Raw genomic sequence first — 49,749 nt, forward strand, 5'->3', positions numbered from 1 at the left:
GTTTCCCTTGCGCTTCTCTTTTTCGGCGTTCACCCAGTTGCGGATCGTTTCGGCGACCAGGTTGAAAGCACGGGCTGCCTGAGCGCATGTGTGTCCGTCATCCAGGACGTACTTAACGACTTCGGCCCGCAATTCGGGAGAGTAATGCCTCGGCTTCTTCGCCACTACCTTGCCTTCCGGGTGTCACGTAAACCCTACTTGGGTCCGTGTCCGGAAAGATCGGGGCACCCCAGCTGACGTGGGTCAGGTGAGCCTGTGACGAACTGGTGAACGGAAGACGCTGGAACCGATGGGCAAGTTGGACGCCACCGTGGTGGTGAACGGACCTGAGGGCGACGTTCTGGACTGGGGTGCCGTGGATTGGCGGCAGGTCGAGGATGACGTATGGCGGCTGCGGCAGCGGATCTTCACGGCGAGCAAGGCGGGGGACCTGAAGAAGGTCCGCAATCTGCAGAAACTGTTACTCCGCTCCCGATCGAACGCTCTGCTGAGCGTGCGGCGGGTGACGGAGATCAACGCTGGCCGCAAGACGGCTGGGGTCGATGGACGCATCGTGCTCGGAAACTGGGAGAAGGCAGAGTTGGCCTCCTGGCTCCAGCACGGCGCGACCGCGTGGAGGCCCAGGCCGGTCAAGCGGGTGTTCATTCCCAAGAGCGGGGGAAAACGGCGCGGGCTCGGCATTCCCGTGATCGCCGACAGGGCGTTACAGGCTCTGACGGCGGCCGCGTTGGAGCCCGAGTGGGAGGCCCGGTTCGAGTCCCGATCGTATGGGTTCCGGCCGGGCCGCTCCTGTCAGGACGCGATGCAGGCCGTCTTCGTGACCGCACGAGGCAAGACCTGCAAGCGGCTGTGGGCGTTGGATGCCGACCTGGCCGCCGCGTTCGACCGCATCGATCATTCCTATCTTCTCGACCGGCTTGGCACCTTCCCCGCGCGGGGACGGATCGAGCAGTGGCTGAAGGCGGGCGTGATCGATCAAGGCCGGTTCGCCCCCACCGAGCAGGGCAGCCCGCAGGGCGGGGTGATCAGTCCCGTGCTGATGAACGTGGTCCTGCATGGGATGGAAGAGGCCGCCGGAGTCCGGTACATCACCACCGGCAGCAATGCCGGGACGGCGAGGCCGGGCTCACCCGTTTTGATCCGCTACGCCGACGACGCGCTCGCCATGTGTCACTCGCGTGAGCAGGCCGAGCAGGTCAAGGCCAGGTTGGCCGCGTGGCTGGAACCCAGGGGTCTGGTCTTCAACGAGGACAAGACCGCCATCGTCCGTCTCGACGACGGCGTGGATTTCCTGGGGTTCTCGGTCAGACGCTATCGCGGCAAGCTGCTGATCAAGCCGAGTAAGGCGGCCGTGAAACGGATCAAGGCGAGGCTGACCACCGAGATGAGGGCCCTGCGCGGGCACAACGCGCAGATGGTCCTCATGCGGCTGAACCCGATCATCCGGGGCTGGTCGGCCTACTATCGGCACTGCGTGTCCTCCAAGGTGTTCGACGCGTTGGACGACCACCTGTGGAAGCTGACCTACAAGTGGGCGAAATGGACCCACCCCCACAAGGGGAAACGCTGGATCGTCCGCAGGTACTTCGGCAGGTTCGTCCCCTCCAGACGCGACCGGTGGGTGTTCGGCGACCGTGACAGCGGCGCCTACCTGCTCAAGTTCGCCTGGACGAAGATCACCCGGCATACGCTGGTCAAGGGCTGGGCCTCACCCGACGACCCCACCCTGACCAGCTACTGGGCAGCCCGGCGGCGACGCGGGACACCCCCGCTCGATCCACCCCGGCTGCGGCTCCTTCAGCGCCAGCGTGGACGCTGCCCGCTGTGCGGGCAACTGCTCCTGCACGCTGATCGGGAACCACAGCACCCTGACGAATGGGAGCGGTGGATCGCCGCCGTCCGCACGGCGACCCGCCATCAGGCGATCAGACTCGATGCGCTGCCCGGAACCCGAGGTGGACCCGCGGTGTTCAGCCTCATCCACACTCACTGCCGACGCCGCCTGCCAGACGGCACCGGCGATGCACCAGCACTTCCGCAGTCCCAGTCTTGAAGCCCATGGGGCTTGCCCGAGCCGGTTGCCTGGAAAGCGGGCATGGCCGGTTCCTAGGGGGCGGCGGCGCAGCAATGCGCCGCCGCTACCCGACTGGCGGATCTGGTTCTACCTGCTCGAAGCGGCCAGGTTGGCGGTGTGGCTGGTCAACGCCCGCGACGTCAAGAACGTGCCCGGCCGGCCGAAGAGCGACAAGCTGGATGCGGTGTGGCTGTGCAAACTGAACGAGCGGGGCATGCTGCGCCCGTCGTTCGTCCCTCCCGCGCCGATCCGTGATCTGCGGCAGCTCACCCGGTTGCGGGCCAAGCTCGGCCAAGACGCCACCCGGCACCGCAATCGGATCGAGAAGATCCTCGAAGACGCGCTGCTGAAGATCTCCTCGGTGTTGTCGGACCTGTTCGGGCCCAGCGGGCGGCGCATCCTGGAGGCGCTGGTGGCCGGCCAGAGCGATCCGGTTCGGCTGGCGGAACTGGCCAGTTCGCGGGTGCGGGCGAGCACGGCCGAGTTGCGCGCGGCGCTGACCGGCCGCTTCCGCGAGGTACACGCGGTCGAGATCAGGATGCTGCTGCAGGTGATCGATCTGCTGGAGGCCAAGGTCACCGAACTGGACGAGAAGATCGTCGCGATGGTCGCCGCCCTGCCCGGCGCGGCACCCGCGTGCGACCGGTGCGCTCTGGTCGGCGGCGAGCACTCCCCCACCTGCCCCGACGCCGATGTGCTGCTGCCAGGCCTGGCCGAGCGCCTCGATGAGATCACCGGCGTCGGTCTGTCGTGCGCTCAGGTCCTCATCGCCGAGCTCGGCACCGACGTGACCACCCAGTTCCCGACCCCGGGGCACGCCGCCGCCTGGGCCAAGCTGGTCCCCCTCACCCACCAGTCCGGCCGCATCTCCCGTTCCGGCCCGACCGGCAAGGGCAACCGCTGGTTACGCAGCGCGCTGGGCACCGCCGCGATGGCCGCCGCCAACAGTAAGGGCACCTTCCTCGGCGAGCGCTATCGGCGCATCCGGCGCCGCCGCGGCAAGCAGAAAGCCCTGGTCGCGAATGCCCGCACCATCCTGGAGATCGCCTACCGGCTGATCGCCGATCCACGCTCCGCTTCCACGACCTGGGCGCCGACTACTACGACACGCTCAACCCGGAGAAACGTACCCGCAGCAAGATCCGGGAGCTGGAGCGGCTCAACCCCGGCATGAAGGTCACCCTGACCCCGATCGATGTCCCTGCCGCTTAAACCCAGCTCGCTCGTCTCCGGCACCCCACTGGCAGGTCAACACCTCACATTCTTGCAGCTCAAGAGCATCACCCGCGCTGGAGCAACGACGGGTTACTGACGCGCGCCTACCAAACCGTCTTAATTTCCGACCAGCTGATCAGCCCGAGGTCCGGCGGCCGGGAGTTGAGCAGTACCTGCCAGCCGAACGCCATGCTGCGGCGGTGACGTCCGCGCATGAAGTGCGCCAGCCGCCACTGCGCATACCGTCTGATCTTGCTGAGGCGCTGGGCCGAATGTCCGTATCGGAAATAGGCGGCCCATCCGCGAAGGAAGGCGTTCAGCCTGTCCACGATCGCCTCCGGCCACAGCAACATCCAGCGCCGGGAGGTAATCTCCCGAACCCCCTCGCGAGCATGCTGCATGGCCTTGTCCGCGGGCCAGCGAGCCAGGAACGTCACCTTCGGCTTGCCCCGGTCTCCCCGGGAGCGCACCAGGCGATGATGAAAGCCCAGAAAATCGAAGCCATCACCACCGACTTCCAGGTGAATGATGCGAGTCTTGGCCGCCTTCGGCGCCAAGCCGAGCCCGGCCAGCAGCTCGGCCAGCCGGGCCAGCGCCCGTTCGGCCTGGCTGCGCGACCAGCACATCACGACCACGTCGTCGGCGAACGGCACCATCGCCCCATCCCCGTCATCCCACACCCGATCCACTCGGTGCAGATAGACGTTGCAGAGCAAAGGTGAGACCGGACCGCCTTGCGGAGTCCCGGTGACCGGCCGCCGCACCTGCCCGTCCTGCATCACTCCCGCACGCAAGATCGCGCGCAGCAGCGTGAGAACACTCTGGTCACAGACTCGTTCCTCGATCGCTTGCATCAACTTCTCGTGCGGGATCGCCGAAAAGCAATCGGCGATGTCCGTCTCAACCACCCACCGGCGACCCCGCGCGCACTCATCCACGAGCACCTGCAGGGCGTCGTGCGCCGACCGCTTCGGGCGAAACCCGAAGGAGTAGTCGACCATGTCGGCCTCGAAGACCGGCTCGAGCACGATCTTCACAGCCGCCTGCACGATCCGATCGCGAACAGCGGGGGAATCGACAACGGGCGATACTGATCCTTCAGCCCCGGCTTGGGGATCAGAACTCTCCGCGCCGGCAGCGGCCGATACCGCCGCTCCCGCAGTTCGGCGGCCACCTCGTCCAGGAGCCGGTCGACTCCGTACTCCTCGACCTGGGCCACAGTGGTCTTGTCGATGCCCGGTGCGCCATTGTTGTCGCGCACCGCCACCCACGCGCGCTGCAGCACGTCTCTGCGGCAGACCTTGTCGAACAGCGCGTGGAACCTCCGTCCGGGATCGGCCTTGGCCGCCCGGTAAAGCGCATGCTGCAGGGCACGGACCGGATCCCGCGGAACCCGTGGTTCCCGCGATCCCGAAGCGGCGGGACTAGCCTGACCGGCACTCACCGGACCCCTCCTCGACAGTCGCTGCGCATCGACGAAGCAGCGGCCCTTCCCATCGCCGCCGGTTGTGCTGTCCGGTCGGCTCAAGCGGTACTACGGCCGCCTCCGACGCCCACCCGGCTCGCCACCCACTTCCCGGTTCCGACCCGTTATAGGGCGCGACGCTCCGGCAACGAAGACAAGCTTCCGCAGGTTGCCGGGCCGGGGAGGGCCTCCCCAGTTCCCGCCGCCACTATCGATGCGTTCCGCACCCCATACGCCGAGGAGTCCTTGACGGCTGCTTCCAGGCTCTTCACCGCGTCCATGGCCTTCGCCCCGGTTTCGAGAGGCTCGGCACTCCCTCGTCCCACCCGGAGGCGGGCTGAGTAACGACGTCGCAGGCTTCGCTTCATGCTACGGACCGCATCGTCGCTCCCCCATGAACAGGGCCTTTGACGCTGGGCTTCGACCCCGCCCGTTTCCAGACGAAACCGCCAGCCTGCTACCGGGCCTCCTGGCAGCTACCCGGACCGGACTTCCACCGGCAAGCGACGACGAGCTTACGAAAAGCAAGATCCACCGCTACGTCACGGCTTCACCTCCTGCTCTGCTGGGCGCACGAAAAAGGCTCACTGGGCCCCTACACTTCGAACGGGTCGTCGGGGACGATATGAATCGCAGCCTCCTCCGCGGAAGCGCCCGCACGATCGATGCCAATGTCCTCGGCTCGAAGATCCGACGACGGGTCGTCGGCATCTTGGGTGGCCCAGACGAGCCGACCCGCCCTCAGGTATCCGACTTGGTCGTCGATGATTTCGCCGTCAGTATCGGATGCATCACCGATCCCGTCACTGGCCTCTTCAGCCGCGATGTCGGGAACCTCACGGGTAAGTCTCTGGCTGAAGGGCTCGTGGGTGCGAGCTTCTTCAGCAGTCAACCCCCAGGCCAGGCTTCCGATCGGGCGATCCACCGGCAGGTAACCCGGGCCGTCGCCGTCCTCGCCGAGTTCCTCGTCATCGAGACTCTCATCTGGTGGCAGCAGTCCCGGGACGTAGTCGTCCATAATGCTCCTCTGAGTCTGGTTGCCTGGTTGCCTGGTTGGCCAGGCCAGGCAACGTGTCCCCAGCGGCTGTCCTCGAAAATCATGCCGCCGTCGGGTACGTGTGCTTCCTGCGGGAGAGCCAAATTCGCTCAAGCATCGTACCGCTTCTGGGAGGAAAATGGACGTTTTCGACCAGTTTCGAAGACCGATTGGATCATCGTTCAAGGAGGCGGCCGCGTACGGCCGCATACAGACCCGGCATCCGGGGCCAATACCACTCTCAGCCAAAGTGGATCATGAGACGAGAGCAAGTTCGGGGAGGTTCGCGAGGCTGATCGTGGGCGGGCCGTCGTGACGTTTGCCGACGTCGCCGGGGCGTGGCCTTCCTGCTCGGCGACCTGCCCGTCGAGGTCCTCGGCAGGTTGTGCTCCGATCGAGTGCTGCGCCGTCCAGCGCCTTCACGCCGTGAACATTGCCTGGCCCACCCCGCCGGTGGCCGCCCACCAAACACGGCACCGAGCTCAGGCTCAAGGACGAGCCAGCGACGGCACCCGTCTCCGGCAACTGGCCACCGACCACGCCATCAGCCGCAAGACCGCCTACCGCTACCTGCACGAGGGCATCGACCTGCTCGCCGCACACGCACCCGACCTGCATCAAACGCTCGACGAGGCCAAGGCGGCGGGCCTGACACACATCAACCTCGACGGCATCGTCATCACCACCGACCGCGTCGCCACACCCGGCCCGAACGGCGCTGACGTGTGGTGGTCCGGCAAACACCAACGCCGGTAAGTTAACGAACTTTGTCGTCTTGACGCAGAGCGGGGTCTCCTGCGCGACTGGTCTCGACGAAGAGGACCACAAGCGCGGGAGGCCCCGTTGTCTGGTCATGCTGCCACCGATGCGCCGTCTGGCGCGAGTGTCCGGGCCCGCGAATCACCGACTCATCCGCTGGATCAGCTCGGGCTCGGAGCCATCATGGAGATCGTGCCACCGGACCTGGTGGACCAGGTGATTGACGCCTGCGGATCCCGGGAAGCGCGTAAGCGCGCCCTGCCCGCGAGAGTGACCTTGTACTTCGTGCTGACCATGTGGTTATGCCCCGGATTCGGCTACGGCGAGGTCTTGCGGGTGCTGTTTCACCAGCTCACGCGGCACTTGAGCAGTAGACGGCGGCCTATTCCCTCCGTGTCGGCCGCAGTTCAAGCCCGACGCCGGCTGGGACGAGCGCCGCTCAAAGCGCTGTTGCGTCGCTTACTGGGGTCGGCCGAGAAACCGCACACACCCGGCATGCGGGCCTTCGATCGCGAGCTGGCGCTGTTGAAGGTCGCGGCCGATGGCACGCGCCTGGACGTCGCCGACACCCCTGCCAACCGCGCCGCCTTCGGTGACCCTCCGCACGGGCGCATCGGCCCAGGCCGCTATCCGCAGGTACGCCTGCTGATGCTGATCGCCTGCGGCACACGCGCCCTACTCGACGCGGTCTGGGGAACCTTACGCGTCGGTGAGCCGCGTCTGCTGGACAAGCTCGTGTGGACAGGGGCCTTCGGCCCCGGCATGCTGGTGCTGATCGACCGCTACTTCTCCGGCTATCCCCAGGCCGCCCGGATCGCCGCGACCGGTGCCGATGTGATCGTCCGAGTGCAATACCACCGCCGTCTACCGGTACTGACCGAACTGGCCGACGGCTCCTACCTGAGCGTCTTGCCCCACAGCGACCAACCCTCCAAGGCCGAACGCGATCGGGCAGCTGGGCGGCCGCTGCCGCGTCGCGGCCTGCGCGCCCGCCAGGCGCTGGGCATACGGGTCAGAGTCGTGGAATACGCCGTCACCGTCATCCCCGAGATCGGCGAGGCTCGGACCGAGAACTACCGACTGATCACGACTCTGCTGGATCCGGCGACGGCCCCCGCCACCCAGATCGCGCAGCTGTATGCCGAGCGGTGGGAATCGGAAACCGGGTACGCGGACGCCAAGACCTATCTGCGCGGACCTCAGAAGATCTTGCGATCCAAGGACCCCAACGGCGTCGCTCAAGAGCTGTATGCCCTGCTCATCGTCTATCAGGTGGTGCAAATCGCTCGTGCACGAGCCGCACACGCACACCCCGATCAGCCCATCGATCCCGACCGAATCTCCTTCACCGTCGTCTTACGAGCCCTGGCCCGAACGATCAGCGAGCCACCCCGCCACGGCCTCCTCCGGGAGGTCTCCCACGAGGTGTGGAACCAGCCACTCCTGACTCGACGGCCCCGCTCCAAACCACGTGAACGCAAAGGCACCGCCGCCTATGCCCGCGCGTGTGAACGCCACCCACCCTCAAACGTGGTCTACAAGCTCACAATGCGCGCCTCACCGACGACTCGGGCAGGTTAACTTACCGGCGTTGCGGCAAACACAAGCATCACGGCGGGAACAACCAGATCCTGTCCGCTCCGGACGGCCGGCCCCTATGGGTCTCCGACGTACGTCCCGGCCGCGAACACGACATGACCTGCGCCCGCACACACGACATCGTCCCCGCCCTGGCCACGATCCGCACCGACCTTCCGACCCTGGCCGACCTGGGCTACGAAGGCGCCGCCAACATCATCCGGGTGCCGGTAAAGAAATCCAACGGCCGCAAACTCAGCGCCGACCAGCACACCTACAACAAGCTGCTCCGAGGCCTGCGAGGTGTCGGTGAACGCGCAAACGCCCTGCTCACCGTCACCTTCAAAGCTCTGCGCCGGGTCAGCCTCGACCCATGGCTCATCGGGAAGATAACCCAAGCTGCTCTCGTCCTGCTCCACCACGAGCACAACTGGACCATCTCGTCATCACATAACGTGATCTTCGCTTACTGAGAACAGTTTCACTGGAGCTCGTCTGGGTCGAGGAAGAAGCAGAGCATGCGATCCGCGCGACGATCGACGAACGTGGACGAGTGCGGGCGGCGCGCTGCTCGGCGTCGAGTGACGTGTGAGTGACGGTGAGATTTGTCATGATTACTCATCGGGCTGGCTGGTCGTGTCGGTGTGCGGGTTGCGTGCGGCGATGACGGTGAACAGGGTGGCGATGAGGGCAAGTACGCCGTACCCGAGCGCGATGTGCGGCACTGAGAAGACGTTGGAGAGTTGAGCGGAGATGAGGCTGGGAATGGTCGCACCGCTGTAGCTGAGGAGATAGACCACGGCGAAGATCGGGGCCCGGTCGGTCAGAGTACTGCCGTAGAGCAGGCCACGGGTGGCGGCGCTGATGGCGATGCCTTGAGCGGCCCCGGCGACGACAGTTGCGGCGATGAACAACGGCAGTGCGCCGGTGGTGATCGCTGAAATCATGCCGATCCATCCGGCCAGGAAGGCGATCATGCCGATGCGTTGAGCTGCCGCCGGTGAGAACCGGCCGCCAAGGGGAGCGCCCAGAGCGCTGGGGCCCATATAAGCGGCGAACACCAGTCCAAGGACGAGCGAGCTGTTGGTGCGAAGTTGATCTTCGAGCAGTGCGGGCACGAAGGCCTGGTAGAAGGCCCCGGTCGCCCAGGTGGCTAGGAACACCGCGGCCGCGACGGGGAGCAGATGCTTGACTCGGACCGGTACGCGAACGCTGGGGCGCAGTGATCGCCAACTGCCCGGCGCCGGAGTCACGGTCTCCGAGCTGATGGCGACGAGTGCGGCAGACAGCAGGAGCAGACCGACGACAACCAGGTAGATGAGGTCACGTGGCCAGGGGCCGAACTGGACCAAGGCACCGGAGGCGGTGGCACCGACGGCAAGACCGAGCATGACTGTCTGGCTGGAAGCGACGGAGGCCAGCGAGGTCGGCCTGGCCGGCGCGGCATCAACGATGTAGGCGGTGAGGCTGCTGCTGGCCAGCCCGGCGCCAAGACCCATCAGGAGCCGACCGGCGATCAGGATGCCGATGTCGTGCACGTTCAAAAGCAGCAGACAACCCAGTACGAGCAGTCCCAGGCTGGCGATCGCGGTGGGCCGTCGGCCCACATGATTGGACAGTCGTCCCAGCACTAGCAGTGTGCTGAGAGTAGCGGCGGAGTAGACGACGACGGTCAGTGAGATGTCGGCGTTGGTGAACCCGTCCTCGGCTCGGTAAATGTTGAAAAGAGGGATCGTCGAGCCCACTGCGGCAAACACAGCCACCAGGGAGACCACCGCGGAAACGAACGCTAGCCGGAGCGTTCTGTCCCGGCGGCCCAGGTTGGTCGCTGGGGTCACGTGTTGCATCGAGCCGTCTTTCTCTTGTTCAGGACCATGCCGGCGCTTCTGGAGTGTTTCGGGGTGTGCATGTCGACGTAGCCGCGCACCGCGCGGTGAGCCAGGCCGCACTGAGACGATGTCGGTCATGCACCATCAGGCGTGCTTGAGCGCGTCCTGGCGTCACATCACGCCTGCGCGCTTCCTCAGCTAAGTCCTCGGGAGGTGTTCCATCGTCCGGAGCCGGGCGTGCCGGAGAGGATCACGAGGACGCGGCTACACCGGTATCGACTCAGCTGATCTTGTTCGTAGCCCTTCTCGTCTGCGATGAGTACCGGAGCCAGTTCACCGGACGGTCTCGGCTCGTTGCCACGTCGCAACCAGCAGCTTCGTAGGCGCTGTTAGGCGCCCGGAGCGATCGCGCAGGCGGAGACGCAGACCCAGGTCCCCTCACGCTTCTGGTACGTGTCCGTGTACAGAGCTTCCTGATCCACTCCATCCGCGAGCATGGTGTATGTGCTGCGGCCGTGGATTAGAGCAACGTCACTGAGGAGGCGGATGTTGACGTCGTGCACGGCGAGATCCTTGAAGGGGCGCGGCTTAGCGATGTAGTCGAGGAACTCGGCACGGTTGCGGGTGACTCCCGGAAGCTGCACGATGAAGTCTTCGGCAAGGAACTCGCTGAAGCGCTTGACATCGTTGAACTGGTCGGAGTGGATGTAATCGTTGTTGAGTTGCTCGAGGATCGCCAGATCTTCGGCCGACTGCTTGGTGTCGTTCATCTTCTTGCTCCTTCTCTGTGCGGTTCGGTGTTCGCTGTAGATGGGCACAACGAACCGCGTCATGGTCGAACTGATTAGTGTCGGATCGCGGCGCCGCCTTACCATCAATGTCGCGATCTCGTTCGTTCCTCGAGGCCGTCCCGCCGCCGGCCCTTTGCGGTCAGCGTGGTCTGACGCCGAGGGGCGGTGTAACTCAAGGATGGTGAGCCGACGAGGCGCCAAGTCGGCCAAGGGCGAATGACCCCGTCGGGACTACCTTCCTGATTGTCCCGGGTGCAGTCTCAGCGAGCCCGATCGCTGTGGTTCCCTAGAGCGCCGAGTGCGCCCGGGGCTCTGAGCGTCCGACCACCCGCTGCCTCGCTTCGGTCTCCTCATTCCCTCCGGGCGAGTGTTACGAACCGTGCCGCCACCGCGGCGAGCACTGCGGAGGCAAGGACGATGAAGCCCGCCGTGAGGAACACCGTCTGCAAGGTTGTCGACGAAACAAGGATGGCTCCGAGGCCAGACCCTGCCGCCAGGGCTATCTGAAGGTTCGTCACATTCACCGCCGACGCGGCCTCCGGGGTTTCCGGGGCCGCGTCGAGTATCCAGACCAGCGTTCCCGGGTTCACGATTCCCCAGAACAAGCCCCATAGCACGAGCAACAGGCCAGCCAGCCAGGGTATGGTGCCCGCGCTCGCCAGCCCGATGAGCAATGCGGCCACCACCGTCGCCGCCCCGGCGAAGCTGCCGATCACTCCGCGCTTGAACAGCGATCCGGCGATGAGTGAGCCGACGATGCCACCGCAGCCGTAGATGACGTACAGCAGGGAGATCACGCGGCTGGACAGATGCGTGTGGTCCATCAGGAACGGGGTGACATAGGTCCAGGCGGCGAACTGTCCGATGAACACCATCGCGCCCGCTGCCATCCCAAACCGGGCGGCCCGCCGCGTCACGACTCCCACGAGATCACGCAGGTGCGTACGCCCGTCCGGCGGTATACTCGGCAGCACGACCGTCTGCACAACCACGACAAGCAGTGTCGCCGCCGCCGCAATGGCGAAGGTGAGACGCCAGCCGACGAGGTTGCCGAGGAACTGTCCCGCAGGCAGACCCACCACCGTCCCACCCGAAATACCGGCCGCGATGATGGTGATGGCGCGAGTTCCGCCGGCCGGGCCCACCAGCTTGGGTCCGACCGGTGAGACCACGGTCCAGAAGGCTCCGAGGGTGGCGCCGAAGAGCATACGGGCGATCAGCACCAGGACGAAGTTCGGCGCCACCGCGACGACCGCGTTCGACACCAGCACCGTTAGACCCAGGACGACGATGACCGAGCGCCGGTTGAAGCGGCCGGAGCCGAGGAAGAACAGCGGCGCCGACACCGCGGCGCTGAAGCCCGGCACGAGCACCATCAGCCCTGCGAGGCCGAGCGAGACATGCAGTCCGTCGGCGATCTGCGGTAGCAGCCCGACTGGCAGCGTCTCCGTCATGACGATGACGAACGCGCCGAGCGCGACCGCACCGACGGACGCCCAGCCCCGCCTGCTACCTGGCTCCGCGGCAGCGGCGCCAGGCACAGCATCGCGGGCGGCTGCATGCTGGGTCGGGACGGCCGCGCTGCACGACGATGCCGTGACCACGCGCACCTGCGGTGCGTGGTGTGTCAGCGTCGCCTCTTCGTTTTCGATCATGTGTTCTCCTCGCTCATCGCATGCTCCTGACCGGGCTCTGCTCTGTAAGCACCCCAGGGTGTATCTGCGCGAGTCACGCGGGCAGTCAAAACAGCTCACGTTGCGATCTAGCTCCATGAGCCCAGTGCGCGGCCGTGTTAGCCCTTGATGAGGTCGATGATGTGGCCGAAGTTGAGATGTGATGCGAGTGCCGTCAGGTCTCCCGCCGCAAGCTTCGCAGCAGCCTCCTGTGTTGCTCCGAGGGCGTGCGTGTAGGGGTCGACCCCGAGGCTGATCCGGCGGACACCGATCGTCTGGAGTTCCGCGAGGGTAGCCGCATCTTGCGGGCTGACGAGGACGTTGACCGGCTTGGGGGCGACAGCCCTGATGACTGCGCTGATGGAGGCCCTGTCCGGCAGGTTCGGTGCGTAGAGGACGTCAGCTCCTGCCTCTGCGTAAGCGGAGAGGCGGCGGATGGTGTCATCGATGTCGGAAATCCCCCACAAGAAGTTGTCCGTACGACCGGTCAGAACGATCCGTCCGTGCGCAGCTGCGGCGGCAGCCTCGATGCGGCGAACCGCGTCATCGAAGTCGCGAATCGGGTTGGAGGGGTTACCAGTGGTGTCTTCGACTCCGATGCCAGCGAGACCGCGGGCAATGGCAGCATCGACAGTGGCCCGGACATCTTCGGGAGTCTCGCCGTAGCCGTCCTCAAAGTCGCCGTTGATCGGCAGGCCACTCACGGACGTGAGTAGGGCGGCATGGTCAAGGTGCGTGTCACGGCTGACGGCGTGAATGCCGTCGAGCCGACCCAGCGTCGCCGCGAAAGCCGCTGAAGAGGTCGCGATGGACTTGAACCCGGCCTCCTTGAAGAGCAGGGCCGACGGGCCGTCCCATGCGTTGGGCATGATGAACGTGTCGGGGCCACGGTGGAGTTCGACGAACTGTTCGTAGCGTGAATGGGCTGCAATGTCAGACATGGCGGCGGCGGGTCAGGCACCCGGCGCGATCGCGCAGGCCGAGACGCAGACCCAAGCGCCCTCACGCTTCTGGTACACGTCCGTGTACAGAGCTTCCTGATCCACTCCATCGGCGATCATGGTGTATGTCGCCCTGCCGTGGATCAGCGCAACATCGCCGAGGATGCGGATCTTGACTTCGTGCAGAACTAGATTCTTGAAGGGTCGGGGCTTAGCGATGTATTCGAGGTACTCCTCACGGTTGCGGGTGACACCCGGTGTCTGCACGATGAAATCTTCAGCGAGGAATTCACTGAAGCGCTTGGCATCGCTGGCCTGGTCCGCATGGTTGTAGTCAAGGTTAAGTTGCTCGAGGATCGCCAGATCTTCGGCCGACTGCTTGGTGTCGTTCATTTCTCGCTCCTTCTTCATGCGGTTCGACGTTCACCTGCAGCTGGGTTGTCGTTTCCGCGCCGTATACGCGGTGCTGGCGTGAACGGTTGTTCCGCCTGGTTAGTGTCAGATCCGTCGCGCCGTCTTACTCCAGCATCGGCCCGGTCGGTTCCGCGGCTGATGGCTCCTGCGCGCTCCGTCCTCGAGTTGCGGTGGGTGGTTGACCCGATGGATTCGGTCGATCCGTCGACCAGAGACAATAGGACGAATAAGTCCAAATTAGGGCATCGCGGCACCGTTCGGCAAGCTTGTGCGCTTGGCCCTGACTGTCCCGAGCCTGCGGCCTGCTTCGATCATGGCGAGGCCAGAGCGGGTGTTCGATGGCCTGGCCTGCTAGTGCACACGACCATCCGCAATCCTCCAGCAGTGCTTCTGGGCACTCAGGCATGGACTCTAGCGTCCGATTTGCGGGGTGTTACAGTGAGCTGTTCTCCGTAACCGTTCGTCGCCCTACGTAGTGCTTGGTTGCCCCGGTATGCCACGGCCCGTGATGGACATGCGTAAAGCCTAGAGATCAACTTCAAACCAGAGGCTTCACGTGCAACAGAAGTCAGGGCTGGATCCGATTCGTGACCGGCTGGTCTTGATAACTGGTATTGCTAGCGGGGCCTGTGCATGTGCTGGCGCGGGCGAGCTTGACTCCGTGATGCCCGGCCTGAGTTCACGTTCACCCTCGATCAACTCATGGCGCGGGTTGGGCCCATCTGCAACTCCCTGGTGGATTGATGATCAGCGTCGGCGACGAGACCTCAGCTGGCCGATCTTGCGGGGCGTTCGACACCACGTGTGTGGTGCCACCGCTCATCGGTCTCGACCTCTCTTCCGACGTAGTGCTCCACCGCTCTGGGCCTTGCTGTCGGCTGGCCCAGGTCATGTGTGCCACTGACTCTCCTTCGATTAGTGCCCGGGAGGCCACATCTCTTTCGTCTGCTGTCTCTGGCTCGCTGTGACATCACCCAGTGCGGGCCTAGCATCGTACGGCGCGGCAGCGGGTCGGTAGTGACCTGGCGGCGAGCGCAGATGGTGCTGCTGTCGGCCCAGGGCATGACCACCACGCAGATCGCCAAAGTAGCCTTCACCAGCGAAGACCGGGTCCGTGATGTGATCCACAACTTCAACGCCGATGGATTCGACTCGCTCTACCCCAAGTACAAGGGCGGCCGGAAGCCGACGTTCACGCTCCCGCAGCGCGTGGAGATCAAGAAGATCGCCAAGTCTCGTCCTGCCGAGCACGGGTTGCCGTTCTCCCGGTGGAGCCTTGCCAAGCTGGCCGATTTTCTGGTCGCCGAGGGGGTGGTCGAGGACATCAGCCATGAGGGCCTGCGCGAGCTTCTCCGTGCGGAAAATGTCTCCTTTCAAGCCATAAAGACCTGGAAGGGCTCTCGCGATCCGGACTACCAGGTCAAGAAGGCCCGCATCGAGCACCTGTACGCGATCACTGACGGCGAGGTCGTCCCCGAGCCCGGCGAACCCACCGTGATCTTCTGCATGGACGAGTTCGGGCCGCTCAACCTGCAGCCCCGCCCCGGCCGCCAGTGGACCGACGTCGGCGGCAAGGGCAAGGACCCCGAGCGTGAACCTCGGCCCAGGATGCGCGCCACCTACACCCGCACCCAAGGGGTACGGCACCTGTTCACCGCGTTAGACCTGGGCAAGGACAAGATGTACGGGCACGTCAAGAAGCGCAAGCGACGCGGAGAGTTCCTGGAGTTCTGCCGCTACCTGCGCAGCCTCTACCCGCCCGAGGTCCGCATCGCCATCGTCTGTGACAACTTCAGCCCGCACCTGACCACCAAGAAGGACAAGCGGGTCGGCGAGTGGGCAGAGGCGAACAACGTCGAGATCGCCTACACGCCCACCAACTCCTCGTGGTTGAACCGCATCGAGGCGCAGTTCACCGCGTTGCGCGAGTTCACCCTCAACGGCACCGACCATGCCGGCCACCGCGAGCAGGGCAGCATGATCCGCCGCTACATCGCCTGGCGAAACCGCAACACCGACAACCCTCGCCTACGACGCATCGTGAAGAGGGCAAACGTGGCCTGACACGGCACTAGATGGACGACTTCGTCCAATACGACGTAGTGTTGAGCAACCGCTAAGCGCCCCGTCGGGCGTGTCGCGTCCCCCATCGAGGAGCAGCGTTGACTCACGAGGTCACTATCGTCGGTTCGACCATCAGCACACCGCGGTTGCGGCTGCGTCCGTGGCATCAAGATGACGCAGCCGAGGCGCTCGACATCTACGGCAGCTCGGAGGTCTCTCAATGGCTGGCCCCGGCAATGGATCACGTCAACGACCTCGACCAGATGCGTGCGGTGATCACCGGATGGATCGGCGCACCTCTGGGATCCGGAGGGCGCCCGAGTGGCCGGTGGGTGATCGAAGAGACCGAGAGCGGGCGTGTCGCCGGCTCGGGGCAGATCCTTCCGCTGCCGCCGGAGGGCGAGGACCTGGAGCTGGGCTACCAGCTCGCTCCATGGGCGTGGGGTCGGGGGTTGGCGGCCGAGGCGGGTCACGCTCTGGCCCACTATGCCTTCAGCAAGGGCGAGGAAGAGGTCTTCGCCGTTGTACGGCCCAAGAACGATCGCGGTACACACGCCGCCCGTCGCATCGGGATGGAGTGGGTCGGAGAAACGGAGAAGTACTACGATCTGCGTCTTCAGGTCTTTCGGCTCCGCAAGGGTGACTTGGACACCTCCGCGCTCCAGCCAGGCCCCGTCGAACGCTGATCCCGGTTCACGCCTGGTCGTTCTCGGGCAAGATGGCTACACCCTGCTCCCGAGCCCGCGCACACACCCGAGAACGCCGTAGCGAGCGTTTCGCTCCCGCATCGAGATGGCGAGGGTGAGCAGGTAGCGTGTGCCCGAGGCCCCGAACGGATGGCCCACGGCCACGGCGTCCCCGTTGAGGTCGAGCCGGTCGTCGGGAATTTCGAAGCCCTTGAACTGCGTCGATGGTTCGCGCAGTACCCCCAGTGCCTGGGCTGCGAACGCTTCGTGGACCTCCCACACGCCGATCTCGACGGGAGCGATACCTGCAGCCGTGATGACCTTGGGCATCGCCCACGCCGGCGCGATGCCCATCAGGCCAGGCTCCAGCGCATGTACCGACGATCCTGGCCAACGGCGCAACCCTAGCTCCGCAACTGTGGCATCGCTGGCGATGACTACGGCGCTCGATCCATCGGACAACGGTGTCGAGTTGCCCGCGGTCATCTGCGTCGTGCCGGGCTGGGCGGGTAGCTTGGCCAACGATTCAAGCGTGGTGTCATCTCGGATCGTCTCGTCATGCTCGAAGATCCGCTGAGCACTACGCCGGGGGTGGTGTGGCGGGAATGGTGATGGACACGATCTCCTTCGCCAGGCGTCCGGTGCCACGAGCCTCCGCGGCATGGTGGTGCGAGCGCAACGCGAACGCGTCGATCTCCTCGCGGGTGAGGCCGTATCTGTCAGCGACGTTCTGGGCTGTCTCGCTCATGGAGATGTAGGCGTTCTGCCGAAGAAGCTCAGGGTGGGCCGGGCCTCCAGCCCCTGACCAGAGGATGTCGAGTATGCACTGTGTGGCCCACGCGGAGCGAATGGCGCATCGGACTTCATGAACGCCCACCCGGAGTGCGACATCGACTCGACCCGAAAACGGGCGAACTCAGGCCGACCGAACTGCAGGTGCCTCGGCCAGGTAGCCATCGGCCACCAGCGCGACGCGGAGCTTCTTCCGGGCGTCGAAGAGCACCTTGTACAGGGCGTTGTGGGTCGAGCCCAGCTCGTCAGCCAGAACATCCATCGGCATGCCGTTGAGGACCGTCGCGGCGAACACAAGCCGCTGGCGATCGGACAGGTTCTCTTCCACCGCAGATGAGACGGCGGCCGCGAACTCCCGGACTTGCGCCTCGTCCTCGGGGCCGACCTCGAACCGCGAAGCGATCTTGGACCAATCCTCTTGTTCGTAGGGAACCTCGTGGCGACGCCAAAAGTGGCGGTTCATCTTGGTGGCCACGTTGAAGATCGCAAACTTGCTCGCCCACGTGGTGAACCGTGCCTCACCTCGAAATTTGTCCAAACGCTCGGTGATGGCCATCAGCGCGTCCGCGGCGGCCTGGTGGGCGATGTCCTCGAGTTCTGGGCCGTCCAGCTTGAGGAGGGGGGCGCGTCGACGTGCCTCAGAATTCGCGACGCGGAGCAGCAAGGGATACAACTCGGCGCATGTCGTCTCTCTCTGTGGGCCTGCAGCGGCGAGATCCCGCACCCACCGGCGGTTCTCTCGATCGATCTCTGCGTCGTCCACTGCAACCTCTTTCGCCAGAGCAGCACAGCCATGTACGCGCTGGTCAGGTCACTCCCGACACCACGCCTAAGTCACTTTATACTGGACGATTAAGTCCACACAAATGACCCACATAGGAGCTCACCAGAAGGTACTTGGACTGTATCGACCAACATGTGGACTCGAAGCGCTCCGCCTGCGCGTCTTGGCCACAGCGCCAACAGAGACTCGAGTTACCGGCTTGCCGGCGCGGCGTCCGGGTCTGGAACCCGCCTCTCGTGGGTCCTCACCATCGTGCTACGGCGGGCCCGGCTGAGAAGAGGCTGGGCCTGTGAGCGCCGATAGCAGGCCCTCCAAGTCTTGGGCGCATGGACCGCAGGCCAGAAAGTGCGCATGAACGCCCCGGAACCGCTCACGCGGGTCGTTGCCCGCAGCAAGCAGCTCCGCGTAGAGGTCCAGCATCTCCATGGCTTCGTCGCAGCCGGCGTCGCGCGGATCGGTCCGGAGAAAGGCGTCTAGTCGAGCCCAGTGATCACTCCGCTGATCGCCGGATGCGTTCTGCGCTTTGTTATCCACGCGTCCACCTCGGTTGATTCATGCCTTGGATGCCTGCCAGAGTGTCCAGCCAACGAGAAGCACTTCCCATCTTCTTGGAGTCGCGCGGTCTGCTCCTGGCCTGGCCGTTTCGGTGTTGTCGATTGCAGTGATCTCGGGGTGAGGCATCGAAGGCAGGTGATCATCAGTAGCCGCACCAGCTGGTTACCCAACGGCTTCTGTCCGGGAACACCAGCTGGAATGTCTGCCTCAACAGTGCCCAGAGGGATGCAGATCTCCTCAAAGGGCAATTCGTTCCATCAGCTGGCGTGTTCTTCGTGGGGCAGCTGCCACTGAGGTCGACGTAGTGGCAGGTGTAGCCGTTGGGATGCTTGATCAAGTAGTCCTGGTGCTCAGGCTCTGCCTCCCGGAACGTCCCGGCAGGGATCACCTCCGTAACGATCTTGCCGGGCCACAGACCGCTGGTCTCGACGTCTTTGATCGTGGCGTTGGCGATATCGCGCTGTTGCTCGTTCTGGTAGAAGATCGTCCCGACGTCATTGCCCTGCCTGTTCAGGGTCGTCGGGTCGTGGACCTGGAAGAAGAACTCCAGCAGTTCGCGGTAGGTGATCTGCAGCGGGTCGTAGACGATCTCGACTGCTTCGGCATGGCCGGGATGGTGCCGATAGGCGGGGTACTCGTTCTCGCCGCCGGTTACCCGGGTCGACACCACCCCGTCCTTCTTGCGCAGCAGGTCCTGCATGCCCCAGAAGCAACCGCCGGCCAGGACCGCAGTCTCGGGTTGTTAGTTCACCCCGCACGTGGTCATGCGACACCTCCCCCGGATGCCGCCGGGCCGGGAGCCGCGTCGAACAGGTGCGCGTACTGGCCATAGCCTTCGGTCTCGAGGTCCTCGGCGGCGATGAATCGCAGCGAGGCAGAGTTGATGCAGTAGCGCATGCCACCCGCATCGGCTGGGCCGTCCGGGAAGAGATGGCCGAGGTGGCTGTCGCCGTGTGCCGAGCGAACCTCTGCCCGGACCATCCCATGGCTGGTGTCGCTGCGCTCTACGATGTTGCCCGGCTCGAGCGGGATGGTGAAACTGGGCCAGCCCGTGTGACTATCGAACTTGTGGACCGACGCGAATAGCGGTTCGCCTGAGACCACATCGACGTAGATGCCCGGCTCCTTTGAGTTCCAGAACTCGTTTTCGAAGGGCGGCTCGGTGACGTCGTCCTGGGTGACCGCCCGCTGTCGTGGCGTCAGTCGCTCGACTGCCTCGGGCGTGCGCTCATATGTCTGTGCCATCGTTCTAGCTCCTCGCTGCGAGATTTGCCTTCTCGTGTTGTTCGCCAAGGAATCCGTGCTGCTCTGTGCTCGGACCTCGCGTGGCCGGGGATCTCTTTGAGGCCTAATTCCGGCCCGCCATGACGCCGCCGTCGACGTTGAGGATCGTGCCGGTGACCCAGCTGGCATCGTCGGAGAGCAGGTAAGTCACCGCAGAGGCAATGTCCTTGGGCGTTCCCACACGGCCGAGCGGGTGGAAGCCGTTGAAGCTGTCGAGCGTGGCCTCGAACTGGTCCTTGGGTACGAACGCCTCGTACAAGGGGGTCGCGACAACGGCAGGCGCCACGGCGTTGACGCGGATCTTGTGCTCCGCGAGCTCCATGGCCAGGTTGTGGGTGAGCGCATGGAGGGCCGCCTTGCCCATCGAGTAACCGGTCGCGGGGGTTGCGGCGATGGCTTGGTGGGCCCACATCGAGCCGATGTTGACGATGGCGCCTCCGCCGGCACTGATCATGCCTCGGGTGACGGTCTGGGTGAGGAAGAAGGCTGACCTGGCGAGCTCGAGGTAGGCGTCGTAGTCGGCGCCCTCGTAGTCGAGGAAGGCCTTGGGGATGAAGAAGCCGGCTGAGTTCACCAGGAGGGTGGCATCAGCGTGCTCGGCCGCCAGCGTGTCCTGGACCCGCCTGACGTCGTCACGGTTGGCAAGATCGGCAGTGATGCCCCATGCCTCCCCGCTCTTGGACAAGGTGTTGACGGTGTCGTCCACGCGGGCCTGATCGCGGCCGATGATGACGGCCGAGCCGCCGGCCGCGATGACGTCTTCAGCACTCTGCCGTCCCATGCCGCTGCTGCCGCCGACGGCGATCAGTTTGCGGCCTTCGAAAGCACCCATGCTTCTTCACTCCTTTGCGATGCGGCTCGTGCCGCAGTTGGCTTCTGAACTAGAGATCCTGCTGGTATGTCTTGGTGAGTGACAGGCTCGCGACAGTTCTTACGTGCCAGGTCGTCGGAGGTCTAGAGGCCAGCCGGCATCTCGCTACGCGACGCGCGGATGACCGGAGACGACCCGGGGAAGAAGCCGGATAGGCCATTACGATCAGGCGGGCCCGTGCCCGACGGGACTGCGGAAGGCCGACCACACGGCCGTCGAGAACGACAACGTCCAGACGATCGCGCCGGTGACCGGGGCGACCCGAAGGAGCCACTCCGGCCTCGTGAGGCCGCCGCAGTCCGCGACCAGAACAGGCACGGCGCGGCGCCATGCAGCGCCGATGCCGTCAGCCGCGCCCCGGCAGCCCTGCATCGGCCGGCCCCTCACCTGAGCCGGACGCGCGTCCTGGTCGATCAGGTGCCAAGGCGCCATCGGGTAAGGATCCCGGCGCCCTCTCTGTCAGACTCTCGTGAGACCTGGAGACGAAGTAATCTACTGTGACTCAAGCAGGGCCGCCGTACGACGAGCAGTACGGATGCTACCTGCCCCATGTTGAGCGCCCCACCTCGGGCTACGCGCGTGCGCTGACTCCACCCTCGACACCAGCGGTGCTCCAGCGAGGTTATCCCGTCCAGATCGATGCCTCGGCGACCGCTCAACCATGACCGCCTCCGCTGACGGGGTCGTGCATCACTGTGGAGGAGTGCACACCCTGTGACGCTTATGGTGCGTCTAGGAGCCGCTGATGTAGTCGGCGAGCTGACGCTCGAGCTCGTCCTTTGGGTGGGCACCGACGATTGTCTTCGCCAGGCTGCCATTGTGGAACACGGCGATGGTTGGGATGGCCATGACGTTGTATCGTGCGGCGGTCTTGGGGTTCTCGTCGACGTTGAGCTTGGCGACAGTGAGTTTGTCCGCATGCTCTGCGGCGATCTCGTCGAGGATCGGCGAGACCATCCGACACGGGCCGCACCACACAGCCCAGAAGTCGACGACGACAGGGGAATCTGCCGCCAACACCGACGTCTCGAACGAGTCATCGGTCACCGTGATCGGCTGCGTTTCCATCTTGCTCTACCTCCGTTTGGCCTTGGAAATCTGCGGTGCGCAGAACCTCTACCCCGGTCGGGTCTCACCGAGACGACACCTGCCGTTCGAGCGTGCCACCGGGATCCGCGTCACACACCTAGTTGGTGACTGCGGGCTTGGACGGTCTTTCGACCTGCGGCGTTTTTGTTGGCTGGGCCACAGACGCATCGCATCTGCCGCCAAGGTCACGCACGCCAGGGTCACGCCTTGTCGCTGGTCAACGCGATGCCTGTCTCAGCCGTGTGCGGGATGAAGGTCAGCGACTCTTCGAGGTAGAGCTGGATCTGCGCGGCGTCGTGGGAGAGGTAACCGACCGACAGGTCCTGTCCCAGGTGCAACGTGTATTCCCCGCCCCGCATCGAGAGCAGGATGGCCCCGTCGAGCGCTGGGGCCCACAGGATCTCGCCTCGACGAGCCGAGTCAGGTGGTCGCGGATGGGGTGACCGTGGTCGGTCTCCTCTGAGACTGTGGTGTAGAGGTCTGCTGAGAGAAGGAGAGCGTAGGGGCCGCCCACGCCGGCGAGCCTGAGTGCGCTCATGGCTCGGGCGACCGAGTCCGGGAGCTCCTTCGGGTCAGAGGAAAGGGTCAACGGCCGATGCGAGCTGACGGCTGTGATACCTGAGATCCCGCCATCGGGGAAACCATGGAAAATAGTGCGATCCTCCGCCTCAGCGGCCTTCTGAGCTGCATCCTTCACCGGCTGCCAGTCGGAGTCTTTGGCGCCCCGATCGACATCGTCGACCGCGGCCCTCGTGACGGTGAACGGGATGCGGAACTCGACCATCAGCTGCGCATGGCGTTGGTGGGCAGTGACACCCTCGACTGGTTCGTCCAGTCGACGAACGTGGCCCGTTCCGACAGCGGAGAGCTCAGCTCCGGCGGGTCCGTCGACGTCGACGACCCGGCGCCCGCAACCCATTGGGTGAAGGTGCGTCGCGCCTCTTCCTCGATCTGCACCCACGCGGCGTCTGAGATCGGGGCGAGCTCTCGATGCAGGTTGTTCACGATTTGCTACTCCTATTCAGGCTGCCGATCCCGAGGGAGTCCGTCCTGATCACAGCGAGGGGCTTTCCTGTCGGGGCTTCGGCTATCGGAGCACGGGTCGGTGGCGGCGCGGTTGTTGGGTGGCCGGTTGGTTCTTCGTCCGTGATCGCGGCCGGAGGGGTCGGACTTGGCCGCGCGAGGAAGTCAGCTGGTGGCGCGAAGAAGAGGCAGCCGGTCACAGCAGTGGAGAAGTCGAGGATGCGGTCCGTGTTCCCGGTGGGCTCGCCCACGAACATCCGATGCAACATGCGCTCGATGACGCCAGGATCAGCGGTGTATCCGATGAAGTAGGTGCCGAACTCGCCAGCGGCTGCGGTTCCAAAGGGCATGTTGTCTCGAACGATCTGTCGGGCTGTGCCGTCGGGATCGATGATCGTCGTGGCTGCGACATGAGAGTTCGACGCCTTGGCGGCGTCGGGCAGCTCGACGTCCGAGAGCTTCTCCCGACCGACGATCTGCTCCTGCTCGGCAACCGAAAGGCGCTCCCATGCTTCAAGGTCGTGGAGGTATTTCTGGACAATCACGTAGCTCCCGCCCGCGTACGCCGGATCCTCTGCACCGACCAGCGCGACCGCTGACGCCTCCCGGTCCGATCGGGGGCTCTCGGTTCCGTCGACGAAGCCCAGCAAGTCACGCTCATCCCAGTAGCGGAAGCCGTGCACCTCGTCGACAGGCTGAACGAGCCCATTGAGCGAGCGCAGGAGCTGGTGGCATAGCTCGAAGCAGAGGTCGAGGCAGAGGTCGAGGCGAGTGGCTCGGATGTGGAAGAGCAGGTCACCAGGGGTCGAGACCGCGGTGTGTTCGGCACCGGATATCGGGACGAAGGCGCGGAGGTGAGCCGGCCGGGGTGCGTCGTACATGCGATCCCACAAACCGGCTCCGATGGCGGCGACACAGGTCAACTGGGCTTCGGGAACGCGGAAGCTGATCGCTCGAGTCAGGCCGCGACGTTCGCGAGGGACTCACGCACTTGTTCTTCACGGCCACGGCTGACCACCACGGTCAAGAAGATCGCGGCCTTCGCAGCGGCGCGAGGATCTCCTGGGCGAGATCTTGGAGGTTCGACTGTCGCATCTGTTGTTGGATGATCGGCTTGATTGGTCAGCTCTCGATCCGGATCTGGCGCACATCGAAAGCGACATAGCCACTGAAGTCGCGGCCGACACGGGCCGCCGCCGACTCCTTGATGTCCGGATAGGACCAAGCCCCGTCCCTGAGCACGGTTCCGCCGACCACGACGTCGTGATACTGCGCCCTCCCCTTCCAGGGACAGGTATAGGGAGTCGGGCTGTTGCGGAGCACACCGGCCACAACTGAGTCCGGCGGGAAGTAGACATTCCCCTCTATACCGACTACCGCCTCGTTCGCGGCCTCGGCCACGACGGTCTCCCTAACCACTGCCTTCATCCGTTTCCCCTCATCGATCCTTTGCCTGGCCACATTCGCCCTCGTGACTGGCCGAGTGAGCCCCAGGAACACCCAGTCCGCCCCGTCGATGGCCTCTCCAAGTCGAGACCACCGGTTGAGGCGACGGGCCGTAGCCGGACGCTCGAGTTGGTGCAGTCAGAGCCCGCTTGCGCGTTCAGCTAGACGTTGGTGTCGGGAAGGGCTCTCCTTCTTACCCGTGTCTTGAGAACGCGCAGCCGGACGGATGAGGCGTGAGCTCATCGCGTTGGCCAGCCGGCGGTCGCGGTTAGGCGGGACCTGGGGTGGGCGGAAACAACCACGAGCTGGAGCCCGAGATGTTGAGCCACGTGCCCTGTGGTGTCCGGGCCACTCGGGCGACCATCGCCTCACACTCGCGACAGCGCAGCACAGTTCCCGGTCCGCCCAGGTAGGCCTGCAGCTGTCCGAATGCTTGTGTGGCGCCACAGCTACCGCAGCGGACAGTGACGGTGGTCGGGTCGCTTGCGAGGATCCCGGCAAACTCGCCGGCAGCGGCGTTACCGTCCAAGACCGCGCCTGACTCGGGGCCGTCTTCGTGGACGGCCGGGGTCGAGAGATCCGAGGTCATCGATCAACTCCTGTTGGTCCGAATCGTTCCGTGCGTATGCGATCGTCAGGGTAACCCGTCTCGCGGAGCAGGCCTGTGGCGTGGTCAACGAAGCCAGAGGGGCCGCACACGTAGACTCGGGCCGCCAGAGGCTCCGGCCACGCGGACGAAGGTTGGATGTCCTCGACCGCGAGGTGTGAGGCGGGACGGGGGTGCCCGTCGGGGACCTTGCGCGTGTAGACGAGGCGCACTTCGGCGGACCCCGGCGCGGACAGATCGGCCGACATCTCTTCCAGTTCAGGCCCGTACATGAGGTCGCGAGGGCCGCGAAGCGAATACACGAGCATCGTCGGCGTCGAGTCCCCCTCTCGCTTCCGGGCTCGCAGCATGGTGACCAGCGGCACCACCCCTGATCCGCCGGCGATCAGGAGTACTGGGCCGTCCCCGATGGATGGGTCCCCCGGCTCCCAGACGAACCATCCACCGATGGGCCCGCGCACGTCGAGCTCGTCACCGATCTTCATGATCTCCGCCAGGTACGGCGAGACCTCGCCGTGGGGTAGGAGGTCGACGGTGACCGCGACGCGGTTGGGTGTGGCAGGCTCAGCCAACGAGTAGCTCCGTTGGGCCGAGTAGCCGTCCGCGGCTGTGAGACGTACGTCTACGTGCTGACCGGGCAGATGTCCGGTCCAGCCGGGGACGCGTAGAGCAAGTGTCCGGGAATGCCAGGACTGCGAGTGCAGACCGATGAGCGTTGCCTTGCGCCAGTGATTCCCTGCCGGCGGAGTGGCTTCTACGGAGCTGTCGGCCGGGCCCTCGGTCGTGTTTGTGTCAGTCACCGGCGTGCCGCTCCTCGCGCCACGGGTTCCCGTAGTTGTGATAGCCGAAGCTTTCCCAGAAGCCCGGCTCGTCGAAGCGCTGCATCGTGATGCCGTTCACCCACTTCGCGGACTTCCAGAAGTAGAGATGCGGCACGAGTAGCCTGGCCGGACCACCGTGCTCAACGTGAAGCGGCTCTCCCTCGTACTCGTACACGATCCAGGCCTTGCCCCCAACCAGGTCCTCCAACGGGAGGTTCGTGGTGTAGCCCCCGTACGAATGCACCATCGCGTATTCGTCGTAGGTCTCGATGTCCTCGAAGAAGGTGTCGAGCGCGACGCCCCGCCACTGGGTCCCGAGTTTCGTCCACCGGGTCACGCAGTGGATATCGACGTTGATCTCCTCTGAGGGCAAGGCCATCATCTCGTCCCAATTCCACCGCCTTGGCTTGCCGCTCTCAGGCGTGATTGTGAAGCTCCATTTCTCCGTCGAGATCAGCTGCGTTGGCCCAGCCGTCAGCACGGGGAATCCGTGGGTCAGATGCTGGCCGGGCGGCAGATCGACGGCACGCGGATCGTGATGACCGAAGAAGCCACGCGAGATTGTCACCCTGTGCTCTCTTCCAGACCCGACGGTCTTTAGTGGTGGGTGTCTCACGGTCGGGTCGATGGCGGCAGCGACCGTACTATGGACGATTTCGTCCAACATAGGGTCCCGCTGTAACCGGTGTCAACGCGCACGCGCGCGCACCGCGCTCTCTAGGAGCTACTGAACATCATCCCGCGCGGCGCGGTAGGCCTTGTGGTTGGGCCGGTCGTTGGCCTTCGGGTTCGGCGCATGCCCTCGAGCCCACTGCGACGCTGGCACCGGAGCCGACGGTCGCCCTTCTTCCTGTCCTTGGCGATGGCACCACGATGCTGGCTGCCCTCCATCTCCTCGACGTTAGGATCTTGTCGTCGATGTCGGTGATGTCGGTGATGTCGCGGATGAACGTCACCGCGTAGCCGCGGTCGCGCAGCGAGCGCTGCAGGAACGTCGAAGTTGACCCCCGAGCGGACGTGAGGCTCCGACTGCACGGTCAGGCCACAGATGTTTCTCTCGCCCCGATCAACTATGAGAGAGGCCGTTGCGAGCGTGTTGGATTGCAGAACTCGGACTATATAGACCAGAATCCGGCGAGGTGGCCGAGAGAAACGGGCCGTCGATCAACGCCCTGGCCGGCCCTGTCGTGGTGCGACCAGGCGAACCGAGACGGTGGCCTCCATTGGCTGATGGCAGATGTTCCGACGTGCTGCGATTCGGCGGCGACCCCGGACTGGCACCTGAACACCTTCAGGATTCATTGGCCGCCCATCTGGCTAACTGCCCGGACTGCGCGTCATATGTCTCACAGATCGCCACGACCCGCGAGTTCCTTGGACGGCACGCTGGTCCCGGCGACGTCCAGAACGACCTGGCCGACGACGTGATGCCGGTGGCAGGAGAGTCCCTGGCGACGGGCGCCGAGGCCTTGCGAAGTGCGGACTCACTCGAAGACCTCAACAGCGATGCCGATGAGCCCGCGCTCTTCTACCCAGATCTCTACCCAGGCGAAGACAGGATCGACGGGTGGGTCGATAGCCCGGAACAGTGGCGCGGCGGCGCACAGCCTGGGCCCGGAGGAAGTCGACGAGACCCGAGAGGTATACGACCTGCTCGACAAGGCACTCGGCGAACCGCCCGAGCCACTCGGCGAGCTTGTCGCGCTCGTCGATCTACAGGGCTACGCGCTGGCCGGCTCAGCGCAAGCACTCGGACTCGACGAGCGATCGGCAACAGCCGCCTTGGCACGCGCGCCCGGAACCACGTCCGTGGCCGTCTCGACGAGTACCTGCATGGTGCCGAGTCAACGGCGCAGGGTGCCCCGGTGAGCCAAGAGAGCCCATCTGGCCGCGACGCCGGGGGCGGCGCCCTCCCGTCAGAAGCGCAGCCAAACGCACCGGGCCTTGTTCTCCAGATGCAGATCGTCTGAGCGAGCAGAGCACCATCTGACCCGAGGAGGAGCATGTCATTAACAGCATCCGACCTTGAGCGTATTCGCTCCGAGATCACCGCGGATCGCGACAATGCCTGGGCTGCAGCGGCGAACTACCAGCCGATATACGTTGCCGACGCCGCGGCACGCATAGCGATTGTGGGACAGGCGCCCGGACGCAAGGCACAGGAGTCGGGCATCCCGTGGAACGACGCGAGTGGAGCCCGTCTCATCGACTGGCTCGGAGTCGACGAGACAACGTTCCGCGCCTCATCACGCTTCGCTCTCCTGCCGATGGACTTCTACTACCCCGGCAAGGGGCCACACGGTGACCTTCCTTCTTGCCAAGACTTCGCAGCCCGATGGCAACCCGCGGATCCTCCAGGCGATGCCCCACATTCAGCTGGTGCGAGCGGCCCTGGCGTAACGGGCGAAGGCATCATTGAAGCTGATTAGTATACTAAATAGTCCAATGAGCGTGGCAGAATACGTGAGCGGTGTCGACTGGCCGGGAGGGATTGATGAGGACACACTTCGGGGAAGTCCTGGCCCGCGAAAGCGCTTGTCTGGCTGGAGTCACCGATGGGGCGATGCTAGCCAGCTGGCGTCGCCGGGTCGTCAAGGAGCTCATGACCCCCGCGATCGCCGTACGTGTTGGCGCTGCGACAATCAGGTGATGCACCTGAGCGAGCCGACTTACTCGATCGCTGGCGCGAGCTCATCGCCGAGACGGTGGACCGGTTGCTGCAGTCCGGCATCACGTGGGACATACTCTGGCCTTCCGCGCAGACCCCGAGGGGCGATGTTGACCCCCAGAAGACTGCGGTGCTGATTCTTGCTGCGCTTCATGGAGGAAGCACCCTGAGTCAGATTGCACAGGACCCATGGCCACTCAACGCCGCGCTCGACATCGCGCTCGCGCCTTTTGCGGCGACCGAGGACGACAGCCCTGCGAGGAAGGGGAACGAGTAGCCCGATATCAGTAACATGAATTCGTGATGACGACCGCTGACTCGCAAACTGGCAGACGCCTGACGGCGCGCGGTGCAAAAACGCGGGCAAGGATCGTCGCCGCAGCAGCCGACCTGATGTACATCCAAGGAGTCGGAGATACCACGCTCGACGACGTGCTCGCGGCGAGCGGAGTGAGCAAGTCGCAGTTGTACCACCACTTTGACGGCAAGGACGCACTCGTACGGGCCGTCATCGACCACGTAGGAGAACGCGTCATCGAGCGTGAGCGCGACGCCCTCGGCCATGTCTCGACGATCCCAGGGCTGCGACGCTGGCGGGATGCGTTGGTACGGAACAACGCCCTTCGCCATGGCGCCTACGGCTGTGCGCTCGGCTCAATGGCCTCCGAGGTTTCCGATCATGACGCTCTCGCGCGCCAGGCCCTGTCCCACCTGTTCACCGAATGGCAGGGACTGCTGGCAGACGTATTGCGCAGGCTTCAAGACGGTGGTGCGCTTCCGCCCGAGGCGTCGATCGACCAACTCGCGACCGGGCTCTTGGCCGCCCTCCAGGGCGGATACATGCTGGCCCAGACTGCGCGCGATGTCACACCGATGGCAACATCAATCGACATGGCGCTTGCGCATATCGAGAGCCTGTCTGCTGGTTGAGTTCACCGCAGACCAAGCCACAGACAGAGGCTGTGACCCTAGCCCGAGATTCGGTTCGAACTCACCAGTCGTCTAGCCCGTCTGGGTCATAGGAGTAGTCCAGCGAGATTCCAGGTCGGATCTTGTGGAGGTCGGCCCGGCCCATCCGCAGCACCTCGAGTCTTACACCACGGTGTGCCCAGTCGAAGTCATCGACGACTGTCATTCCGAGACGCTTGGCAACGGCGAGGCTGCCGGCGTTTTGCGCCGGCGTCGCAACGAAGACCTCGTCGACGTCGTCGGCAAGAAATGCCTGGTGTGCCAGGGCATGCCCAATCTGGCCAGCCACACCGTGGCCACGGGCCACGGGCCGCAGATGCCACCCCATCACAAGCTGGGGATCGCGCGGACTGAAGGGAAGCAGGGTCGCGCCGCCGAGGAGCTGGCCGTCATCGGCCGCCTCCACTGCCCACAGGCCCTGTGGCACCGGGCTCTGTGACGACTGCAGATCCCAGTCTCCCAACAGTTCGCGCATCTCGGCGAGGTCACGCACAGGCTGTCGCCTGCCGATCGCCTTGGCGGTTCTCGGGTCCCCATAGATCTCGAACGCCCCCTGGGCATCTTCGGCAGACCAAGACCGCAAGATGAGGGTCGGAGTGACGATGCGCTCAGGCTCGATGGTGATGTGCAGGTCGTCCATGACGTCAGCGCCCGCTGTTCGTGTCTCGCGCGGAGCGAGTGGCGGTGAAGGCCGAGCGGCTGATGTCGACGGCGTCGTTGTGGTCTTGGACGTAGTCGGCGGCAAACCCGCAGTAGATGCCAACCTTGGTCCGACTCTGGCTCAGGTCTTCTAGAGCGTAGCGCGCCAGGGTCGACGCGATGCCCCGATGCCGTTGGTCTGGGTCGACGTAAGAGTGGGTGAGCGTGACCCGCTCGCCAGTCGTCTCGTAAGCCAGGTTACCGACGACCCGGCCATCGGTCAGCGCCTCGTAGAGCCGGGTGGTCTCGTCCTTGCGCACCTCAACGGCGGCCGGTGATGGCTCCATGTTCTCTTCTCGCCTCGTTCGTCTTCGGTCGGTGGCCCCGAGCAGTCCTCATCAAGCGCACGAACGGACCACCTAGTCCAATATATGCTACTGCGACTGTGCAGTACGCGCATATAGACGCCATACTTGGACTTGAAGGTCCGATATAGCGCGCGCACGAGTGCGCGGCGTGACTACACATTGGAAGGGTGATCCGATGAGCAGGGAAGAACAGGCGCCGGTAACCGAGGAGCTGATCGACAACACCGATCAAGGCCGCTTTGAGCTCTACCGCGACGGCGACCTAGTCGGCTGGCTCTACTACACCCACCTGAAGCCCAACCGGTACGCAATACTGCATACCGAGGTGGAGTCGAGTCATCAACACCAGGGCGTAGCGGGCGCGATGGTGCGGCGAGTGCTCGACGAGATCCGCGCCCGCGAGGGCACGATCACCGCTATCTGCCCCTTTGTGGCCGACTACCTCTCGCGAACGACCACCTATGCCGATCTGATCGACGCCCGACACCCAGGCTACTCCGATCGTGCTGCTGCCGAGTCAGCGCGGGCCAAGGCCGGTGGCTGAGACCACCGGGCCCCGCTCAGCAGACCCCCCGGACGAGCACTATCGCGGCCTCACGACGTGGTCGCGCGGTGGCCTAGTTCCTCCGCAGCATCCTGGGAGATCATCTCGGCAGCGCTCTCATTCTCACAGCGGTCATGGTGCTCTCGTTGCTCTGGGCAAGTGTCACCGGTCGGACCTACCACTCGTTCCGGGACACCAAGATTTAAGTCGCCGTTGGAATGCAGATGTTGGTCCCGAAAGTGGGCAATCTCATGCCGGTACCTCAGGCGCCTCGGGCAGGTAGCCACTGGCCACTAGTGCAAGGCCACCCGCACCAACCCCCCTCACCACCGCCCAGAAACAGGCCAACCAGCTCATCAGCAGCGAACGCGCCCCCGTCGAGCCGTCGGTCAGTTGCTTGGTCAGGTGCTGTGCCTGCTCGGCCAATTCGGCACGGCGGGCGGCGATCCGTTCCAGCAGCGACGACATCTGGAGGCTTCGGGTACGTATGCCTTAGATGCTTGACCAGTCCGCTGGGGTGTTCCCCTACGAGTCGTCCGACCCTGACCCCATAGTTAACGCTGGTCCACGAAGGCCCAGTTGCTGCCTCCGAGTCCTTATGGACGAATCCGGATGATCGTCTTTCCGTTGCGTCGCTCGGTCGGGTTGAGGGCGGCGGCGGCGTCGTCGAGGATCGCGACGTTGCCGATGTTCGTCCGCAGCCGCCCATCCCGGACCCGCTGGACGACTCGAACCACGTCTGAACGCCGGACGGTTACGCCAGGTCGTGCTCGAGCGCGGTGAGCTCCTCGTCGCGGTCGCCTTCCGCAGGGGTAGGCGCCGGCGCCAGGATGGACCTTGTCGATGAGATCGAGGTTCCAGGCGGCGAGCAATGAACTCACCCACGACCGGGCAGATGACGGTGATCTTCTTCCCGCTCTCGCGAATCTCATCCAGCACGCGAGCGGCGAGCTCTGTGACCACCCGATTGCGGCGGTAGGTGGGGGCGACCCAGGTCGTCAGCAGCACAACGCGGCCGCCCACGAACCGGTACGGGAGCTCGGCGATCGCTTCGGCGCGCCGAGGGTGGCGATCCAGCGGCCGCGCTCCGCGTCGTTGCTGAAATCGAGCTCCCAGCTGGACCTCCACCTCGCCGAGACTTGTCTCATCCAGAGCAGCGATGAGCGCCGCGGGCGGCCGCCTCTGCCTCGATATTGATCGTCATTGCCGAAAACGTTCTGTTGGGGGCCCGTAGGTTGGTTTAGGACCGGCGTGACCCTTTGGTCACCCCAGGGTGCTTGGGGTCGATGAGGTCGGTGTACTCGGGGTTGTGCTCGATGAACCTACGCACGACCGGGCACATGATGGTGACCGTCTTGCCTTGCGCACGCACGTCGTCGAGGACGCGTCTGATGAGCTCGGTGCCGATGCCCTGTTTGCGGAACTCGGGGAACACCGAGGTGGCCAGCAACACGAGCCGGTTGTCGCTGGCGACGTTGTAGGGCAGGCCGGCGATCTCGCGGTCGCCGGCGATGGCCTCGTAGATGCCGATTTTCTCGTCGTTGACGACTTGGAAGTCGAACGCGGGGGCGTGGGGGTCGTCGATTACCTCGTCGATAAGGGCGATCTGGTCCTGGCTGAGGGTGCCTTTCCCGTCGGGGTATCCGGCCTCGTCCGGGTATTCGAAAGCGTAGCGGCCCGGCTCGGTTGGGTCCGTCATGAGGGTGTCCGTTCGTTGATGGTCATCAGATCGCTCTCGGGTCGTGGCGATAGTCCTACTCGCCCAGTCGCATGTCGTCGACGTAGGCGAAGGGCCAACCATCGACGTACTTCTCGCTCCTGCGGGGGGTCGTTCTCGTGCTTGGGTGTGCCGAGTCCTTACGAGCGAACGCGGATGATCGTCTTTCCCTTGATCCGCTCGGTCGGGTTGAGGGCGGCAACGGCGTCGTCGAGGGTCGCCACGTTGCCGATGTTCGTCCGCAGCCGCCCATCCCGGACCCGCTGGACAACCTCACCCAGTTGCGCGCGATCGGCCTCGACGACGAAGTCAACCGCGAGGCCGTCCGCCGGCCTTGCCTCGGGCGGCCCGGCAATGGTCACCAGGGTTCCGCCGGCTCGGACCAGGCCTGCGGACCGCTTCTGGATGTCGCCACCGATCACGTCGAAGACCAGATCGACTCCGCCGACGTCTTCCAAAGTGTCGTTATCAAGGTCGACGAACTCCTGCGCCCCGAAGTCGAGCGCCGTCTGACGGTCGGCGGCACGTCCGGTACCGATGACGTAGGCGCCAGCCTCTTTGGCGAGCTGAGTCACCATCGAGCCGACTCCCCCGGCCGCACCATGTACGAGAACGGTCTGCCCCACTTGGAAGCGGCCGTGCACGAACAATCCCTGCCACGCGGTCAGACCCGAGATCGGCAGGCTCGCCCCAACCGTGAAGTCGACGTCGCCCGGCAGCGCCGCGACGTTACGCGCCTCGATGGCCACGTACTCGGCCAGGGTGCCGTCGCGAGTCCAGTCCGCAAGGCCGAACACCCGCTGTCCCACCGACAGCCCCCTCGTGCCATAGCCGAGCGCGGTGACCACACCAGCCAACTCGTGGCCGGGGATCGACGGCGTGCGGTCCCGGCCGAGGCGATCGGTCCAGGTTCCGGGCCACGTCAGCTCTCCCGGGGTGAATCCCGACGCATGAACCTCAACGAGGACATCGTTCCCCGTCGCCTCCGGCTCTGGCCGCTCCGCCAGCGTCATCCCGGCCGTTCCCGCGGCCTCATCTGTCACCACAATCGCCTTCATTTGGACGCCTCTCTGTATCAGTCGCTCGCCGACACGACACTTCGGCTCTTCCATGTAGTGACGCCAGACGTCGATGTCTTACCTGGCTGAGCGGAAAGATCTGTGACGCGGAGTGCGGCCCCGGTGCGCTGCGTTCGAGGCCACTCGTCGCCGCCGCTCTGACTGCACTTTCGAGTGGCCCGTTTGATGGCTTAAAGGCTCGGCGGGTGGTCAGGTTCGCTCGGATCCGTACAGCAGCCGATGCTGTGGTGGGTGGGTGGACGACGCCGTCGTCGTGGATACGTTGATCAGCCGCGCGCCCAAGAGCGATCGTCGTCGCGATCAGCCAACTGGTCTCGAGGGTGTTGAACTCGCCGTTCGCAAAGGCTGCATTTGATGAGGGAGTCCAGGATTCGTTCAAGGCGAACGTGCCGTGTGACGTCCGTGAGCACGGTCCGCCCACCCGCAGGCAGCTCGCGGACGCGCTGGACGTGGTGCCCAGGACAGTGCTCTACCTGACGGTCTGGCCGCGCTCGGCCGCCATGTCGGGGCGCGCAGTGAACGCACGCAGTAGCGCAATCGTCCACACGACGCACGCCCATCACCTCACCGGCGGAATCCGGGGATGGGCCGTATGCGGCAACTCGTCTCCACACACGTGGCCAATGCGACGTATGGTGCGAACATGAGGCAGTCTAGGCTTTAGTTCGTGACCCACTTCGATGTCCTCATCCTCGGTGCCGGCCCTGGTGGATACGTCGCCGCCATCCGCGCCGCGCAGCTCGGCAAGTCGGTCGCCGTCGTGGAAGAAAAGTATTGGGGCGGTGTCTGCCTCAATGTCGGCTGCATTCCGTCGAAGGCGCTGCTACGCAACGCGGAGATCGCCCACATCATCACCCAGGAGAAGGACACCTTCGGCATCACGGGTGAGGCGACCATGGACTTCGGTGCCACCCACAAGCGCAGCCGCGGCGTCGCCGAGGCGAGCGCCAAGGGCGTGCATTACCTGATGAAGAAGAACAAGATCACTGAGATCGACGGTTGGGGCACCCTCACCGGGCCCAAGTCGATCGACGTTTCCAAGGACTCTCAGACCTCGTCCTACACCTTCGACAACTTGATCATCGCCGTTGGTGCCACGGTGCGGTTGGTTCCGGGTGTCACGCTCTCAGAGAACGTGGTCACCTATGAGGAGCAGATCCTCACCGACCAGTTGCCGAAGTCGATCGTCATCGGCGGTTCGGGCGCGATCGGGGTGGAGTTCGCCTACGTGCTCAAGAACTTCGGGGTCGACGTCACCATCGTGGAGTTCCTGGACCGAATGGTGCCGACCGAGGACGCCGACGTATCCAAGGAGCTGCTCCGCGCCTACAAGAAGCTGGGCGTCAACGTGCTGCTCTCCACGGCGGTCAAGGGTGTCGAGGACACCGGCTCCGGCGTGCGTGTGACGGTGGCCCCGTCCGCCGGCGGCGATGAGCAGATGATCGAGGCTGACAAGTTCCTCGCAGCCTTTGGTTTCGCGCCGCGTACGCAGGGTTTCGGCCTGGAGGCTGCTGGCGTCGCGCTCACCCACCGTGGTGCGGTCGCGGTTGATGCTCGCGGTCGCACCAACGTCGAGGGCGTCTATGCGATCGGTGACTGCACCGGCAAGTTGATGCTCGCTCACACCGCTGAGGCGATGGGCGTGGTCACCGCTGAGACGATCGCCGGCACGGAGACCATGGAGATCAACTTCGACATGATTCCGCGTGCGACGTTCTGCCAGCCGCAGATCGCGTCCTTCGGATACTCCGAGGCCCAGGCGAAGGAGAAGGGATACGACGTCAAGGTCGCGCAGTTCCCATTCTCTGCCAACGGTAAGGCCCGTGGCATGGCTGAAGGCGTCGGATTCGTCAAGGTCGTCGCGGACGCGACTCACAACGAGTTGCTCGGTGCGCACATGATCGGCCCGGAGGTCACCGAGCTGCTGCCGGCGTTGACGCTGGCTCAGCAGTGGGACCTGACGGCGGACGAGGTGGCCCGCAACATCTTCGCTCACCCGACGCTGTCGGAGGCGATGAAGGAAGCCATCGAGGGCATCGCCGGTCACATGATCAACCTCTAGCCGTCTCTGCATGAGAGTCCCGTCTTGCCGTCAGGCAGGCGGGCTCTGTGCGTAATCGACAGGTTCAGGGCTTCGGCTTGGGCTTGGGGTGCCCGTCCTCGGGTAAGGAGGCTGCTGGTCTGGTGCGGCGAGGTCTGCGGCCGTCACCAGGCATGCGGCGATCGCGGACTCGACGAGCTTGACCCGTTGGTTGCCGGCCGTGCAGGCGACGCCGGTGGGTGCCAAGAACTCGGCCGCGCTATGTGACCCGCGCGTATTCGTGGATCAGCCCGCCCAGGCGGTCACGTCGGATGACCTTGATATCGTCCTCGACCGGGTCGGGAAGGGTTCGCAGTGGAGCGGCCTGACCCACGAAGCGATGCGGGCGATGCCCATTGAAGTGGGCCTCATAGGCAGCCAGCACGCGTCGTAAGTGGCGGGCGTTGATGATAAGGATCCGATCGAGGAGCTCTCGGCGCAGGCCACCGATCCAGCGTTCGGCTTGTGTTGTCCGGTCGGCTCAAGCGGTACTACGGCCACCTCTGACGTGTGAGTGCCGAATATTGTGTCGCCTCATGCGACCTGGGCGTACTCATGCAGGAGGCCGCCGAGCCGGTCTCGTCGGGAGACCTCGATGTCGGCGTCGACCGGATCAGGTAGCCCCCGCAGCGGGCTGCCTGCTTCAAGGCCCGGTGCGGACGATGCCTATTGAAGTGGGTCTCGTACTCGGCAAGGACCTTGCGCAGGTGGCGTTCGTTCATGATGAGGATCCGGTCGAGTAGCTCGCGGCGTACGCTGCCCACCCACCGCTCCATGATCGCATTCATCCGAGGAGCCTGTGGTGCGGTGAGCACCACGCGGATGCCCTCGGTCGTGAACACCTCATCGAACAACCTGGTGAACTTGCTGTCCCGGTCTCTGATCAAGAATCGGAAATCACCGATCCGATCGCCCAGGTCGAGTACCAGGTCGCGGGCTTGCTGGGCGACCCAGCCAGCGGTTGGGTTCGCCGTGACCCCCAGCACGTGCACCCGCCGGCTGGCGTGCTCGACCACGGCGAAGCAGTACAGCCGCGCAAGCATGACCGTCTCCACGCTGAAGAAGTCGCAGGCAAGAATCCCGGACGCCTGGGCCTTGAGGAACTGAGCCCAGGTCGGACCGCTACGTCGGGGCGCGGGATCGAAACCAGCCCTGTGCAAGATTGCCCACACGGTGGCCGGGGACACCTTCCGGCCCAGGCCGGCGATCTGCCCGGCGATGCGCCGGTAACCCCAGTCCGGATTCTCGGCGGCCAGGCGCAGCACCAGCGCGCGAATGGTGGGTCGGATCGGTGGCCGTCCCGGCCCATGCTTGGGTAGGTCCAGCGTCGCTTCACCAGGTCAGCGTGCCAACGCAGGAGCGTCCGCGGTGTGACGAACAGGTGACATCGGCGGCATCGGGGCAGGAAACGCACGAGCGCGGAAATGATCGCCCGGTCTGCCCACGATGGCCGGGGAGCGGCGACCTGGCGGCGGAGCACAGCCAACTGATGCCGCAGTACCAGGATCTCTGTGTCTTTGAACGCCTGTGATCGGGCGAGCAGCACAATCCAGCCGAATACCCGTAAGACGATCAAGTACAGCAGCCGCAGAGCCATCCTGTGATCCTGCCGGAGCTGGTCCATCGAACACAGCAAAACCCCAGATCAAACCCTGCGACACAATATTCGGCACCCACACCTCATCCTGCGCATGGCCGCAGAGAACCCGGGGTGGGGCCACCGGCGCATTCACGGTGAACTGACCCGCCTCGGCCACAAGATCGCCACCTCGACCGTGTGGAACATCTTGAACCGGGCCGGGATCGAGCGGGCTCCGCGCCGCAGCGGGCCGACACGGAAGCAGTTCCTGACCGCCCAGGCCGAGCACATCGCCGCGGTCGACTTCCTGCATGTGGACACCGTCAAGCTCACACGCCTTTACGCCCTGATCATGCTCGAACACGACAGCCGCCGTGCCCACGTGCTCGGCGTCACGGCGAACCCCACACGATCGTGGACCGCCCAGACCGCCCGCAACTTCCTCATCAATACCGACGCCGACGCGACAAAGCTGAAGTTCTTGATCCGCGACCGTGGCGGCCAATTCACCGATGCCTTCGACGCGGTCTTCGCCGATGCCGGCCTGCGTGTCATCAAGAGCCCACCACAGGCCCCGAAAGCGAACGCACACTGCGAAAGGATCGTCGGCACCCTGCGCCGCGCACTTTTGGACAGGATGCTCATCCTCAACGAGCGCCATCTACGCCGAACGCTCATCCGCTACCCGGAGCACTACAACACGGCTCGGCCTCACCGCGGCATCGGACAGTTGTCCCCAGCGCAAGCCGAAACCGGACCGCCAACCCCCATCGACCTGGCCAAGCACCGAGCCCACCGCAGACCCATCCTCGGCGGCCTGATCAACGATTACCAGATCGCCAACTGAGACCACCGGCAACCAGCAGGTCAGACACCGAATCCTATTATTGAGCCCTACAGGAGCGGCGAACAGCCGCCGCCCCGGGCAGGAAGGTCCGGGCGATGGCCGACGCGCGGAGAGGAGGTCTACGGCATGGCGGTGGCGCGGCAGGAGCGCACCGGGTTGAACTGGTCACCGAGGTCGCCCACCGCGTTCCCGTCGGTGTTCCTCGCCATCGCGTTGCCGCAGATCCGGCGCTGCGGCGCGCGCACGAACTTGATGCCGCCGGCGGCGTTGCCGGTGATCACGTTGCCGTACACGTCGTTGTCCACGCCGTCCGCCTCGGTGTCGCCGCCGAGTCGCACGCCCGCGCCAACGTTGCCGTAAGAGGTGTTGTACCGGAAGACGTTGCCGTTGCCCCGGGAGTCCAGGCCCGCGGACTCGGGGTCCTTCTGCCCGGTACAGGTGTTGTACTCGACGATGTTGGCGGTTGAGTTCTCCTTCACGTCCACGCACTCGTTACCTTGGGTGTCGAACACGTTGTGGTGAACCCTGTTGTCCCTGCTGACGTCGGGGCGGCTGTCGGGGGCGCCGTTCGCCCCCTGCTGCTCGGGCGCGGTGCCGATGTAGACACCTTCGCCATTCTTGCCGCCGCCGTCGAACATGAAGTCGTACACCCCGCACGGCCCCACAGTTGAGTTCGCCACCTCTGAACGGGTGATCTGGTACCGCAGGCGGACGCACTCCCCGCCGGCGTTCTTGAGCGTCATGCCGAGGATCCGCACCCGGCTCAGGCCGACGCCGGGGGTGGTGCTCATGGCGTAGATGAGCTTGTCGCGGTACCCGTCCGGGCTGGACGGCGAGCCGTACAGGCCGTCGATGGTGAACCCGGAGAGCGTGATGTCGGCGTGGCGCACCTGGACGATCCGCGCACCGCCGCCGCCCTTGACGACGGCGTCCGCCGGGCCGGTGACGGTGACGCCGGGGCGGATAGTGACGAAGTCCTGCGAGTACGTCCCCGGGGCCAGCTGGACCGTCGCGCCCTCCGGTGCCGTGTCGAGCGCCTTCTGCACTGTCGCGAACGGCGACGCGCTCGTGGTGCCGGCGTTGGCGTCGGACCCCGCGGGGCTGACGTAGTAGTCCCCGTCCCCGGCGGCGAGCGCGCGCGACGGGCCGAGCGCGAGCAGGAACGCGGTGGACGCCGCGAGGGGGATGAGGCGAGCGCTGTTCATTGTGAACTCCACAGGGTGCGTAAACGGTTGCCGGGTGGTAGAGCCGATGTCCTGCCGTCAGGCGCGCCCGGCGAAGCCGATCGCGACCAGCAGGGGGATGGTGGGGCCGAACAGCAGCGGGCCCACGGTCAGCGGCAGCGTGAGCGCGGGCACGACCAGCGCCGCAGCGAGGAGCGCCAAGCCGCGGCGGGCCGAGCCGAACGCGAGCAGCACGGCGGCGCGCCGCCAGTCACCCGGCCGGTCGCGAGCGGCGACGGCGGCGAGCGCGAAGTGGTAGGGGATCAGCGCCGCCGCGATCCCTGCCTGCGCGGTGAGCAGGACGAACGCGAACAGCGACGCCTGCTCGGCGAGGAACACCAGGTTGGCGACGAGGACCGCGGCCACGGCGGTGGAGACCAGGCCATGCCGCCACAACGTGGCCCAGTACCGCGGGAAGGACCGGAACGTCGCGACGAAACAGCGCTGGTCACCGTCGTCACGCCAGCGCGACAGCGCGTGCCCGGCCGCCGCGAGAGCGGGCAGCCAGGTCACCACGCCCAGCGCCAGCGCGCAGAATGCCAGCCCCGCCAGCGCCGGGTTGGCGACCCACTCCAGGCCGCGCAGCAGCCCGCGGGTCAAGCGAGCCGGGATCACGCCGGCACCCCTGTCCACGGCTCGGCAGACTCATGGATGACCTTTCCGTCGCGGACGACCCTGGTCGCGGCCACCAGGGCGACGCGGTCACCGGACACGATGACCGCCGCCGCGTCGGCCTCGACGCCGCCGCCCGACACCCGCCCGCCGTCCGGGGCGAGCAGCACGGTCTCCTCGGGCAGCCCGCCCGTGGCCGGGAACACCACCACCGCCTGGTTCGCGGCCGTGGCACGGCCCATTGCGACCGGCTTGCCGGGGGCGAGCGCCGGGGCCGGCTCCAGAGCGAGGAGGAAGGCCGTCCGCGTCACCCGGGGGCTGGTGGTGCGGAGCGTGTGCTGCGTCTTGGCCATGCTCAGGCTCGGCGTGGAGGCCGTCGGGTTGGCCTCGACGTCGGTGGTGGTCTCGGTCACCACCGCCTCCGCGGGGGCCAGGCGCCGCACCCAGAGGTGTCCCGGCCCCGACACGAGCGCGGTGATGTCATCGCCGTGCCGTTCGGCAGGCCAGTCGCTGTGCAGCAGCAGCGTCCACTCGCGCGGCACGTCGGCGGCGAGCAGGTCCAGCGCCACCACCCGGCCGGACGGCGTCATCGCGAGCGTGCGGTCGCATCGCCGCACGGCGAGCGCGGGGTCGAACATAACGGCCGTGGAGGAGGTGGCGTGGGCGAAACCGTCTGCGGCGAGCACGTCGCGCATCTGGGGCACGCGGTCGTCGGGCAGGTCCTTGTAGACGTGGTACCGGCCCTCCCCGGCCCAGCCCTGCCCGTCCACCAGGACGAGGTTGTGGTGGGCGGCCCGCTTGGCGTTGCAGTAGCCGTCGTCCACCGCGAGGAACGCCCCGTGCGACGCGAGCGTGAAGGACCCGGCGTCGGGATGGTGATGTCCCGCGTTGAGGGTCTCCCAGCCGCGCTCGGCGCGGAACCGCTGGGCGGTCTCCCACGCATGGTGGCCGCCGCCCGGCGCGGCTTTGAAGCTGACGAAAGTGGCGTCATCGTCCCAGCCCGTCCGGACCGTCACCTGGCCGAGGTCGGGGAAGTAGGCGGCGGTGTCGCCCGCCGGCTCGACGGGGGTGACGGAGGGGTCGTACCAGAGCAGCTCCAAGAACGCCTCCGGCATGATGCCCGGTTTGACGCCCGAGGCGTACGCCTCGCGCCACAGGAACCGGTCCCGCACCCGCTCGGCCAGCCACTGGGCCTCACCGATGCGGTAGACGGAGGCCAGCTTGTGGTACAACGCCACGCTGTGACCGCTGCGCCGGTCGTGGCAGTCACCGTGGTCGACATTTTCCTCCAGGCCCGGCGCGCACTGATGCAGCCGCCAGTTGAAGGTGTTGCGCAGGAACGTGCCGTGGTCCCACAGCGAGACGCCCTCGCTGCGCTCCAGCAAGTCGGCGTAGATCGCCAGCCAGGGCACGCCGTACCGCCAGTAGACGACGCCCTCGGCGTCGGATCCGTCCGGGGCGAGCAACTCGAAGACGGTCTCGAAGTTCTTCCTGGCCCGCTCGGTCCACTCCGGCCGCTCCAGCGCGTAGCCCGCGGTGGCCAGCCCGGCGTAGCAGATCCAGTTGTGGTTCTGCCAGTAGCTGGAGGACCACCAGGTTCCCTCGGTCTCCACGGCGTAGTCGTAGAGCCGCTGCCCCTGCAGCTCCAGCTTGGCCCGCAGCTCCCCGCGGCCGGGAAAGTCGCCGAGCCAGCCGTAGGCCAGGGAGAGCCCGTGCAGCAGCCACCCGGCGTCGAGGTCGTGGTCGGGCAGCTTGGCCTTCCCCCAGTGCGGGTAGGCGATGCAGGTGGAGATCCACCGCCACGCCTCGCGCAGATAGCCCTCCCGCCCGGTGAGCCGGTACGCCAGGGCGAGGTTGGCGGCGGCGGGACCGAAGTAGGTGATGCTGGCGGTGGGATGCTCGGCGGGCGGGTGCTGGAGCCGGTACCAGTCACACTGCTCGTGGAGACGACGCCACTGCGGCGCGTGCGTCGTCGTCAGGGTGGGGCGCAGCTTGTCGACGCGCTCGGCGAACATCACACCCCCACCCGGTAGACCGACCTGAACGTCACCTCGGCCGTGTCAGGCGCGGTCCAGTCGATCCACGTGGTCACCCGCTGCGGGTCGTCGGCGGGTCCTGGTCCGGGACAGGCGGTGAAGTACGCCAGGGCGGTCGCCCCGTGCGTGCCGTTCAGCCCGCCCTGCCAGGTGGTGCGGGTCACCTCGCCGGGATCCCGGCGCACTTCTATCGGGACGGCCGGGCGCAGGTGCAGCGTGACCTGGCGGGGGCGGTCGCACACCACGGTCAGCTCGTCGGTCAGGCCCTCCTCCCCCAGGGTGAGCCGCCGGGTGGCGCGCACGCCCGGATAGGCGTCGTCGCAGGCCACCTCGGCTCCCGAGGCGTCGGCGCGCATCAGCCGACCGGCGCACTCGGCCTGTTCCAGGCCGTCCACGGCGAACGTAGGGTGCGCCGCCGTGCTCGCGTAGTGCCGTCGCCATACGGCGTGACCGTAGGGGACCTGGCCCGGGTCGGGCTGCCAGGGCTCGGCGTCGCCGTACAGGTACAGGGCCAGCTTGTCACGGTGGCCGTGGGAGCCGCCGTGCGGGCCGTAGTCCACCACCGCCCGCAGGCCGCCCCCGCGCAGCACGGCGTAGCCCACGGAGTCGAACACGGTGACCGGGCCGCTCACATCCCCGGCGGGCAGGTCCGTGGCCAGCTCGCGCAGCTCGGCCAGCTCGTCGTCGTAGCCGGGCCGCTGGTAGGGACCGTCGTGCAGCGCGGGCAGGTGGCAGCCGGGCTCCTGCAGGACGCGTAGCACGCGGGCCATGCGAGCCAGGCGCGCGGGCGGGGCGACGTCCGGGAAGGCGCGGAAGGTGTGCAGGTAGGCCCGCAGCACGAAGGTGTGGTAGTAGGTGCTGCCTTCCCACTCCCAGCCGTCCTCGTGGGTGGCCGCCTCGATGTGGGCGAGCGTGCCGTGCGGCCCGGACAGCCAGGCCGGGTCGCCGTCGCACACCGCGCCGGCGGCGTTGAGCCAGGCCGTGTAGTTGGAGCTGAACTTCCCCTGGCCGACCAGCACGTCCCTGGCCGACGCCGCGGCGCCGGCCAGCGCCTCGCGCAGCCCGGCGGCGCGACCAGTGATCTTGCTCGCCTCCCCCACCACGACCGCCCACACGGCCTCGGTGAGCGCCTGGTGGAACAGCCGCCCGCGCAGCATCCAGGAGTCCGCCCCCTCGTGTACGGCCAGCGTGCGGTACAGCTCGCCGTACTCGTCGAGCAGCTTGCCTGCCTCGGCGTGCTCGCCGCGCCGGGCCATGGCGCGGATCTCGCACGCGCACGCCTGGTGGGCGAGGACGGTCCAGGCGCCGCGCACCCCGGGGGTGTCGATGCGGCAGCCGTATCGGCAGGGCACGCCGACGGCCGGGAACACCCCGGTCAGCAGGTCCACGTGTTCCAGTTCGACGCCGTGTACGGGGCAGACGTAGTGGTGCCACCAGCCGCCGCGCTCGGCGGGGAGCCGGACGGCGCCGGTCACCGGAACCACGCCCCGCCGTCGATGTCGGTGGTGGTGCCGGTGACGTAGCCGGCGCCGTCCGAGCACAGCCACACGACCGCGGCGGCGACCTCTGCCGGGGTGCCGCCGCGGGCGAGCGGCACCCCGGCGACGATCGCCTCCTGGGCGGCAGGCGTGGTAAAGGTGTCGTGGAACGCGGTGCCGCCGATGAACCCGGGCGCGAGGGCGTTCACCGTGGCGCCGGCCGGGGCCAGCTCCTTGGCCAGGCCCTTGGTCAGCCCGAGGACCCCGGCTTTGGCGGCGGCGTATACCGCCGAGCCGGGGCCGCCCCCGTTGTGCGCGGCCAGCGATGCCATGGTGACCACGCGGCCGGCCTTCCCCGCCGCCCGCAGGTGCGGGATCGCGGCCCGCACCGTGCGGAACGCCGAGCCGAGGTTGACGTCGAGGACTTTGAAGAAGTGCTCGTCGGTCATCTCCGCCACCGGCACCCGGCCGACCAGGTGCCCGGCGTTGCAGACCACGATCTCCAGGCCGCCGAGGTATCCCACCGCCTCGCCGACGAGCCGGCCGACGTCCTCCGTCCGCGTCACGTCGGCCTGTACGGCGGTCGCCTTGCGGCCCAGGCCCTCGATCCGCGCGACGGTCTGCGCCGCCCCGGCGGCGGAGCTGCCGTAGCCCACCACCACGTCGGCCCCCGCCTCGGCGAGCGCGACGGCGATCGCCGCGCCGATCCCGTGACCGGCCCCGGTGACCAGTGCCCTTCTCCCCGACAACGACATGGATGTGCTCCTTTTGATTGCGTGGGCCTCGCGCGGCTCGCACGAGGGCCTACTTGATGCCGGCTGTGGCGAATCCCTGGACGAAGTAGCGCTGGGTGACCAGGAAGAGCACGATCATGGGCAGCGTGGCCAGCGCCGAGCCGGCCATCAGATACGCCCACTCGGTGCGCGTCTGGTCCTCCTGAAACATGGCGAGCCCGACCTGGATCACCCGCATGTCCTGCCGGGTGGTGACCAACAGCGGCCACAGGAAGTTGTTCCAGCTGTTTTCGAAGGTGACCAGGCCGACAGTGGCGATGGCCGGCTTGACCAGCGGGGTCATCACCCGCGCGAAGATGCCGAACTCCCCCATCCCATCGATCCGCGCGGCCTCCTCCAGCTCGCGCGGCAGCGACAGGTAGAACTGACGGAACATGAAGATGGCGAACGGTGTCAGCGCGCCTGGGACGATCAGCGCCCACCAGGTGTCGATCCAGCCGGACCCACCGCGCCCCAGCCAGTCGTTGCCGCCGAAGAACGGCATGGCCTTGGCGATCAGGTACTGCGGCACGATCTTCGTGTAGGTGGGGATCATCATCGTCGCGAGCACGCCCATGAAGATGACGGTCCGGCCGCGGAAGCTGGCCCGTGCCAGCGCGTAGCCGGCCATCGTGGCGAGCACCAGGTTGATCGCGGTGTGACTGACCGCGATGAGCAGGCTGTTACGGAAGTACGTGCCGAACGGCGCGAACCCCATCGCCTCCGGATAGTTGGACCACACCCACTCGGTGGGCCACAGGTTCGGCGGGTACGACGAGATGTCCGCGTCGCTTTTCAGCGACGAGATCGCCATCCAGATGAACGGCACCGCCATGATGACCGCGCCGGTGCCGAGCACCAGGTGGAGAGCGAGGTTGCGGCCGCTAGCGCGCATTGTCGTCCTTCCCGGTCATGCGGCGGCTGATCACCGTCAGCACGAAAAGGAACGCGAACAGCACCAGGCTCTGCGCGCACGCCGTGGAGATCCGGAACTCGCCGAACGCCGTCTGGTAGATCTCGAAGGTCATCACCGTGGTGGAGTTGGCGGGCCCCCCGTTCGGCGTGAGCACGTACACCTGGTCGAAGACCTGGAAGGCGTCGATCATCGAGACGACGAAGACGAAGAACGTCGCCGGGCGCAGCAGCGGCAGGGTGATCGACCAGAATTTGCGCAGGCCCGTCGCCCCGTCGATGGAGGCCGCCTCGTACACCTCCCGCGGGATGCTCTGCAGCGCCGCCAGATAGATGAGCATCTTCAGGCCGATGCCCTTCCACACGCTGACCACGATCACCGACGTCATCGCCCAGTCCGGGTCGGACAGCCAGGCCGGGCCGTTGACGCCGACCCGGCCGAGCAGCGCGTTGAACAGCCCGATGTTGGGCTCGAACATCCACATCCAGACCAGCGCGATGGCCACCGTCGCGGTGATGTGCGGCATGAAGTACGCCGCGCGGTACCACTTCCTGCCCCTGATGCCCTGGTTCAGCAGCACCGCGATCACCACCGCGATGACCATCGCGACCGGCACGGTGAAGAACGTGAACACCACCGTGTGCCAGATGGACAGGTTCCAGACCTCGTCGGCGAAGATCTCGCGGAAGTTGTCCAGCCCGACCCAGCGGATCGTCCCGGCCAGCACGTCGTAGTCGGTGAAGGCCAGCACGAACGTCGCGACCACGGGGATCCCGATCCACCAGATCAGGTGGATCAGCGAGGGGGCGAGCATCAGCCACGCCGCGCGCCTGCGCTCATACCCCAGGCGCCTTCGCGGCGGTCGGGACGCCCCGCGCGCCGCGGACCGGTCCGTCTGCACGGCGACTGCCATCACGCCTCCTTCCATGGTGTCGTCGGGTGTGTCTCGGGTGCCGGGTTCGCGCACTGGCGGGAGCCGCCCGCGGTTCAGCCGCGCGACAGCGCCTGCTCGGCCTTCGCGGTCAGGTCGTCCAGCGCCTGCTTGGGCGTCTTGCTGCCGAGCAGCGCGGACTCGATGGTGGCCTTGAACTCGTCGCGGATCTCCAGCCACTGCGGTACGCCGCCCTCGGAGAAGGCGGAGTCGAGGTTCTCCATCGCGAAGCGCACGGCGGGGTTGCCCTTCACGTGGTCGGAGTCCTCCAGTTCCTTCAGGGCGGGCACGTTGCCGCGCTGCTTGCTGGCCGCCAGCGAGGCGTCGGGGCCGGCCAGGAACTCCACCAGCGCCTTGGCCGCTTCGAGGTTCTTCGACCGGGCCGAGACCGTGCCCAGCGTGCCGCCCTGGAACATCGCCTTGCGGGTGTTCTCGATGACGAAGAAACCGATCTTGTCATCCTCGATCAGCTCCGGTGCGGCCTTCTGGATCTCCAGCCACACGTTGTTGTGGCCGATCATCATCGCCGCCCGCCCTTGCACCAGCGGGATGCCCGTCGCCGCTCCCGGCTGGGTGAAGCCGTAGTCGATGGACTTGTCCGTGCGGACGATGTCGGTCATGAGCTGTAGCGCGCCGACCGCCTCAGGGGAGTTGAAGGCGACCTTGCCGTCCTTGGTGAACAGCTCTCCTCCGTTGGCCCACAGCAGTGGCAGGAACATCTGGCGCAGGTCGTTGGAGAGGAAGTCGATGCCGGCCCGCACCAGTTTGCCGTCTTCGCGCTTGGTGAGCTTCTTCGCGATCTCGCGCAGTTCCTCGAAGTTGGCGGGCGGCTTTTCGATGCCCTCCTCGGCGAAGATGTCCTTGCGGTACACGCCGAAACGGGCGTCCAGCATGATCGGCAGCGCGTAGACCTTGCCGTCGTAGACGCCGGGCGCGACGACCCGCTCGTTGAACCGCTGGGCCAGCGCCTCGGGGTCCTGCCCGAGGTCGGCCAGCACGCCCTTCTCGGCGAACGGCGGGATCCACCCGATCCCCATGAGCATGACGTCGTACGGCTGGCCGCTCGCGATGGAGGTGGTCAGCTTCTCGTTGAGCTTGGAGTAGGAGGTGTAGTCGACCCGGACAGTGACGTCGGGATGGCTTTTCTTGAAGGTCGCGAGCAGCCCGTCGAGCGCTTCCTGCCCGTCGGTCCCCTCGAAGATCGGCGTGATCACGCGGATCTCGCTCGCTCCCTGAGCCGATCCTGGGGCGGGACCGCCGCACGCGGCGAGCAGGGGAGCCGCGCCGAGCAGCAGGACGGCGGCCAGACGTGCGAGTTTCATGGGGGTGCCTCACTTTCCGCGGCGATCGCGGCCGTCGCCTTCGCAAACCTCGGCGGTCTTCGCCGAGCACGACCCGGTCCTGAGAGCGATGCATCGATTTACTAGTGTAACGTTGCAGTAAAACTAGGCGGCACAGGCCGCTGTTGTCAACGGCGCGTCACCGGCTTGTTTCCTGTTTGCAACAAGGCGGGGGGGTTGTGAACCGCTACACTGTTCCCGATCACGGGCGGAGCAGGCGGAAGGAGGCTGCAGGTTGAGCAGTGTAACGATCCACCAGGTGGCGAAGGCAGCGGGCGTGTCCCCGAGCACCGTCTCCAACTTTCTCAACGGCCGGCCCGGCCGGATGCTGCCGGAGACCCGCGCCCGCGTCGAGGAGGCCATCAGAAACCTCGGCTACCGCCCCAACCGGGCTGCCCGCCAGCTCCGCACCGGCCGCGTCCAGGTCATCGGACTGGTGGTGCCGTCGGTAGCGAACCCGTTCTGGGGCTCCTTCGCCCTCCACCTGGAGGGGGCGGCGCTGGCCCACGGCTTCCGCGTGCTGCTGTGCAACAGCGCCCGCGACCCCGACCGGGAGCGCGGCTACATCGAGGAACTGTGGGCCGACGGCATCCGGGGCGTGGTGCTGTGCTCCTCGCTGCCGTCGCTTGACCACGTGCTCCCGCTGGTCGACCAGGGGCTCAACCTGGTGGCCTTCGACCGCACCGCGCAAGCGGGCGACCCGCCCTCCATGGTCAACATCAGCGTCGACAACATGATCGGCTCCCAGCTGGCCACCGGCCACCTGCTCGACCTCGGGCACCGCCGACTCGCCTTCGTCTCCGGCTCGCTGCGCAGCATCAACCGCCGCAGCCGGTTCCGCGGGTTCCGCGAGGCGCTGGAGACGGCCGACGTTGACCCGGACACCGCGATCGTGTGGACCGGGGCCCCCGAGGACAAATACGGCGACCAGTACGGCGACCTCGACGCGGCCGGGCTCGGCCGCACCGCCGCCGCCGAACTGCTGGCCGCGGACGACCCTCCGACCGCCGTCGTCGCCATCAACGACATGTGCGCGCTGGGAGTCAGCGCGGGCATCCGCGACGCGGGTCTGCGCGTGGGCGAGGACGTCTCGGTGGTCGGCTTCGACGACATCGTGCTCGCCGACCTGGCCGCGCCGCCTCTGACCACGATCCGGCAGCCGCTGGCCGACATGGCCGCCGCCGCCTTCGCCCACCTGCGCGACGCCGTCGAAGGCGACGGCCCGGTCACCGGCCGGTCCCTGCTGATCCGACCGGAGCTGGTGATCAGGGAATCCACCGGCCCGGCGCGGCCCCTCTGACGGCGCGCCCTCCCGCGGATACCGACTGGTGTCCGCCGCACTGTGTTCGTCAGCGGGCAGTCACGCCCAACGCGGCGCCGTGGTGCCGCAGCCGAAGCGATCGGCAAGAGCCCGCAATGCCGCGGCCCGGCGCTCACCGATCGCCCCGGCCAAAGACCCATCCGGCCAGCTGCGCCCACCGTCATCCCGGCACGGGCGTCACCGCGGGGACCGGGGCTCTGCACGGCGACGTCGCCCTCCCCGATGCGGGCGGGGCGCAGATCCGGGTGCGTCCTCTGTGGGCGCCCCCACGTGATGTACCGGTGACGGTGGTCCACGAAGGGCACGGCGGCGCCGACGAACGGATGCTCGCCGCGATGTTCGACGGCGTGACCTCCCCGGTGGACCTCGCGAACGAGCGAGACGGCGCTCACGCCCTGGCGATCGGACTGGCCGCCAACGAGTCGTTCACCACCGGAGAGCCGGTCACTCTGCCGGCCCGTCAGTAGGCCACGTCAACGGGCCCGGCTGGTGCCGGAGTCGCCGGGACCGGACAGCGCGGCGCGGTAGTCGGTGGGGCGCAGGCCCTTCAGTTCGCGGAAGCGGCGGTTGAAGTTGGAGAGGTTCTGGTAGCCGCTGCGGGTGGCGATCTCCGTCACCGGGAGGCGGGTGCTCGTCAGGAGGGAGCAGGCGGTCTCGACGCGGAGCTGGTTGACGTAGTCGGTGAGGGTGCGGCCCATGGCGCGGCGGAAGAAGCGGCTGAACGAGGTCGGCGACATGTGGACCAAGGCCGCGACCTCGGCGAGGTGGACCGGGCGGGTGTGGGTCTGCTGGAGGTGGCCGCACACGGAGTCGATGCGGTCGCGGACGGCGGTGG

Annotated in this window: 51 protein-coding genes and 4 pseudogenes; 14 read left to right on the forward strand and 41 right to left on the reverse strand. The window is 66.2% G+C overall.

What is annotated here, in order from left to right; genetic code table 11:
• Positions 1–165 (reverse strand): transposase (locus ITP53_RS61145; protein ID WP_195897076.1); only part of this gene is annotated, 165 nt, incomplete at its 3' end.
• Positions 166–289: 124 nt separating this feature from the next.
• On the opposite strand from ITP53_RS61145, the gene ltrA reads away from it, so the two are divergent.
• Both ltrA and ITP53_RS20750 read left to right on the forward strand, forming a co-directional pair.
• On the forward strand, positions 290–2,053 hold the full coding sequence (gene ltrA, locus ITP53_RS20745; protein WP_195897077.1) for a group II intron reverse transcriptase/maturase: 1,764 nt from the start codon (positions 290–292) through the stop codon (positions 2,051–2,053).
• A 25-nt stretch (positions 2,054–2,078) separates the two neighbouring features.
• Positions 2,079–3,248 (forward strand): IS110 family RNA-guided transposase, encoded by a 1,170-nt coding sequence (locus ITP53_RS20750; RefSeq protein WP_195897078.1) that lies wholly within the window; start codon positions 2,079–2,081, stop codon positions 3,246–3,248.
• 145 nt (positions 3,249–3,393) lie between these two features.
• On the opposite strand, the gene ITP53_RS20755 is transcribed toward ITP53_RS20750, so the two are convergent.
• From ITP53_RS20755 to ITP53_RS20760, 3 genes are all read right to left on the reverse strand, one after another.
• The gene (locus ITP53_RS20755) at positions 3,394–4,326 is read right to left on the reverse strand and encodes a reverse transcriptase domain-containing protein (RefSeq protein ID WP_207756206.1); all 933 of its coding nucleotides are present in this window, start codon (positions 4,324–4,326) and stop codon (positions 3,394–3,396) included.
• Complete coding sequence (locus tag ITP53_RS60360; protein WP_207756207.1) at positions 4,323–4,733, reverse strand: hypothetical protein; 411 nt, start codon at positions 4,731–4,733, stop codon at positions 4,323–4,325. Before ITP53_RS60360 ends, ITP53_RS20755 begins: the two co-directional genes overlap by 4 nt.
• Positions 4,734–5,349: 616 nt before the next feature.
• Entirely contained in the window at positions 5,350–5,772 is a 423-nt protein-coding gene (locus ITP53_RS20760) for a DUF5709 domain-containing protein (protein WP_195897079.1), read from the reverse strand.
• Between the two features lie 543 nt (positions 5,773–6,315).
• Between ITP53_RS20760 and ITP53_RS20765 the strand changes: the two are divergent.
• The 3 genes and pseudogenes from ITP53_RS20765 to ITP53_RS20775 all read left to right on the forward strand — a co-directional run.
• A pseudogene (locus ITP53_RS20765) lies at positions 6,316–6,534 on the forward strand (IS5/IS1182 family transposase); the annotation flags it as partial.
• Positions 6,535–6,732: 198 nt separating this feature from the next.
• The gene (locus tag ITP53_RS20770; RefSeq protein WP_195897081.1) at positions 6,733–8,130 is read left to right on the forward strand and encodes an IS4 family transposase; all 1,398 of its coding nucleotides are present in this window, start codon (positions 6,733–6,735) and stop codon (positions 8,128–8,130) included.
• A gap of 5 nt (positions 8,131–8,135) precedes the next feature.
• Positions 8,136–8,600: pseudogene (locus ITP53_RS20775) on the forward strand (transposase family protein); the annotation flags it as partial.
• A gap of 141 nt (positions 8,601–8,741) precedes the next feature.
• On the opposite strand, the gene ITP53_RS20780 reads toward ITP53_RS20775, so the two are convergent.
• From ITP53_RS20780 to ITP53_RS20800, 5 genes are all read right to left on the reverse strand, one after another.
• On the reverse strand, positions 8,742–10,094 hold the full coding sequence (locus ITP53_RS20780) for an MFS transporter (RefSeq protein ID WP_207756208.1): 1,353 nt from the start codon (positions 10,092–10,094) through the stop codon (positions 8,742–8,744).
• Between the two features lie 251 nt (positions 10,095–10,345).
• Positions 10,346–10,726, reverse strand: coding sequence for a nuclear transport factor 2 family protein (locus tag ITP53_RS20785; protein WP_195897082.1), 381 nt, complete (start codon positions 10,724–10,726; stop codon positions 10,346–10,348).
• A gap of 371 nt (positions 10,727–11,097) precedes the next feature.
• Complete coding sequence (locus ITP53_RS20790; RefSeq protein WP_195897083.1) at positions 11,098–12,402, reverse strand: MFS transporter; 1,305 nt, start codon at positions 12,400–12,402, stop codon at positions 11,098–11,100.
• 137 nt (positions 12,403–12,539) lie between these two features.
• Entirely contained in the window at positions 12,540–13,361 is an 822-nt protein-coding gene (locus ITP53_RS20795; protein WP_195897084.1) for an isocitrate lyase/PEP mutase family protein, read from the reverse strand.
• A 12-nt stretch (positions 13,362–13,373) separates the two neighbouring features.
• Positions 13,374–13,754, reverse strand: a complete 381-nt coding sequence (locus ITP53_RS20800; RefSeq protein WP_195897085.1) for a nuclear transport factor 2 family protein — start codon at positions 13,752–13,754, stop codon at positions 13,374–13,376.
• A gap of 1,038 nt (positions 13,755–14,792) precedes the next feature.
• Between ITP53_RS20800 and ITP53_RS20805 the strand changes: the two genes are divergently transcribed.
• Together ITP53_RS20805 and ITP53_RS20810 are read left to right on the forward strand one after the other, a co-directional pair.
• Complete coding sequence (locus tag ITP53_RS20805) at positions 14,793–15,839, forward strand: IS630 family transposase (RefSeq protein WP_207756209.1); 1,047 nt, start codon at positions 14,793–14,795, stop codon at positions 15,837–15,839.
• Between the two features lie 98 nt (positions 15,840–15,937).
• A complete protein-coding gene (locus ITP53_RS20810) occupies positions 15,938–16,525 on the forward strand; it encodes a GNAT family N-acetyltransferase (RefSeq protein WP_207756210.1) in 588 nt (195 codons plus the stop codon).
• 36 nt (positions 16,526–16,561) lie between these two features.
• Here ITP53_RS20810 and ITP53_RS59330 read toward each other — a convergent pair whose 3' ends face one another.
• From ITP53_RS59330 to ITP53_RS20875, 14 genes and pseudogenes are all read right to left on the reverse strand, one after another.
• Positions 16,562–17,188, reverse strand: a complete 627-nt coding sequence (locus tag ITP53_RS59330) for a thiolase family protein (RefSeq protein WP_268961089.1) — start codon at positions 17,186–17,188, stop codon at positions 16,562–16,564.
• On the reverse strand, positions 17,106–17,402 hold the full coding sequence (locus tag ITP53_RS61710) for a thiolase family protein (RefSeq protein WP_328815218.1): 297 nt from the start codon (positions 17,400–17,402) through the stop codon (positions 17,106–17,108). The genes ITP53_RS59330 and ITP53_RS61710 overlap by 83 nt, the downstream gene beginning before the upstream one ends.
• A 39-nt stretch (positions 17,403–17,441) precedes the next feature.
• A complete protein-coding gene (locus ITP53_RS20825; protein ID WP_195897086.1) occupies positions 17,442–18,080 on the reverse strand; it encodes a sigma-70 family RNA polymerase sigma factor in 639 nt (212 codons plus the stop codon).
• Between the two features lie 718 nt (positions 18,081–18,798).
• Positions 18,799–19,380 (reverse strand): peptide-methionine (S)-S-oxide reductase MsrA, encoded by a 582-nt coding sequence (gene msrA, locus ITP53_RS20830; RefSeq protein WP_268961091.1) that lies wholly within the window; start codon positions 19,378–19,380, stop codon positions 18,799–18,801.
• Positions 19,381–19,418: 38 nt separating this feature from the next.
• Positions 19,419–19,901: a peptide-methionine (R)-S-oxide reductase MsrB gene (msrB, locus tag ITP53_RS20835; protein WP_195897088.1), complete on the reverse strand. Its 483-nt coding sequence runs from the start codon at positions 19,899–19,901 to the stop codon at positions 19,419–19,421.
• Between the two features lie 103 nt (positions 19,902–20,004).
• Positions 20,005–20,772, reverse strand: coding sequence for an SDR family NAD(P)-dependent oxidoreductase (locus ITP53_RS20840; RefSeq protein WP_195897089.1), 768 nt, complete (start codon positions 20,770–20,772; stop codon positions 20,005–20,007).
• Positions 20,773–20,976: 204 nt separating this feature from the next.
• Positions 20,977–21,243 carry a hypothetical protein gene (locus ITP53_RS20845; protein ID WP_195897090.1) on the reverse strand — a complete coding sequence of 89 codons (267 nt, stop codon included), beginning with the start codon at positions 21,241–21,243 and terminating at the stop codon, positions 20,977–20,979.
• A 300-nt stretch (positions 21,244–21,543) separates the two neighbouring features.
• Positions 21,544–21,879: a thioredoxin gene (trxA, locus tag ITP53_RS20850; protein WP_195897091.1), complete on the reverse strand. Its 336-nt coding sequence runs from the start codon at positions 21,877–21,879 to the stop codon at positions 21,544–21,546.
• Positions 21,880–22,100: 221 nt separating this feature from the next.
• Positions 22,101–22,905, reverse strand: a pseudogene (locus tag ITP53_RS61155) (family 1 encapsulin nanocompartment shell protein).
• Positions 22,902–23,885, reverse strand: coding sequence for a Dyp-type peroxidase (locus tag ITP53_RS20860; RefSeq protein WP_268961092.1), 984 nt, complete (start codon positions 23,883–23,885; stop codon positions 22,902–22,904). Before ITP53_RS20860 ends, ITP53_RS61155 begins: the two are co-directional and overlap by 4 nt.
• A gap of 160 nt (positions 23,886–24,045) precedes the next feature.
• Positions 24,046–24,351 (reverse strand): DUF427 domain-containing protein, encoded by a 306-nt coding sequence (locus ITP53_RS20865; protein ID WP_195897092.1) that lies wholly within the window; start codon positions 24,349–24,351, stop codon positions 24,046–24,048.
• A 286-nt stretch (positions 24,352–24,637) separates the two neighbouring features.
• Positions 24,638–24,958 carry a DUF6510 family protein gene (locus ITP53_RS61160; RefSeq protein WP_407941272.1) on the reverse strand — a complete coding sequence of 107 codons (321 nt, stop codon included), beginning with the start codon at positions 24,956–24,958 and terminating at the stop codon, positions 24,638–24,640.
• Positions 24,955–25,776: an FAD-binding oxidoreductase gene (locus ITP53_RS20870; RefSeq protein ID WP_195897093.1), complete on the reverse strand. Its 822-nt coding sequence runs from the start codon at positions 25,774–25,776 to the stop codon at positions 24,955–24,957. Before ITP53_RS20870 ends, ITP53_RS61160 begins: the two co-directional genes overlap by 4 nt.
• The gene (locus tag ITP53_RS20875) at positions 25,769–26,464 is read right to left on the reverse strand and encodes a sulfite oxidase-like oxidoreductase (RefSeq protein ID WP_195897094.1); all 696 of its coding nucleotides are present in this window, start codon (positions 26,462–26,464) and stop codon (positions 25,769–25,771) included. The genes ITP53_RS20870 and ITP53_RS20875 overlap by 8 nt, the downstream gene beginning before the upstream one ends.
• Positions 26,465–27,800: 1,336 nt before the next feature.
• On the opposite strand from ITP53_RS20875, the gene ITP53_RS61165 reads away from it, so the two are divergent.
• Both ITP53_RS61165 and ITP53_RS20890 read left to right on the forward strand, forming a co-directional pair.
• Entirely contained in the window at positions 27,801–28,226 is a 426-nt protein-coding gene (locus tag ITP53_RS61165) for a uracil-DNA glycosylase family protein (protein ID WP_407941273.1), read from the forward strand.
• Between the two features lie 542 nt (positions 28,227–28,768).
• Positions 28,769–29,395: a TetR/AcrR family transcriptional regulator gene (locus ITP53_RS20890; protein WP_195897119.1), complete on the forward strand. Its 627-nt coding sequence runs from the start codon at positions 28,769–28,771 to the stop codon at positions 29,393–29,395.
• Between the two features lie 61 nt (positions 29,396–29,456).
• On the opposite strand, the gene ITP53_RS20895 is transcribed toward ITP53_RS20890, so the two are convergent.
• Together ITP53_RS20895 and ITP53_RS20900 are read right to left on the reverse strand one after the other, a co-directional pair.
• Positions 29,457–30,074 carry a GNAT family N-acetyltransferase gene (locus tag ITP53_RS20895; protein ID WP_195897097.1) on the reverse strand — a complete coding sequence of 206 codons (618 nt, stop codon included), beginning with the start codon at positions 30,072–30,074 and terminating at the stop codon, positions 29,457–29,459.
• Between the two features lie 4 nt (positions 30,075–30,078).
• Positions 30,079–30,420, reverse strand: a complete 342-nt coding sequence (locus ITP53_RS20900; RefSeq protein WP_195897098.1) for a GNAT family N-acetyltransferase — start codon at positions 30,418–30,420, stop codon at positions 30,079–30,081.
• Between the two features lie 196 nt (positions 30,421–30,616).
• On the opposite strand from ITP53_RS20900, the gene ITP53_RS20905 reads away from it, so the two are divergent.
• Positions 30,617–30,985, forward strand: a complete 369-nt coding sequence (locus tag ITP53_RS20905) for a GNAT family N-acetyltransferase (RefSeq protein WP_195897099.1) — start codon at positions 30,617–30,619, stop codon at positions 30,983–30,985.
• A 249-nt stretch (positions 30,986–31,234) separates the two neighbouring features.
• Here the strand turns inward: ITP53_RS20905 and ITP53_RS20910 are convergent, their stop codons facing one another.
• From ITP53_RS20910 to ITP53_RS20930, 5 genes and pseudogenes are all read right to left on the reverse strand, one after another.
• The gene (locus tag ITP53_RS20910; RefSeq protein WP_195897100.1) at positions 31,235–31,453 is read right to left on the reverse strand and encodes a hypothetical protein; all 219 of its coding nucleotides are present in this window, start codon (positions 31,451–31,453) and stop codon (positions 31,235–31,237) included.
• Positions 31,454–31,581: 128 nt separating this feature from the next.
• Entirely contained in the window at positions 31,582–31,722 is a 141-nt protein-coding gene (locus ITP53_RS57730) for a hypothetical protein (protein WP_236051025.1), read from the reverse strand.
• Positions 31,723–31,858: 136 nt separating this feature from the next.
• Positions 31,859–32,113: pseudogene (locus ITP53_RS61170) on the reverse strand (GNAT family N-acetyltransferase); the annotation flags it as partial.
• A gap of 112 nt (positions 32,114–32,225) precedes the next feature.
• On the reverse strand, positions 32,226–32,684 hold the full coding sequence (locus ITP53_RS20925) for a GNAT family N-acetyltransferase (RefSeq protein ID WP_195897101.1): 459 nt from the start codon (positions 32,682–32,684) through the stop codon (positions 32,226–32,228).
• Between the two features lie 158 nt (positions 32,685–32,842).
• Complete coding sequence (locus ITP53_RS20930; protein ID WP_195897102.1) at positions 32,843–33,760, reverse strand: NADP-dependent oxidoreductase; 918 nt, start codon at positions 33,758–33,760, stop codon at positions 32,843–32,845.
• 688 nt (positions 33,761–34,448) lie between these two features.
• Here ITP53_RS20930 and lpdA point away from each other — a divergent pair.
• Positions 34,449–35,843, forward strand: a complete 1,395-nt coding sequence (gene lpdA / locus ITP53_RS20935; protein WP_195897103.1) for a dihydrolipoyl dehydrogenase — start codon at positions 34,449–34,451, stop codon at positions 35,841–35,843.
• A gap of 238 nt (positions 35,844–36,081) precedes the next feature.
• Here the strand turns inward: lpdA and ITP53_RS61175 are convergent, their stop codons facing one another.
• Positions 36,082–36,312 (reverse strand): integrase core domain-containing protein, encoded by a 231-nt coding sequence (locus ITP53_RS61175; protein ID WP_195897120.1) that lies wholly within the window; start codon positions 36,310–36,312, stop codon positions 36,082–36,084.
• 40 nt (positions 36,313–36,352) lie between these two features.
• Positions 36,353–37,186: an integrase core domain-containing protein gene (locus ITP53_RS20945; RefSeq protein ID WP_236051032.1), complete on the reverse strand. Its 834-nt coding sequence runs from the start codon at positions 37,184–37,186 to the stop codon at positions 36,353–36,355.
• Between the two features lie 366 nt (positions 37,187–37,552).
• Here ITP53_RS20945 and ITP53_RS20950 point away from each other — a divergent pair, with 366 nt between their 5' ends.
• A complete protein-coding gene (locus tag ITP53_RS20950; protein WP_195897104.1) occupies positions 37,553–38,287 on the forward strand; it encodes an integrase core domain-containing protein in 735 nt (244 codons plus the stop codon).
• 119 nt (positions 38,288–38,406) lie between these two features.
• Here the strand turns inward: ITP53_RS20950 and ITP53_RS20955 are convergent, their stop codons facing one another.
• From ITP53_RS20955 to ITP53_RS20990, 8 genes are all read right to left on the reverse strand, one after another.
• Complete coding sequence (locus ITP53_RS20955; protein WP_195897105.1) at positions 38,407–39,492, reverse strand: DUF1565 domain-containing protein; 1,086 nt, start codon at positions 39,490–39,492, stop codon at positions 38,407–38,409.
• Positions 39,493–39,549: 57 nt separating this feature from the next.
• Complete coding sequence (locus tag ITP53_RS20960; protein ID WP_207756216.1) at positions 39,550–40,125, reverse strand: hypothetical protein; 576 nt, start codon at positions 40,123–40,125, stop codon at positions 39,550–39,552.
• A complete protein-coding gene (locus ITP53_RS20965; RefSeq protein WP_195897106.1) occupies positions 40,122–42,137 on the reverse strand; it encodes a heparinase II/III family protein in 2,016 nt (671 codons plus the stop codon). The genes ITP53_RS20960 and ITP53_RS20965 overlap by 4 nt, the downstream gene beginning before the upstream one ends.
• On the reverse strand, positions 42,137–43,633 hold the full coding sequence (locus ITP53_RS60370; RefSeq protein WP_195897107.1) for a heparinase II/III domain-containing protein: 1,497 nt from the start codon (positions 43,631–43,633) through the stop codon (positions 42,137–42,139). The genes ITP53_RS20965 and ITP53_RS60370 overlap by 1 nt, the downstream gene beginning before the upstream one ends.
• Positions 43,630–44,391, reverse strand: a complete 762-nt coding sequence (locus ITP53_RS20975; RefSeq protein ID WP_195897108.1) for an SDR family NAD(P)-dependent oxidoreductase — start codon at positions 44,389–44,391, stop codon at positions 43,630–43,632. The genes ITP53_RS60370 and ITP53_RS20975 overlap by 4 nt, the downstream gene beginning before the upstream one ends.
• Positions 44,392–44,440: 49 nt before the next feature.
• Positions 44,441–45,304, reverse strand: a complete 864-nt coding sequence (locus tag ITP53_RS20980; protein ID WP_195897109.1) for a carbohydrate ABC transporter permease — start codon at positions 45,302–45,304, stop codon at positions 44,441–44,443.
• Positions 45,294–46,235 carry a carbohydrate ABC transporter permease gene (locus tag ITP53_RS20985; RefSeq protein WP_195897110.1) on the reverse strand — a complete coding sequence of 314 codons (942 nt, stop codon included), beginning with the start codon at positions 46,233–46,235 and terminating at the stop codon, positions 45,294–45,296. The genes ITP53_RS20980 and ITP53_RS20985 overlap by 11 nt, the downstream gene beginning before the upstream one ends.
• A 74-nt stretch (positions 46,236–46,309) precedes the next feature.
• Positions 46,310–47,575, reverse strand: coding sequence for an ABC transporter substrate-binding protein (locus ITP53_RS20990; protein WP_195897111.1), 1,266 nt, complete (start codon positions 47,573–47,575; stop codon positions 46,310–46,312).
• A gap of 253 nt (positions 47,576–47,828) precedes the next feature.
• Here ITP53_RS20990 and ITP53_RS20995 point away from each other — a divergent pair, with 253 nt between their 5' ends.
• Together ITP53_RS20995 and ITP53_RS21000 are read left to right on the forward strand one after the other, a co-directional pair.
• The gene (locus ITP53_RS20995) at positions 47,829–48,893 is read left to right on the forward strand and encodes a LacI family DNA-binding transcriptional regulator (protein WP_195897112.1); all 1,065 of its coding nucleotides are present in this window, start codon (positions 47,829–47,831) and stop codon (positions 48,891–48,893) included.
• 302 nt (positions 48,894–49,195) lie between these two features.
• Positions 49,196–49,381 (forward strand): hypothetical protein, encoded by a 186-nt coding sequence (locus tag ITP53_RS21000; RefSeq protein WP_195897113.1) that lies wholly within the window; start codon positions 49,196–49,198, stop codon positions 49,379–49,381.
• A gap of 6 nt (positions 49,382–49,387) precedes the next feature.
• On the opposite strand, the gene ITP53_RS21005 is transcribed toward ITP53_RS21000, so the two are convergent.
• Positions 49,388–49,749, reverse strand: a 362-nt coding sequence (locus tag ITP53_RS21005; protein WP_195897114.1) for a helix-turn-helix domain-containing protein, incomplete at its 5' end; no start/stop codon positions are given.

This window comes from Nonomuraea cypriaca (genome assembly GCF_015645445.1).
Taxonomy (GTDB): Bacteria; Actinomycetota; Actinomycetes; order Streptosporangiales; family Streptosporangiaceae; genus Nonomuraea; species Nonomuraea cypriaca.

Coding starts and splice junctions, on each gene's coding strand:
- ITP53_RS20760 (WP_195897079.1), bottom strand. CDS start 5,772: ATGGACGACTACGTCCCGGGACTGCTGCCACCAGATGAGAGTCTCGAT.
- trxA (WP_195897091.1), bottom strand. CDS start 21,879: ATGGAAACGCAGCCGATCACGGTGACCGATGACTCGTTCGAGACGTCG.
- ITP53_RS20890 (WP_195897119.1), top strand. CDS start 28,769: ATGACGACCGCTGACTCGCAAACTGGCAGACGCCTGACGGCGCGCGGT.
- ITP53_RS20795 (WP_195897084.1), bottom strand. CDS start 13,361: ATGTCTGACATTGCAGCCCATTCACGCTACGAACAGTTCGTCGAACTC.
- ITP53_RS20965 (WP_195897106.1), bottom strand. CDS start 42,137: ATGTTCGCCGAGCGCGTCGACAAGCTGCGCCCCACCCTGACGACGACG.
- ITP53_RS20980 (WP_195897109.1), bottom strand. CDS start 45,304: ATGCGCGCTAGCGGCCGCAACCTCGCTCTCCACCTGGTGCTCGGCACC.
- ITP53_RS20845 (WP_195897090.1), bottom strand. CDS start 21,243: ATGGCGCCTTGGCACCTGATCGACCAGGACGCGCGTCCGGCTCAGGTG.
- ITP53_RS20985 (WP_195897110.1), bottom strand. CDS start 46,235: ATGGCAGTCGCCGTGCAGACGGACCGGTCCGCGGCGCGCGGGGCGTCC.
- ITP53_RS20925 (WP_195897101.1), bottom strand. CDS start 32,684: ATGACGGACCCAACCGAGCCGGGCCGCTACGCTTTCGAATACCCGGAC.
- ITP53_RS20975 (WP_195897108.1), bottom strand. CDS start 44,391: ATGTCGTTGTCGGGGAGAAGGGCACTGGTCACCGGGGCCGGTCACGGG.
- ITP53_RS20875 (WP_195897094.1), bottom strand. CDS start 26,464: ATGTTGGACGAAATCGTCCATAGTACGGTCGCTGCCGCCATCGACCCG.
- ITP53_RS61160 (WP_407941272.1), bottom strand. CDS start 24,958: ATGACCTCGGATCTCTCGACCCCGGCCGTCCACGAAGACGGCCCCGAG.
- ITP53_RS20905 (WP_195897099.1), top strand. CDS start 30,617: ATGAGCAGGGAAGAACAGGCGCCGGTAACCGAGGAGCTGATCGACAAC.
- ITP53_RS20780 (WP_207756208.1), bottom strand. CDS start 10,094: ATGACCGACATCGTCTCAGTGCGGCCTGGCTCACCGCGCGGTGCGCGG.
- ITP53_RS20895 (WP_195897097.1), bottom strand. CDS start 30,074: ATGGACGACCTGCACATCACCATCGAGCCTGAGCGCATCGTCACTCCG.
- ITP53_RS20955 (WP_195897105.1), bottom strand. CDS start 39,492: ATGAACAGCGCTCGCCTCATCCCCCTCGCGGCGTCCACCGCGTTCCTG.
- ITP53_RS20900 (WP_195897098.1), bottom strand. CDS start 30,420: ATGGAGCCATCACCGGCCGCCGTTGAGGTGCGCAAGGACGAGACCACC.
- ITP53_RS20840 (WP_195897089.1), bottom strand. CDS start 20,772: ATGGGTGCTTTCGAAGGCCGCAAACTGATCGCCGTCGGCGGCAGCAGC.
- ITP53_RS20950 (WP_195897104.1), top strand. CDS start 37,553: ATGGCCGCAGAGAACCCGGGGTGGGGCCACCGGCGCATTCACGGTGAA.
- ITP53_RS20770 (WP_195897081.1), top strand. CDS start 6,733: ATGGAGATCGTGCCACCGGACCTGGTGGACCAGGTGATTGACGCCTGC.
- ltrA (WP_195897077.1), top strand. CDS start 290: ATGGGCAAGTTGGACGCCACCGTGGTGGTGAACGGACCTGAGGGCGAC.
- ITP53_RS20990 (WP_195897111.1), bottom strand. CDS start 47,575: ATGAAACTCGCACGTCTGGCCGCCGTCCTGCTGCTCGGCGCGGCTCCC.
- msrB (WP_195897088.1), bottom strand. CDS start 19,901: ATGGCACAGACATATGAGCGCACGCCCGAGGCAGTCGAGCGACTGACG.
- ITP53_RS61165 (WP_407941273.1), top strand. CDS start 27,801: ATGTCATTAACAGCATCCGACCTTGAGCGTATTCGCTCCGAGATCACC.
- ITP53_RS20865 (WP_195897092.1), bottom strand. CDS start 24,351: ATGAAGGCAGTGGTTAGGGAGACCGTCGTGGCCGAGGCCGCGAACGAG.
- ITP53_RS20910 (WP_195897100.1), bottom strand. CDS start 31,453: ATGTCGTCGCTGCTGGAACGGATCGCCGCCCGCCGTGCCGAATTGGCC.
- ITP53_RS59330 (WP_268961089.1), bottom strand. CDS start 17,188: ATGCCGCGGAGGCTCGTGGCACCGGACGCCTGGCGAAGGAGATCGTGT.
- ITP53_RS20790 (WP_195897083.1), bottom strand. CDS start 12,402: ATGATCGAAAACGAAGAGGCGACGCTGACACACCACGCACCGCAGGTG.
- ITP53_RS20930 (WP_195897102.1), bottom strand. CDS start 33,760: ATGAAGGCGATTGTGGTGACAGATGAGGCCGCGGGAACGGCCGGGATG.
- ITP53_RS20785 (WP_195897082.1), bottom strand. CDS start 10,726: ATGAACGACACCAAGCAGTCGGCCGAAGATCTGGCGATCCTCGAGCAA.
- ITP53_RS20800 (WP_195897085.1), bottom strand. CDS start 13,754: ATGAACGACACCAAGCAGTCGGCCGAAGATCTGGCGATCCTCGAGCAA.